General features: G+C 72.6%; 45 protein-coding genes and 1 pseudogene (2 of these 46 cut by a window edge). 18 read left to right on the plus strand and 28 right to left on the minus strand.

The features are described from left to right. From IF20_RS19785 to IF20_RS19795, 3 genes are all read left to right on the plus strand, one after another. Positions 1-1,133: the 3' portion of a helix-turn-helix transcriptional regulator gene (locus IF20_RS19785; RefSeq protein WP_234426739.1), read on the plus strand. 1,666 nt of this gene lie to the left of the window's left edge; 1,133 of the gene's 2,799 nt are visible here — the last part of the coding sequence; its start codon lies off the left edge, out of view; it ends in the stop codon at positions 1,131-1,133. Between the two features lie 230 nt (positions 1,134-1,363). Further along, positions 1,364-3,604, plus strand: a complete 2,241-nt coding sequence (locus IF20_RS19790) for a HelD family protein (RefSeq protein ID WP_052866655.1) — start codon at positions 1,364-1,366, stop codon at positions 3,602-3,604. Positions 3,605-3,743: 139 nt separating this feature from the next. Then, complete coding sequence (locus IF20_RS19795) at positions 3,744-4,517, plus strand: IclR family transcriptional regulator (protein WP_052866572.1); 774 nt, start codon at positions 3,744-3,746, stop codon at positions 4,515-4,517. A gap of 79 nt (positions 4,518-4,596) precedes the next feature. Here the strand turns inward: IF20_RS19795 and IF20_RS19800 are convergent, their stop codons facing one another. The 4 genes from IF20_RS19800 to IF20_RS19810 form a co-directional block, all read right to left on the minus strand. Continuing rightward, positions 4,597-5,937, minus strand: a complete 1,341-nt coding sequence (locus IF20_RS19800) for a pyridoxal phosphate-dependent decarboxylase family protein (RefSeq protein ID WP_052866573.1) — start codon at positions 5,935-5,937, stop codon at positions 4,597-4,599. A 152-nt stretch (positions 5,938-6,089) separates the two neighbouring features. Then, the gene (locus IF20_RS40560) at positions 6,090-6,881 is read right to left on the minus strand and encodes a FadR/GntR family transcriptional regulator (RefSeq protein ID WP_052866574.1); all 792 of its coding nucleotides are present in this window, start codon (positions 6,879-6,881) and stop codon (positions 6,090-6,092) included. A gap of 153 nt (positions 6,882-7,034) precedes the next feature. Then, the gene (locus IF20_RS37975) at positions 7,035-7,232 is read right to left on the minus strand and encodes a DUF397 domain-containing protein (RefSeq protein ID WP_110944349.1); all 198 of its coding nucleotides are present in this window, start codon (positions 7,230-7,232) and stop codon (positions 7,035-7,037) included. Beyond that, entirely contained in the window at positions 7,226-8,059 is an 834-nt protein-coding gene (locus IF20_RS19810; RefSeq protein WP_052866575.1) for a helix-turn-helix domain-containing protein, read from the minus strand. Before IF20_RS19810 ends, IF20_RS37975 begins: the two co-directional genes overlap by 7 nt. A gap of 157 nt (positions 8,060-8,216) precedes the next feature. Between IF20_RS19810 and IF20_RS19815 the strand changes: the two genes are divergently transcribed. Further along, the gene (locus IF20_RS19815) at positions 8,217-8,651 is read left to right on the plus strand and encodes an ATP-binding protein (RefSeq protein ID WP_052866576.1); all 435 of its coding nucleotides are present in this window, start codon (positions 8,217-8,219) and stop codon (positions 8,649-8,651) included. Here the strand turns inward: IF20_RS19815 and IF20_RS19820 are convergent. The 9 genes from IF20_RS19820 to IF20_RS19860 form a co-directional block, all read right to left on the minus strand. Beyond that, on the minus strand, positions 8,644-10,920 hold the full coding sequence (locus IF20_RS19820) for a permease (protein WP_199896670.1): 2,277 nt from the start codon (positions 10,918-10,920) through the stop codon (positions 8,644-8,646). The genes IF20_RS19815 and IF20_RS19820 overlap by 8 nt on opposite strands. 127 nt (positions 10,921-11,047) lie before the next feature. Beyond that, positions 11,048-11,392, minus strand: coding sequence for a hypothetical protein (locus IF20_RS19825; protein WP_234426740.1), 345 nt, complete (start codon positions 11,390-11,392; stop codon positions 11,048-11,050). A gap of 447 nt (positions 11,393-11,839) precedes the next feature. Next, positions 11,840-12,679, minus strand: coding sequence for an SDR family oxidoreductase (locus IF20_RS19830; RefSeq protein ID WP_052866577.1), 840 nt, complete (start codon positions 12,677-12,679; stop codon positions 11,840-11,842). Continuing rightward, positions 12,676-14,343, minus strand: coding sequence for an FAD-binding dehydrogenase (locus IF20_RS19835; protein WP_052866578.1), 1,668 nt, complete (start codon positions 14,341-14,343; stop codon positions 12,676-12,678). Before IF20_RS19835 ends, IF20_RS19830 begins: the two co-directional genes overlap by 4 nt. After that, a complete protein-coding gene (locus IF20_RS19840) occupies positions 14,336-14,986 on the minus strand; it encodes a TetR/AcrR family transcriptional regulator (protein WP_052866579.1) in 651 nt (216 codons plus the stop codon). Before IF20_RS19840 ends, IF20_RS19835 begins: the two co-directional genes overlap by 8 nt. Positions 14,987-15,124: 138 nt before the next feature. Beyond that, on the minus strand, positions 15,125-15,982 hold the full coding sequence (locus IF20_RS19845) for a hypothetical protein (protein ID WP_052866580.1): 858 nt from the start codon (positions 15,980-15,982) through the stop codon (positions 15,125-15,127). Continuing rightward, a complete protein-coding gene (locus IF20_RS19850) occupies positions 15,982-17,286 on the minus strand; it encodes a VWA domain-containing protein (RefSeq protein WP_052866581.1) in 1,305 nt (434 codons plus the stop codon). Before IF20_RS19850 ends, IF20_RS19845 begins: the two co-directional genes overlap by 1 nt. Before the next feature lie 80 nt (positions 17,287-17,366). After that, the gene (locus IF20_RS19855; protein WP_052866582.1) at positions 17,367-18,287 is read right to left on the minus strand and encodes a cyclase family protein; all 921 of its coding nucleotides are present in this window, start codon (positions 18,285-18,287) and stop codon (positions 17,367-17,369) included. A 165-nt stretch (positions 18,288-18,452) separates the two neighbouring features. After that, the gene (locus tag IF20_RS19860) at positions 18,453-19,226 is read right to left on the minus strand and encodes a FadR/GntR family transcriptional regulator (RefSeq protein ID WP_052866583.1); all 774 of its coding nucleotides are present in this window, start codon (positions 19,224-19,226) and stop codon (positions 18,453-18,455) included. A 135-nt stretch (positions 19,227-19,361) separates the two neighbouring features. Between IF20_RS19860 and IF20_RS19865 the strand changes: the two genes are divergently transcribed. The 8 genes and pseudogenes from IF20_RS19865 to IF20_RS19900 all read left to right on the plus strand — a co-directional run bounded on the left by IF20_RS19865 (position 19,362) and on the right by IF20_RS19900 (position 31,205). Further along, entirely contained in the window at positions 19,362-20,615 is a 1,254-nt protein-coding gene (locus IF20_RS19865; RefSeq protein WP_052866584.1) for a M20 family metallopeptidase, read from the plus strand. Further along, positions 20,605-22,043 (plus strand): annotated as a pseudogene (locus tag IF20_RS19870) (aldehyde dehydrogenase family protein). The gene IF20_RS19865 and the pseudogene IF20_RS19870 overlap by 11 nt, the downstream one beginning before the upstream one ends. A gap of 56 nt (positions 22,044-22,099) precedes the next feature. After that, positions 22,100-22,900 carry an SDR family NAD(P)-dependent oxidoreductase gene (locus tag IF20_RS19875; protein WP_052866585.1) on the plus strand — a complete coding sequence of 267 codons (801 nt, stop codon included), beginning with the start codon at positions 22,100-22,102 and terminating at the stop codon, positions 22,898-22,900. Positions 22,901-22,983: 83 nt separating this feature from the next. Next, complete coding sequence (locus IF20_RS19880) at positions 22,984-23,334, plus strand: DUF3311 domain-containing protein (protein ID WP_052866586.1); 351 nt, start codon at positions 22,984-22,986, stop codon at positions 23,332-23,334. After that, a complete protein-coding gene (locus IF20_RS19885) occupies positions 23,331-24,878 on the plus strand; it encodes a sodium:solute symporter family protein (protein WP_052866587.1) in 1,548 nt (515 codons plus the stop codon). The genes IF20_RS19880 and IF20_RS19885 overlap by 4 nt, the downstream gene beginning before the upstream one ends. Next, positions 24,875-26,551, plus strand: a complete 1,677-nt coding sequence (locus IF20_RS19890) for an amidohydrolase (protein WP_052866588.1) — start codon at positions 24,875-24,877, stop codon at positions 26,549-26,551. Before IF20_RS19885 ends, IF20_RS19890 begins: the two co-directional genes overlap by 4 nt. Continuing rightward, on the plus strand, positions 26,548-28,884 hold the full coding sequence (locus tag IF20_RS19895; RefSeq protein ID WP_052866589.1) for a penicillin acylase family protein: 2,337 nt from the start codon (positions 26,548-26,550) through the stop codon (positions 28,882-28,884). Before IF20_RS19890 ends, IF20_RS19895 begins: the two co-directional genes overlap by 4 nt. Positions 28,885-28,952: 68 nt before the next feature. Next, positions 28,953-31,205, plus strand: coding sequence for an NACHT domain-containing protein (locus IF20_RS19900; RefSeq protein WP_052866590.1), 2,253 nt, complete (start codon positions 28,953-28,955; stop codon positions 31,203-31,205). A gap of 11 nt (positions 31,206-31,216) precedes the next feature. On the opposite strand, the gene IF20_RS19905 is transcribed toward IF20_RS19900, so the two are convergent. Continuing rightward, the gene (locus IF20_RS19905; protein ID WP_110944350.1) at positions 31,217-31,651 is read right to left on the minus strand and encodes a YchJ family protein; all 435 of its coding nucleotides are present in this window, start codon (positions 31,649-31,651) and stop codon (positions 31,217-31,219) included. Between the two features lie 288 nt (positions 31,652-31,939). Here IF20_RS19905 and IF20_RS19910 point away from each other — a divergent pair, with 288 nt between their 5' ends. Beyond that, on the plus strand, positions 31,940-33,232 hold the full coding sequence (locus IF20_RS19910; protein WP_052866592.1) for a YeeE/YedE family protein: 1,293 nt from the start codon (positions 31,940-31,942) through the stop codon (positions 33,230-33,232). 101 nt (positions 33,233-33,333) lie between these two features. Here IF20_RS19910 and IF20_RS19915 read toward each other — a convergent pair whose 3' ends face one another. Together IF20_RS19915 and IF20_RS19920 are read right to left on the minus strand one after the other, a co-directional pair. Continuing rightward, positions 33,334-35,511, minus strand: coding sequence for an OmpL47-type beta-barrel domain-containing protein (locus tag IF20_RS19915; RefSeq protein ID WP_052866593.1), 2,178 nt, complete (start codon positions 35,509-35,511; stop codon positions 33,334-33,336). Then, positions 35,508-37,988 carry a ThuA domain-containing protein gene (locus IF20_RS19920; protein WP_199896671.1) on the minus strand — a complete coding sequence of 827 codons (2,481 nt, stop codon included), beginning with the start codon at positions 37,986-37,988 and terminating at the stop codon, positions 35,508-35,510. Before IF20_RS19920 ends, IF20_RS19915 begins: the two co-directional genes overlap by 4 nt. Before the next feature lie 194 nt (positions 37,989-38,182). On the opposite strand from IF20_RS19920, the gene IF20_RS19925 reads away from it, so the two are divergent. Both IF20_RS19925 and IF20_RS19930 read left to right on the plus strand, forming a co-directional pair. Then, positions 38,183-39,172 carry a multicopper oxidase domain-containing protein gene (locus IF20_RS19925; protein WP_052866594.1) on the plus strand — a complete coding sequence of 330 codons (990 nt, stop codon included), beginning with the start codon at positions 38,183-38,185 and terminating at the stop codon, positions 39,170-39,172. Between the two features lie 109 nt (positions 39,173-39,281). Continuing rightward, positions 39,282-40,604: a DUF4185 domain-containing protein gene (locus IF20_RS19930; RefSeq protein ID WP_052866595.1), complete on the plus strand. Its 1,323-nt coding sequence runs from the start codon at positions 39,282-39,284 to the stop codon at positions 40,602-40,604. 12 nt (positions 40,605-40,616) lie between these two features. Here IF20_RS19930 and IF20_RS19935 read toward each other — a convergent pair whose 3' ends face one another. The 7 genes from IF20_RS19935 to IF20_RS19965 all read right to left on the minus strand — a co-directional run bounded on the left by IF20_RS19935 (position 40,617) and on the right by IF20_RS19965 (position 47,846). Further along, a complete protein-coding gene (locus IF20_RS19935; protein ID WP_052866596.1) occupies positions 40,617-42,368 on the minus strand; it encodes a GMC family oxidoreductase in 1,752 nt (583 codons plus the stop codon). 76 nt (positions 42,369-42,444) lie between these two features. Beyond that, positions 42,445-42,960, minus strand: a complete 516-nt coding sequence (locus IF20_RS19940; protein WP_234426741.1) for a hypothetical protein — start codon at positions 42,958-42,960, stop codon at positions 42,445-42,447. 1 nt (position 42,961) lies between these two features. Continuing rightward, entirely contained in the window at positions 42,962-45,004 is a 2,043-nt protein-coding gene (locus tag IF20_RS19945; RefSeq protein WP_234426742.1) for a sensor histidine kinase, read from the minus strand. A gap of 218 nt (positions 45,005-45,222) precedes the next feature. Further along, entirely contained in the window at positions 45,223-45,930 is a 708-nt protein-coding gene (locus IF20_RS19950) for a response regulator transcription factor (RefSeq protein ID WP_052866597.1), read from the minus strand. A 141-nt stretch (positions 45,931-46,071) separates the two neighbouring features. Further along, positions 46,072-46,479: a spore wall synthesis regulator SsgD gene (gene ssgD, locus IF20_RS19955; protein ID WP_052866598.1), complete on the minus strand. Its 408-nt coding sequence runs from the start codon at positions 46,477-46,479 to the stop codon at positions 46,072-46,074. A gap of 357 nt (positions 46,480-46,836) precedes the next feature. Continuing rightward, positions 46,837-47,250, minus strand: coding sequence for a spore wall synthesis regulator SsgD (gene ssgD / locus IF20_RS19960; RefSeq protein ID WP_052866599.1), 414 nt, complete (start codon positions 47,248-47,250; stop codon positions 46,837-46,839). A 350-nt stretch (positions 47,251-47,600) separates the two neighbouring features. After that, positions 47,601-47,846 carry a DUF2630 family protein gene (locus IF20_RS19965; RefSeq protein WP_052866600.1) on the minus strand — a complete coding sequence of 82 codons (246 nt, stop codon included), beginning with the start codon at positions 47,844-47,846 and terminating at the stop codon, positions 47,601-47,603. A 549-nt stretch (positions 47,847-48,395) separates the two neighbouring features. On the opposite strand from IF20_RS19965, the gene IF20_RS19970 reads away from it, so the two are divergent. Further along, a complete protein-coding gene (locus IF20_RS19970; protein WP_052866659.1) occupies positions 48,396-49,418 on the plus strand; it encodes a WD40/YVTN/BNR-like repeat-containing protein in 1,023 nt (340 codons plus the stop codon). 260 nt (positions 49,419-49,678) lie between these two features. Here IF20_RS19970 and IF20_RS19975 read toward each other — a convergent pair whose 3' ends face one another. Both IF20_RS19975 and IF20_RS19980 read right to left on the minus strand, forming a co-directional pair. Continuing rightward, positions 49,679-50,185 carry a MarR family winged helix-turn-helix transcriptional regulator gene (locus IF20_RS19975; protein WP_052866660.1) on the minus strand — a complete coding sequence of 169 codons (507 nt, stop codon included), beginning with the start codon at positions 50,183-50,185 and terminating at the stop codon, positions 49,679-49,681. 280 nt (positions 50,186-50,465) lie between these two features. Next, positions 50,466-52,313 (minus strand): FUSC family protein, encoded by a 1,848-nt coding sequence (locus tag IF20_RS19980; protein WP_234426743.1) that lies wholly within the window; start codon positions 52,311-52,313, stop codon positions 50,466-50,468. A 515-nt stretch (positions 52,314-52,828) separates the two neighbouring features. Between IF20_RS19980 and IF20_RS19985 the strand changes: the two genes are divergently transcribed. Then, positions 52,829-53,149, plus strand: coding sequence for a hypothetical protein (locus tag IF20_RS19985; protein WP_052866601.1), 321 nt, complete (start codon positions 52,829-52,831; stop codon positions 53,147-53,149). Positions 53,150-53,403: 254 nt separating this feature from the next. Here the strand turns inward: IF20_RS19985 and IF20_RS19990 are convergent, their stop codons facing one another. Then, complete coding sequence (locus IF20_RS19990; protein WP_052866602.1) at positions 53,404-54,045, minus strand: TetR/AcrR family transcriptional regulator; 642 nt, start codon at positions 54,043-54,045, stop codon at positions 53,404-53,406. 213 nt (positions 54,046-54,258) lie between these two features. Between IF20_RS19990 and IF20_RS19995 the strand changes: the two genes are divergently transcribed. Next, positions 54,259-55,161: an SDR family oxidoreductase gene (locus IF20_RS19995; protein ID WP_052866603.1), complete on the plus strand. Its 903-nt coding sequence runs from the start codon at positions 54,259-54,261 to the stop codon at positions 55,159-55,161. Between the two features lie 494 nt (positions 55,162-55,655). On the opposite strand, the gene IF20_RS20000 is transcribed toward IF20_RS19995, so the two are convergent. Next, positions 55,656-56,561, minus strand: a complete 906-nt coding sequence (locus IF20_RS20000) for a DeoR/GlpR family DNA-binding transcription regulator (RefSeq protein ID WP_110944352.1) — start codon at positions 56,559-56,561, stop codon at positions 55,656-55,658. A 365-nt stretch (positions 56,562-56,926) separates the two neighbouring features. Then, a protein-coding gene (locus IF20_RS20005; protein WP_052866604.1) for a class II fructose-bisphosphate aldolase crosses the window boundary here: on the minus strand, positions 56,927-57,671 show its 3' portion. It continues 137 nt past the right edge of the window; the window shows 745 of its 882 coding nt (coding positions 138-882); its start codon lies off the right edge, out of view — the gene reads right to left on this strand; its stop codon occupies positions 56,927-56,929.

Here is a 57,671-nt window from a genome sequence, read left to right on the forward strand (position 1 = left end):
ACGGCCACGGCACCGGCGACCGGGTGCGCAACCAGCAGCTGTACGCGCTGGCGGGGCAGGCCTGGAGCCGCGCCGAGGAACCGGCCCGCAGCCGGCGCCTGTTGAACACCGCGATCGACTCGGCCCGGCGGCACAGCGCGCCCGGCGTGCTGCCCTTCACCCTCACCATCCGCAGCGAGCTGGAGACCAGGGTCGGCCGATGGACGCCCGCGTACGGGGACGCGATGGAGGCGCTGCGCTGGGCGGCGGAACTGGGACAGCTCACCAGCGTCGGATACGCGCTGTACTGCCTCGCGCGGCTGGACGCGCTGCGCGGGGACCGGGCGCACTGCGAGGAGCAGGTGGTGCGCGCCCGGCGGGAGGTCGGCGCGTGCGGCATCGGCTGCATGGAGCTGTACCTGACCGCGGCGGTGGGCCTGTCGGCGCTGGCGCACGGCGACCACGAGATGGCCGCCGACCAGCTCGAAGAGAGCTTTGCGCACGCGGTGGCGCAGGGCGTGGGGAACCCCGAGGTGGTCCCGTTCGCCGCCGATCTCGTCGAGGCCCACATGCGGGCCGGGCGCGCCGCGCGGGCCGCCGAGGTCACCGACTGGCTGGCGGACCGGGCCCGGGACACCGGGCTCGCATCGGTGGAGGCGGCCGCGGCGCGCTGCCGGGGGTTGCTCGCGGAGTCGTGGGAGGGGGCCGAGTCGCACTTCGGCACGGCGCTCAAGGCGCACCAGCGGACCAACGCGCCGTTCGAGCGCGCCCGTACGCTGCTGTGCTGGGCCGAGATGTGCCGGCGGCTGCGCCGGCCGGCCGTCGCCCGCTCCCCGCTGACCTCGGCGCTGGCCACCTTCGAGTCGCTGGGCGCGGTGCCCTGGGCGCGCCGGGCGGCGGGCGAACTGGCGGCGGCCGGTGGCGCGCCGCGGGGCAGGCCGGCCGGGCGCGGGGCGCTGGAGTTGCTCACTCCGCAGGAGTTCCAGGTGTCCCGGGCCGTGGCGCGGGGCCTGAACAACACCGAGGCGGCCGCTTCGCTCTTCGTCTCCCGCAAGACGGTCGAGGCGCATCTCACCCGCGTCTACCGCAAGCTCAAGGTGCGTTCGCGGACCGATCTCACCCGCATCCTGGCGGCCGCCGACCTGGTCGACTGAGCCCGCCGGAGGCGCCGCGAGCCCCCTGACGCCCCGGAAAAACAACGAACCCCGGTCGCATTGGCGGCCGGGGTGGACTTCCGCGTATATTGGGAGATTCGCATGCCGAGAAGAAATTCAGGCAGGGCGAAGCTAACTGGAGTCATCTTAACCAGGCGGGAGTCGAATTGTCAATCCAGGTGCCGGGCGAGGAATCGGGCGTGGGGCCGGACCGGGCCGCCGACGAGGAGATGCGCCGCGAGCAGGAATTCATCGACATGCTCTACGAGCGCCTCGGCGAGCTGCGGGCCGGCGCGGGCGCCGCGGTCCAGGGCGCCCTGGCGGTCGCCGACGCCGGCACGATGCAGGCCCGGCTGGAGCGGGACGTGACCGTCGCCGAGCAGGCCGGGGTGCTCGCCGCCCTGGACGCGGGCGAGCACGGCCTCTGCTTCGGCCGGCTCTCCTTCCGCGACGGCGCCGACCACCACATCGGCCGGATCGGCATCCGGCGCGACGACGCCGCACACACGCCGCTGGTCATCGACTGGCGCGCCGACGTCGCGCGCCCCTTCTACCTCGCCACCGGGCACACCCCGATGGGGCTGCGCCGCCGGCGCCACATCTCCACCGAAGGCCGCCGCGTCACCGCCCTGCACGACGAGCTCATGGACCTCGCCGACACGGTGCGCACCGGCCACGAGGGCACCGACGCCGACACCGTACTGCTCGCTGCCCTGGACGCGGCCCGCACCGGCCGGATGCACGACATCGTGCAGACCATCCAGGCCGAGCAGGACCGCATCATCCGCGCCCCGCACCGCGGCGTCATGGTCGTCGAGGGCGGCCCCGGCACCGGCAAGACCGTCGTCGCCCTGCACCGCGCCGCGTACCTGCTCTACGCGCACCGCGAGGTGCTCGCCCGGCGCGCCGTCCTCATCGTCGGCCCCAACCCGGCGTTCCTCGGCTACATCGGCGAGGTGCTGCCCGCGCTCGGCGAGACCGGCGTGCTGCTCGCCTCGCCCGGCGAACTCTTCCCCGGCATCACCGCGACCGGCACCGACACGCCCGAGGCCGCCGCGGTCAAGGGCGGCGCCGCGATGGCCGACGCGCTGGCCGCGTACGTCCGCGACCGCCAGCGGCTCCCCGAGCCCGGCACCGTCGTCCCGCACGAGGACGGCGACCTCCTCCTCGACCCGGACATCGTCCTGGAGGCCCGCCATCAGGCGCGCGAGACCAAGCTGCCGCACAACCTCGCCCGCCCGCACTTCGCCTTCCGGATCATCGACGCGCTGACCGCCCAGCTCGCCGACCGGCTCGGCGCCGACCCCTACGGCGGCCCGAACTTCCTCGGCCCCGACGACATCGCCCAGCTCGGCAAGGCCATCGCGGCCAGCCCCGAGGTGCACGCCGCCATCGCCGACCTCTGGCCCGTCCTCACCCCGCAGGAACTGGTCGCCGACTTCCTCGCCGACCCCGTGCACCTCCCTGAGGCCGACGCGGCGGCGATCCGGCGCGAGGGTGGCGAGTGGACCCCCGCCGACATCCCCCTCCTGGACGAGGCCGCCGAGCTGCTCGGCGACGACGACTCGGCCGCGCAGGCCGCCGCCGAGGCCGAGCGCCAGGAGCGCATCGCCTACGCGCAGGGCGTGATCGACCTCGCGTACGCCTCGCGCACGCACGAGTTCGAGGGCAAGGACGACGAGGATTCGGAGGTACTGGGCGTCCAGGACCTCATCGACGCCGAGCTGCTCGCCGACCGGCAGGAGGAGGCCGACCACCGGACCGCGGCCGAGCGTGCCGCCGCCGACCGCACCTGGGCCTTCGGCCACATCATCGTCGACGAGGCGCAGGAGCTGTCCGCGATGATGTGGCGGCTGCTGATGCGCCGCTGCCCGACCCGCTCGATGACGCTGGTCGGCGACCCGGCGCAGACCGCCGAGCCCGGCAGCTGCGGTACGTGGGAGTCCATCCTCACGCCGTACGTCGGCGACCGCTGGGAGCACGTGCGCCTCGGCGTCAACTACCGCACCCCCGCCGAGATCATGGAGGTCGCGGCGGCGGCGCTCCGGGCCGCGTACGCCGGCACCCCGCAGGCCGAGGCCTTCGAACCGCCGCGCTCGGTCCGCTCCACCGGCGTACCGCCCTGGTCCGAGCGCACCGACGACCTGCCGCGCGCGGTCGCCGAGGCGGTCGCCCGGGAGGCTGGCACCGAGGGCCGGCTCGCGGTCATCGCCCAGCAGCAGCACCACGAAGCCCTGCTGGCCGCGCTCCCCGCCGCGTCCGCCGGCCCGGCCCCCGACCTGACCAGCCCGGTCGTCCTCCTGGACCCGCGGCAGGCCAAGGGCCTGGAGTTCGACACGGTGCTGGTGGCGGAGCCGGCCGAGTTCGGCGTGAGCGACCTCTACGTCGCCCTCACCCGCGCCACCCAGCGGCTGGGCGTGGTCCACACGCAGCCGCTCCCGGCGGGGCTGGCGGGGCTGACGCCCCGCTGAGGCCGACGGTCGACGGCCGGCGGCAGTGCTGTCCCGGCCGTCGACAGCCGAACCCTCATCGCCCTACCCTGTGTTCGTCATTCCGGCCGTTGACCGGAATGACGAACACAATCGGCGCGGCGGAGGGTGGGTGAACGGCATGGGGCGACTGGTTCCTGCGGTGACCCGGGCACTGGACATACTCGAACTGTTCCTGGAGGCGGACGGCCCGCAGTCGGCCCCCGACGTGGTCCGCAAGCTCCAGCTGCCGCGCACCACCGTGCACGAGCTGCTCACCACCCTGGCGGCCCGCTCCTACCTGGTCCCCGTACCCGACCAGCCGGGTCGCTACCGCCTCGGGGTCCGCGCGTACCAGCTCGGCAGCCGGTACGCCGAACAGCTCGACCTCGCGGCCGAGGGGCAGCGGGTCGCCCGCGAGGTGGCCGCCACCTGCGACGAGACGGTGCACGTCGCCATCCTGGAGGGTGCCGACGTCATCTACATCGCGAAGGTCGACTCCACGCACGCCGTCCGCATGGTCTCGGCGGCGGGCCGCCGGCTGCCCGCACACTGCACCGCGGTCGGCAAGATGCTCCTCGCCTCGCTCCCCGAAGCGGAGCTGGACGCCCGCATCGAGGACCGCGAGCTGGTCGCCCTGACGCCCGGCAGCATCACCGACCAGACGGCCCTGCGCGCCGAACTCGCCGCGATCCGGGACCGCGGCACCGCCACCGAGCACCGCGAGTCCAACCCGGACGTGTCCTGCGTCGCGGCCCCGGTCCGCGACAGCACCGGCCGGGTCGTCGCCGCGCTCTCCATCTCCGTCCCGATGATCCGCTGGACCGACTCCAGCGAGACCGAACTCGCCGAGCTGGCCACCAAGGGCGCCCGCGACCTGTCCACGAGCCTGGGGCATCGGGGGGCGTGGCGGTGACGCGACCGCCGGCATGGCGGTGACGCGACCGCTGGCGTGGCGGTGACTGGCGGTGCACCAGCGGCGTGCTGACGGAGCGTCACTTTTTGGCTAGCAGTGAGCCGAGGACGCGGTCGACGACCTCCTCGGTGATGCCGGGGTGCAGGAAGGCGATGCGCGCGACGGTCTCGCCCTCCCACACGGTCGGAGTGACGAACGCCGTGCCGGCGGCGAGCAGCCGCTTGCACCAGGCGTGGTAGTCGCGCGGCTGCCAGCCGGCGCGGCGTATCAGGATGACGGACAGCTCGGGCTCCCGGAGGAGCTCCAGGCCGTCGGTGCGCTCGACGGCGCGAGCGGCGTACCGGGCGATGCGCAGGCCGTGGGCGACGGCGTCCCGGTACGCGTCCGTGCCGTGCACGGCGAGCGAGAACCACAGCGGCAGGCCGCGCGGGCGCCGGGTGAGGTGGTACGCGTAGTCGCTCGGGTTCCATTCCAGGTCGTCGGCGCCCGCACCGTCACCGTGGATGGCGTCGAGGTACGAGGCGTCCTGGGTGTGGACGGCCTTGGCCGGCCGCGGGTCCCGGTACAGCAGCGCCCCGCAGTCGAACGGCGCGAACATCCACTTGTGCGGATCGACGACGAGCGAGTCGGCGTGTTCGATGCCGGCCATCCGGGCGCGCACTTCGGGTACGAAGAGGCCGCCGCCTCCGTACGCGGCGTCGACGTGGAACCACAGGCCGCGGGCGCGGGCCTGTGCGGCGACGCCGGCCAGGTCGTCGATGATGCCCGCGTTGGTGGTGCCGGCGGTGGCGACCACGGCGACGACTGGCCCGCCGCCGTCGTGCTCGGCGGCGTCCAGGGCCGTGCGCACGGCCGCGCCGGTGAGCCGGTGGTCCTCGGTCGGTACGACGAGGCTGTCGATGCCGAGGATGCGCAGGGTGTTGCCGACGGAGGAGTGCACCTGGTCGCTGACGGCGATGCGGACGGGGGCGTGCCCGGTGAGCCCGAGCCGGTGCCGTCCCGTGTCGCGGGCGACGACGAGTCCGGAGAGGTTGCCGGCCGAGCCGCCGCTGACGAAGCAGCCGCCGGCGCTCTCCGGGAGGCCCGCGAGGTCCGCGATGAGGCGCAGTACCTGGTTCTCGGCGGCGATGGCGCCGGACGCCTCCAGCCAGGAGATGCCGTGCAGCGAAGAGCCGGAGACGATCATGTCGAAGAGGGCGGCGGCCTTGGTGGGGGCGCCGGGGATGAAGGCCAGGTAGGCCGGGTGGTCGCAGGAGACCACGGTCGGTTCCATCTTCTCGGCGTACGTACGCAGCACGTCGGCGGCCGGGCGCGGCTCCGTGCCTATCGCGTCCTTGAGGGCGACGTCCAGCTCGGCGGCGTCGCCGGGGCGGCCGAGCGGCGGCTCGGGTAGGGACAGGCGGTGGCGGAGGTGCTCCATCACCTGACGGGTGAGGTCCTCGTCGTAGGTGTGCAGGGGGTACCTCCCGGGGCTCGGTAATTGGGTCCTTCCGGACCCAATCCGGAGGGTAAGTGAGCCCCTGAGCGGTGGTCAAGGCGGTACTGGTGCGCTCCGCATCCCGGCAGCAGCCGTCAGCCACGGCCCTCGAAGTGGTCGAGCAGGCGCAGGAACTGCTGGTAGGAGTCGGCCAGGTGCTCCCGCATCCGCTGCTCCGCCGTCGCTCCGTCGCCGGCGAGCACGGCGAGCGCGATGCCTTCGTGGTCGTCGCGGAAGACGCAGCTCAGGTCGGCGTCCGCGCCGTACACCACATGCCAGTCGGCGTGCAGCCACAGCGCGTTGCCGCCCACGAACATCTCGGCGCGGGCCTTCGCCACCGCCTCGTGCAGCACCTCGTTGCCGCCGGCCGCCGCCACGGCGAGGTGGAACCGGCTGTCCACCCGGTGGTACGCGCTGATGTCGACGGCCGCGCCGGCCTTCCCGATCCCGACGTCCAGCAGTTTGACCAGCTCGCGGCGGGCCCGGGTGGAACCGCGCTCCGCCGCGAGCCGGGCCGCGAGCGGCTCGACGGCCCCCCGGTACTCCATGTAGTCCCGCAGGGTCGCCCGGATGTCCGCGGCCACGGCCGCCTGCGCGCCCGTACCGGCGGCGCCGACGGGGGCCGCCGGCGCCACCCGGGTGCCGCCGTTGCGGCCCAGCGTCGTCACGACCAGGCCTTCCTCGGCCAGCTGCCGCAGGGCCTGCCGTACGGTGTTGCGCCCCGCGCCGAACGCCGCGGCCAGCTCGCGCTCGGTCGGCAGCCGGTCGCCGGGCTCGAAGCCGCCCAGGGCGATCCGCTTCCGCAGCGCCTCGGCGACGACGTCGCGCGACGCGGACCGGCGCGTGCCGTCCTGCTCCGCGTCCCTGTCCGCGCCCGTACCGCTCATCCGTGACTCTCCGTGGGTGAAGGGTTCTGCTCAGCCCGCTGCGGAGCTCTCCTCAGACCCTATTGACGGCCCTCCGGGGCGACCTTACCGTCCACTGAACGGATTGGGCCTGCAGTAGACCCATTCACATCGGTGAGGCGATGTTCGCTGCGCTCACGGAGTTCCTGGCCGCGCACCGTTGGGGCGAGTGATCGCCCCGATGAACGCGCCCCAAGCCTCCGGACCGACCGAAACCGGGACCCCGGACGGGTCCTTGGAGTCACGTATGAGGACGGTTTCCCCGGCGTTCGCGACCTCGACGCAGTCGGGCCCGTCGGCCGTGCTGTAGCTGCTCTTCAACCAGTTCAGCATGCTTCTCCCCGCAGTTTCTCGATGAAGGCCAGCGACTCCTGCGGTGGCAGGGCCTGGGCGCGGATGATCCCATACCGCATCTCAAGGATTCGAACCTCTTTCGCGTCGGAGATCAGGCCGCTGACGAGCTGCACTTCGCTGTGGCCAACCGTGGTGCCGTCCTTGAGGGACAGCAGCCGGAACGAACCGTCGATCCCGGCGTGGTCCTCCCGTTCGGTGGGCATGACCTGGATCTCCACGTTCCGCAACCGGCCGACCTCCAACATGCGTTCGAGCTGCCTCCGCATGGCCATTCTGCCCCCGACCGGTCGGCGCAGTGTCACCTCGTCCTGCACGAAGCTGAAGACGGGGCAGGGCCTCGTGCTGTCGACGATCTCCTGTCGCGACATGCGTGCCGCGACCCGCTGTTCCAGCTCGTCTTCGCTGAGCGGTGGGCGCCGCATCGAGAACAACGCCCGGGCGTACTCCTCGGTCTGCAGCAACCCGTGCACGACCGAGTTGTTGTAGGCCCCCAACTCGACCGACTCCGCCTCCAACTTCGCCAGGTCCCGCACCTTCTTCGGGTACCGCGCTTCCTCCACGTCCTTCTTGAGGCCGGAGATCAGGCCGTCCGCGGACAGTGCCTCGTCCGCGGCGTCCATGAACTCCGGTTTCGGGACGCGGCGGCCGCGTTCCACCGAGGAGACCTGCTCCTCGCTGTAGCCGATGGCCGCGCCCAGTTCCGCCTGGCGGAGGCCCGCCCGTTCCCGGCACGACTTGATGACCTTGCCGACGGTCCGCAGCACCGCCGCCGTGTCGTCCTTGTCCGCTTCCCAGCCGACGTCCATGTCAGCCCCCTCCGGCCGTTCCGCCCGTACCCAACGCCGTGGCGTACGCAGCGTCACGGGGCGCCGCCCGTACACGCCCGGACGGCAGCCGGACAGCGACCGTGCGTACGGCCGACCTGGGTATTCAGCCTACGCACAACTGGCCACGCTGAGTGACATGAACGAGCAGACCGGGCACTCGACATTCCGTATCCAGCTCTCCGCCACGCCGCGTGGCGCGCGTCTCGCCCGCCGTCTCGCGGTGGCGCAACTGGACGTGTGGGGCTGGCCCTACGGGACCCCTGTGTCGGACACGGTCGCGCACCTCGTCGCGGAGCTGGCGGCCAACGCCATCCGGCACGGCCGGGTGCGGGGGCGGGACTTCCGGCTACGGCTCGCCGTCACCGGACACGGTTGCGCGTTGCGTATCGAGGTGACCGATCCGCGTCCCGAGCGGCTGCCCGTCGTCCGGCGCGCGGCACCCGCGGGGGAGTCGGGCCGCGGACTACTACTGGTCGCGGCGTTGGCCGAGCGGTGGGGGACGGACGCGCACAGCGACCCGTGCAGCAAGACCGTGTGGTGCGAAGTGCCGTGCCCGCCCCGCCTCACTTGAGGCCGCGCGCCCGCGTCGCGCGCTCCGCGGCCCGGCCGGTCAGGACGCCGAGCGCCACCGCGGTCAGCGCGCAGCCACCCAACGCGGCTGCCAGTGCGCCCCAGGGCACGCTGCCGCCCTGCAACGTCGCGACGAAGAACGTGGCGTGCCACGCCGTGACGGCACCGGCGGCGGCCGTGGTGATCAGCAGCGGGACGGTCAGGTGCCACAGCGCCGCGGATCGGTACACGCTCCCGCTCGCCGTCAGCACGGTGAGGGGGGCCGGGGCGCGCTGGACCCGGGCGAACTCCGCTGCCGCGCTGAAGGCGCCGGCCAGCAGGAGAAGGGCCAGGCCGCAAGTGCCGAAGAGCTGCACCCAGTTGTTGAGGCGGGCCTTGGCGGCCGAGCCCACCAGCCAGATCTCGCCCGGGGTTTCCACGTTCACGGCGGGGACGAGTGCGTAGGCGGCCTGCTCCACCGCGGCCTTCTGGCCCTGGGACTCGGCGACCACGAGGAGCTCTCCGAAGAGCCTGTCGAGCTGCGGCTCGGCCGGGGCCTTCAGGGCGCGGACGCGCAGTTCCTGGCCGTACCAGTCACGGATCTCGATCATGCGGGGGTCGTGGCTCGCGGCCGGCCGTGGGGTGGCGGAGCAGGCCAGCCCCAGCGTCCGCAGGGTGTCGCAGGAGCCCTGGAGGAGGGGGCCGGGTTGGTCGGGGCTCGTGTCGATGGTGAGGACGTGGGACCCGGTCGGGAGGGCGCGGGCGAAGGCGGTGATGTCCGCCGGCGTGATGTCACGGCTGTGGACACTGACGACCCGGTCACCGATGCGTGCTTCGGTGGCGCGTGCGGCGGTTGCTTTGTCGCCGAGGCGGCTGTTCCAGACCTGCGGCTGAGAGATCAGTCCGAGCCCGATGACCATGGCGACGGCCAGGCGGACCACGCTTCCGGGGTGCTCGGCGGTCCAGCGCCCTCCGATCAGCCGGCCCGGATGCTCGGCACGCGAGCCTCCTGCGGCGATGCCGTGTCCCAGTCGGCGGATCGCCACGGCGGCCACGGACGGCAGGAACGCCCACATGACGACGGTGCCCACGAGGAAGGCGACGAGGGCGGGGGTGCCGATGAGGTACTGGCTGAAGGCGATCAGCGCGACGCCCAGGGCGCCTCCGATCAGCGGGCGGCGGGGCGTGGCGGAGGGAGAGGTGCGCGGGCGAGTGGGCTTTCCGGCGCGTTCGAGGTCGCGATCGCGGTCGCGTTCGAGGTCGCGATCGAGGTGGGGATCGACGCGGGGGAGGAGGGCGACCGCCACCAGCGTGAGCACGAAGGACACCGCGAGGGCACCGATCAGCACCGGCCACGCCGCACGCAGGTCACCGCTGTTCAGGAGATAACCGGTGGGGGGAAGCCTGAGGTCCGTGCAGAGTGCCGGCAGCAGTGGTAGTACGGCGAGCGCGGTGCCGGCCGCGACAGGCACGGCTGCCGCGCCGAGGGTGACGAGCGCGCGGTGCCGCCACGTCCCGCCGAGCGCTCGCAGCAGGCCGGTGCGGCGGTCGCGGGCCCGTGAGCGGATCCGGGCCGCCACGACCAGGAGTGTCAGGGCCGGTACGCCGGTCAACACGCCGAGGGCGAGCAGCAGTTGGCCGAGTGGACGGGAGTGCAGGCTCTCGCCCATCGGGAAGGGCCGGCCGAACCCCGAAATGTCGAGCCACTGCTCCATCTCGCGGGCGTGCGGAGGTTGCGCGGGGCGCACGTACGCAAGGCGCTCGGACGGTGAGACGAGTCCGGCCTTGCCGATCGTGCCCGCGTAGCGGCCGTACCGGCTCATGATCCGGTCGGACTCGCCCGCGCGGGCGAGCTCCGGTGACAGCACCGCCTCGCCGGGGGCAGGCCAGCGGGTCAGTCCCGGCGGGGGCGTGGCATCAGATTTGAGCGGTTCGACGTAGACGACGCTGTGCTGCGTCCCGCCCACCGCGTCGAACGCCTCGCGCCACAACGCGACGGCATGCCGGTGGTCGGAGAGGACCGGGCCCCGCGCCTGGCCGCGTGCCGCGCGTCCGTCATAGGTCGCGACGGACGCGGCGACCCCCAACGCGACGACGGCGACGGCCGTCGCGGCGGTGAGCAGGGCCCAGAAACGCAGCCGGTCCCCGGGTGCGCCGCGCCCGGCAGCGGAGCCGATACGGATCAGTCGCCACCACACCCGCCTGCCGCGCGGCTTGAGCGGAGTGTGAGGGGTCGGGCGTCGTCGGAGCCCCGTCGTCTTCAGGCCGGTGGTCGCTCCGGCTGTCGCCATGGTGTGTATCCCCCTTTGCCCGCACCCTGGTCCGTGCCGGGGCGTGCAGGTGTTCCGAAAGACCGCACCGCCGGGCCGGCCGACGAACGGCCGGCCCGGCGGACGGGACCTGCGTCAGTGCTCAGAATCAGGGAGCGCCCCAGCCGGAGCAGTCGTCCCCCGAGGCGTTGTTCTCGTCGCACGCCTGGAACTTGATGATGGCGGAGCCGTCGCCCGAGGTGACCCTCGTCTTGTAGCCGCTCTTGTTCCACAGCGTCCGCTTGGTGCCGGCGCTGTCGTGGCGGTAGTACTCCGCCTTGCCCGGGTCGTCGTCGTCACTGCCGTCGTAGACCGAGATCCGACCCGAGTCGTTGTTCCACGGCGTGGTCGCGGTCACGCCGCCGCCCTTCAGGCTCTTGGCGACCGCGCCGGTCGTGGGGAGCACGAGGCTCGCGGCGAGGACCGTCGCAGCGACGATCTTGACTCTCTTCACTTTTGTTCCCCTCCTGTGTCAGCTGACCGATGAGCGGCGTGTCGTCTCATGTCGTGCGCCTGTGTCATGCGCCTGAGTTACGGGCCCTGTGTCATGAGCCTGTCACGAGAAGCGCGCCGTCGATCAGTGCTGAAACCTACACAGGCAGGGGCCCGTGATCCGACAGGGTCGAGACACGATGGCCCAATATCGACTTCGGCGTCATGGTGGCTTGTGTACGACTATGTTCGACACCTGGCCGCATTGGTCCAAAGAAACTGGAATGTGTGCCAGGTGGTCGTCCCTGTTGATGTATCCGCCGAGCCGAGGCAAAGCGGATCATGAAGTCTCGCTGGTGGTTCGTACCTGAGACGCGCCCGGTCAACGGCGGTCGTAAGTCGGCCATTTGGCGGGAAGTGATCGGTAGGGCAGGGCGGGGCAGTGCGGCGCCGTGGCGCGAAAGGTGCGCTACTTGAGGCCGTGCTTGCGGGAGACCAGTCCCTCCGCCATGCGGCGGGAGAGCAGGCGGCGCAGGGCGAAGACGAGGGGGGCGTTGCTGCCGACCGCATAGAGCGGCTTGGGGCGGGGCGCTTCGACGGCCTTCAGGACCGTGGCGGCCACCGTGGCCGCACTGATGCCGGCCGCCTCGTTGCGGTCCAGGTGGGCGGAGACCGTGCGGAAGGCGTCGGTGTACGGGGAGTCGTCGGCGAGGTAGCGGGTCCGGCGGTCGCTGATCCCCGTGTTGATGGAGCCCGGCTCCACGGTCGTCAACCACACGCCGTACGGGGAGAGTTCGCGCCGGGCGGCCGACGTGAACGCCTTGACGGCCGCCTTGGAGGCCACGTACGAGGAGCGGAAGGCGAGCGGGAAGCTGGCCAGCATGGAGCCGACCATGACGACCCGGCCGCGGCGCCGGGCCCGCATGCCCGGCAGTAGCAGCTGGGTCAGGCGTACCGCACCGAAGACGTTGAGCTGGAAGAGGCGTTCCAGGGCGTCCATGGGGAGCTCTTCGAGGGGCGCGAGCTGGCTCTCGCCCGCGTTGTTGACGAGGACGTCCACCGGGCCCGCCGCTGCCGCGCACGCCTCGATGCTCGCCGGGTCGGTGAGGTCGAGGGCGAGGTACTCGGCGCCGGGCAGGCGGTCGGCCTCGGGGATCTTCTCGGGGGTGCGGCTGGTGGCGAGCACGCGGTAGCCGCGGGCCAGCAGCGCTTGGCAGACCGCCCGGCCGATGCCGGAGGAGGCCCCGGTGACCAGTGCCGTACGCCGAGCCGTTCCCCGTACCGTCTCGCGCTGCGCACCGCTCGTCACGCCAGCTCCTTCGCCAGCGCGCGGCCCGCCGCGCGGCCGGAGAAGATGCAGCCGCCGAGGAACGTGCCCTCCAGTGCGTTGTAGCCGTGCACCCCGCCGCCGCCGAACCCGGCCACCTCGCCCGCCGCGTACAGGCCCGGGAAGGGCGTGCCGTCGGGCCGTACGACCTGCGCGTCGAGCGTGGTCTCCAGGCCGCCGAGCGTCTTGCGGGTGAGCAGGTTCAGCCGTACCGCGATCAGCGGGCCGTGCGCGGGGTCGAGCAGCCGGTGCGGCTTGGCGACCCGCACGATCTTGTCGGCCAGGTAGGAGCGGGCGTTCCGCACGGCCATCAGCTGCATGTCCTTGGAGTACGCCAGGCCCACCTCGCGGTCGCGGGCCACCACCTCCCGGCGTACCTGGTCGTAGTCCAGCCGCGGGTCGCTGCCCAGCTCGTTCATGCCGGTCACCAGGTCGCGGAGGTTGTCGCGGACGACGAAGTCGGCGCCGTGCTCCATGAACGCGGCGACGGGTCCGGTCGGGCCCTTCTTCGTCCGGCCCAGCGTCATCTTGAGGTCCTTGGCCGTGAAGTCGGGGTTCTGCTCGGAGCCGGAGAGCGCGAACTCCTTCTCGATGATCGACTGGGTGAGAACGAACCAGCTGTGGTCGTGGCCGCCGGCCCGGATGTGCCGCAGCGTCGCCAGGGTGTCGAAGCCGGGGAAGAGCGGCGGGGGGAGGCGCTTGCCGGTGGCGTCCAGCCAGAGCGAGGACGGGCCCGGGATGATGCGGATGGCGTGGTCGGGCCAGATCGGGTCCCAGTTCTTGACGCCCTCGACGTAGTGCCACATGCGGTCGCGGTTGACGATGTTGCCGCCCGCGCTCTCGGTGATCTCCAGCATCCGGCCGTCGACGTGCGCGGGCACGCCGCAGATCATCCGCTCCGGCGCCGGGCCCAGCCGGTCCACCGGCCAGTTCTTGCGCACCAGGTCGGCGTTGCCGCCGATGCCGCCCGAGGTGACGATCACGGCCTGGGCGCGCAGTTCGAAGGAACCGGTGCCCTTACGGGAGGACTTCACCCCGCGCGCCGCGCTCGACGGCTCCAGCACCGTGCCCCGGACGCCGACCGCCGTGCCGTTCTCCACGATCAACTCGTCGACCTGGTGGCGGTGTTTGAACGTCACCAGCCCGCGGTGCTCCGCCGCCAGCACCGGCTCGCGGAAGACCCGGACGACCTCGGGCCCCGTGCCCCAGGCGAGGTGGAAGCGCGGTACCGAGTTGCCGTGCCCGGAGGCCAGCCCGGAACCCCGCTCGGCCCAGCCGACGTTCGGCATCAGCCGCAGGCCCAGGTCGTGCAGGTAGGCGCGCTTCTCCCCGGCGGCGAACTGCACGTACGCCCGCGCCCACTGGCGCGGCCAGTGGTCCTCCCGCTCGCGGTCGAACCCGGCCGACCCCAGCCAGTCCTGCAGCGCCAGCTCGTAGGAGTCCTTGATGCCCATCCTGCGCTGCTCGGGGCTGTCCACCAGGAACAGCCCGCCGAGCGACCAGAACGCCTGGCCGCCCAGGTTGGCCGCGCTCTCCTGGTCCACGAGCAGTACCTTGCGCCCGGCCCTGGCCAGCTCGTACGTCGCCACGAGGCCGGCCAGGCCGGCGCCCACGACGATCACATCGGCCTGTTCGCGCTCACTCATGCCGAGCCCCTTCGCTCTGGATGCTGTAGGCGTTCACCACGTGCCGGAACAACTCCTCGCGGCGCCGCCGTACGGCCGCGTCGTCCGGCTCCATCAAGCACTGCACCGCGGTGCCGTCGTGCACGGCGACCAAGGCGTGTCCGAGGCCCGTACGGTCGGTGACCCGGCGTCCGGCCCGGGCGAGCGCTGTCTCGACGAGCGGCAGCAGGGTGTCCTGGACGGCCCGCTCGCGGGCGGCCATCACCCGGCGCAGCGAGGGATTGCGCAGCGCGTGGGCCGTGAACTCCGCCGTCACGCGATACCACGCGTCGTCGACCGGAATGACCTCCAGCACGGCGCGCAGCGCCTCGTCCGGGGAGACCGACTCCAGCGTGCCGAGCCGGTCCGAAGCGGTCCGCAGATCGGCCAGCATGGCCGCCGAGCGCTGCTCCCACATGGCGAGGAACAGCTCGTCGAGCGAGGTGAAGTTGGAGTAGAAGGCGCCTCGGGTGTACCCGGCCCGCTCGCAGACCCGGTCCACGGTGGACCGGCCGAAGCCCTCCTCGGCGAAGACCGTCAGTGCGGCGTCGAGGAGCCGCTGCCGGGTCTGCGCCCGGCGCCGGGTGACGCGCCGCGGCCGGGCCGCCGCCTCCGCTGATGTCATGACCGGCCCCGCCTTCCGTCGTTGGATACGCGAATGTATGCGATGCGTTCGTGTATCGACAAGGGTCGGGACAGGGAAAAGCGAACGGGGCCGGCCGGGTGTACGTACCACCCGGCCGACCCCCATGGACACGGCCGATCAGACCGCCGGCGGCAGCTGCGACGGACGCCCCCGCCCGCGGGTCGCGGCGTACCCCGCGATCCCGGCGAGCGCCGCGAGCACCGCACCCGCCGCGGTCCACAGCCAGCGCGCCGACCACCAGCCGGACGACCAGCCACCGTCCGGCTCGGGCCGCGCCGCCGACCCCTGGACCAGCGGCGCCGCCAGCGAGCCGTCCACGTCCTGGGCGCTGCCCGCGTCCGTGGTGGTGGCGGTCACCGCGGCCTTCACCGGCAGCCCGGCGTCGGCGGAGGCGGTGCGCACGGCGGTGAGGCGGACGTAGTACGCGCCGGGCAGCGGGTCGTTCGACCACGGCTCGGCGTTGGCGCGCACCGTACGCAGGGTGCAGGACAGCTCGACCGTCGCGGCGTCGGCCGCGGCCGTCCGGGTCTGCGTGCCGTACCGGCAGGGCTGGCGGCGGCGCAGCCCGTCGTACACGTCGAGCTGCCAGGTGGCGTCCCCGTGCCGGGCGTCGGCGCCGGGGAGGTCCACGGTCGCGTCCACCCTGGCACCCTGGCCCGCGTCGGCCGGGAACTGCCAGTAGAGGTAGTCACCGGTGGACGCCGGCGCGGTGGCCTGCTGGCCCGGCCGGATCACCGTGGCCGTACGGAAGGAGGTGCCGGCCTCGGTGGGCGGCGGCGCGTCCTCGGGGTCGGCGGACGCGCTCGCGGACGCGGACGCGTCGGTCGACGGGGTGGGGTCCTCAGCGGCCGCCACGGGGGCGGCCGCCGCGGACGGGGCGAGGGCGAGCTGACCGGCCCCGGCGGTCCCGAGGAGCGCCGCGCCGGCGAGCAGAACGGCGGACAGACGCCGCCGTACAGAAGCTGCGGCAGACATCAGTTGGTCCTCCAGACGGTGACGCGCCAGCGCGAGATCCAGCCCCACACCAGCCCGGCGAGCAGGCCGATCAGGGTGACGGCGAGCAGGAACCACCAGCCGTTGCCGAGCCCCAGGAACGCCGCGTCGGACGCCTCGTCCGGCCCGTCCACGACATCGACGGACAGCTCGACGGGCAGGCCCGGCGTGGTCTTGACCGAAGCGGGCGCGGAGAAGGCGTTGCTGACGCGCAGGCAGACCGTCTCGGGGACCGGTTCGCCGTCCGCGTCCTCCGCCGCGCTGCCGTCGTCGGCCTTCGGGTAGCGCAGACCGGTGGAGAGCACGTCCGTACGGCCGTCACCGGTGGCCTCGCCGCGGACGATCTCCCGGCCGCGGAGCGTCGAGGCGCGCAGCTGGACGCCGTAGTCGTCGTTGACGGCCCGGTCGGCCGCGACGCTCACGGAGGCGCGCAGCTCCTGGCCGGGGCGCACGTCCACCCGGTAGAAGCGGTGCTCGCCGAACTCCTCGCGGTCGGTGTAGAGGCCGGGCTTCAGCTGCGGGGCGCGCTCGCAGCTGTCCGTGCCCTTCGCCGGTTCGGGAGTGAGGGACGGCTCGACCGTCCGGTGCACCAACTGCTTGACCCGGCCCGACAGCTCGTCCTTGTGCTGCACCGAGGTGTACGTACCGCCGGTGGCCTCGGCGATGCAGCTCAGCTGGGTACGCGTCTTGGCGTCCGGCACCAGGCCGAGGGTGTCGACGGTCAGGTGGATGCCCTTGGCGGCGAGTTCGCGCGCCACCTCGCACGGGTCCAGCGGCTGGCAGGTGTCCTCGCCGTCGCTGATGAGCACGATGCGGCGGGCGCCGTCGCCGCCCTCCAGGTCGTCGGCGGCCTTGAGCAGGGCCGGGCCGATCGGCGTCCAGCCGGTCGGCGTCAGCGTGGCGACCGCGGTCTTGGCCTCGGTGCGGTCCACCGGGCCGACGGGGTAGAGCGCGCGGGTGTCCTTGCAGCCCACCTTGCGGTCGTCGCCGCGGTACTCGGCACCGAGCGTACGGATGCCGAGCCGCACCTCCTGAGGTACCGCGTCCAGCACCTCGTTGAACGCCTGCTTGGCCGCGGACATCCGGGACTGCCCGTCGATGTCGCGGGCCCGCATCGAGCCGCTGACGTCGAGCACGAGGTCGACCTTGGGTGCGTCCTTGGGGGAGTCCGTCGAGGTCTCCGCGGTGGCCGGTCCATCGGCCGCGGCGGTCGCCGGTGCGAGCCCGCCCGTCAAACTGACCAGCAGGCCGCACACCACGGCCGCCAGTCGCCTTCTTATGATCATCGCCGGATCATATTGACCCCGGGGTCAACTCCCCAACTCGCGTCGTGCGGCGCCTGCTGGGGTGGTAGGGGCGTGGACCGCTACTTGATGGCGAGCGGGTTCAGCGGGGAGCCGACGGCACCCGTGAACTTCAGGGGCGGGGCCGTGAAGAAGAACTCGTACGTCCCATCGGCGGCGCAGTCCGCGGCGAGCTCGTCGAGGTCGAACATCTCGCCGATGGTCATTCCCATGTCGCGGAGGAGCACCAGGTGCAGCGGGAGCGTCAGCCCTTCCTGCTGTGCGGGCAGCACCTCCAGCGCCCAGTTGTCAGCCGCGACCGCCGCCACGTCGCGTGCGTGCAGCCACCGCGCGCACTCCAGCGACAGCCCCGGCTCGGCGTCCATGAACCGTTCCCGGTCGCCGTCCGCGGCGAACACCGACCACCAGCCGGTGCGTACCAGCAGCACGTCTCCCGCGCCCACCGTCACGCCCTGCTCGGCGCAGGCGGCGTCCAGGTCGGCCGGGGTGATCGCCGTACCGGCGGCGAGGCGGTCGACGCCCTTCAGCCGCGCGATGTCGAGCAGCACGCCCCGGCCGGCGATGCCCTTGGCCTGGTGCTGGATCGCGTTGCGGGAAGCGCCCAGTGCGGTGACGTGTGCGGCGGCCGGGTAGCCGTTGTAGAGGTGGTCGTCGTAGAACATGTGCGACAGCGCGTCCCACTGCGTACCGGCCTGCAGCGGCATCACGACCCAGTCGTCCGCGCCGCGTCCGCCGCCGGGCAGCTCCCGCTCCTGACCGGTGCGGGACATGAACCGGCGCGGGTTGGACCGGAAGTGGCCGGTCTGCGGGCCGTCGGCGTCCAGCGGGATGCCGAGGTCGAAGACCTTGCCGGTACGGATCGCACCGGCCGCGGCGACGACCTTCTCGGGGGTGATCAGGTTGGTGGTGCCGCGCTGGTCGTCCGCGCCCCAGCGGCCCCAGTTGCGCAGCTCGGCGCCCAGTGCGCGCATGGCATCGGTCATCGAAGACGTTCCTCGCTCGAATTCATAAGGTGTATTAACCATCTTTAATGGTGTGGAGCCGCGCCTGTCAAAGACCGGCTCGGTGCCCGTCGAAGCCCGGCTCCGTGCCCGGCTCCGTGCCCGGCGAAGCGGGCGGTATCGGCGCCGGGCGCGGGCCCGGCCGAACTAGCCCTGCTCCAGCGCCGCTTCGAGGAGCGCGCGCGTCTCCGGCTCGACGTGGTCGGCGTAGTAGGCGTACAGGGCCTGGCGGGCCAGTCGCGCGGCGTGCGGGGCGTCACCGGCGCGGATCGCGGCGAGCACCTGCTCGTGGTGGTCGATGGAGCGTTCCCGCCAGGCCGCCGCGTCCGCGGCGTCGGCGATCTTGCGCTCGATGATCTCCACGACGGCGTCGTGGACGGCGCGGGCGCACAGCCCGAGCAGCACGTTGCGGCTGGCTTCCGCGACGGCCTGGTGGAAGAGCGCGTCGGTCTCGCTGAACGCCCGCAGGCCGGCGCCCGGCCCGACGGAGAGCGACCGCATCCGGTCGATCAGCCCCGCCATCCGGTTCAGGTCGTCCTCCGTACGCAGCCGGGCGGCGAGCCGGTTGGACTCGGCCTCCAGGACCATCCGGAACTGGATCAGCTCGCCGAGGCTGGATATGTGGGAGCGGGTGAGCCGGCCGAGCGCCTGGCTGAGATTGTCCCCGGAGACGCCGAGCACCTCCGCGCCCAGCGGGTCGCCGGGCCGGGAGCGGATCAGCCCCGCGGACTGCAGGACGCGCAGCGCCTCGCGGACCGTGGAGCGGCCGACGCCGAACTGATTGACCAACTCGCGTTCGGCGGGGAGCCGGGAGCCGGGCGGCAGTTCGCCGCGGAGGATGCGCTCCTCGATCTGCTCGGCCACCCGCTGATAGGCCCGTACCGGTTCGACGGGCGTGAAGGGAGCATCGTAGGCGGCCATCGGCACCCCGTTCCGTTTCGCCACCGATTGCTGCTGGTGGCCTCTTGACCCGCGCGTGAACGTGCGAGCAGAGTACGGGAAATCAACTGGTCTGACCAGTGCACTGGCCTCCCGGCCAGGTGTTTTGGAGGTGCTATGCATGCCGCCCGGACCCACCCACCGACCGACATCGCCATCGACGCCGACGCGGCCGTCGCCTTCACCCAGGACCTGATCCGGCTGCGTACCGTCAACGCCACCGGCGCCACCGACGTCGAACGGCCGGCCGCCGATCTGGTGGCGGCGCTCTTCACCGAATTCGGCTGGCAGCACGAGGTGGTGGAGGTCGCGCCGGGCCGGCCGAACGTCATCGCCGTCATCGAGGGCAAGGGCGGCGCCGGGCCGACCCTGATGTTCGAGGGCCACACGGACGTGGTCACCGAGGGCGACCCGGCGGTGTGGAGCGTCGACCCGTACGGCGCGGAGATCCACGACGGCAAGCTCTGGGGCCGGGGCGCCGCGGACATGAAGTCCGGGGTGGCCGCCATGATCTACGGCGTGCGCGCGCTCCAGCAGGCCGGGCCGTTCCCCGGCCGGATCGTCGTCGGCGTGCTCTGCGACGAGGAAGGCCTGATGCTCGGGGCCAAGGCGTTCGCCGCCTCGCCGCTGGCCGCGGAGATCGACGGAGTGATCGTCTGCGAGCCGGAGGGGTACGAGGTGTGCACCTCGGCCCGCGGCGGCATCCGGCTGCGGCTGGAGCTGACCGGGGTGATGGCGCACGGCGCGATGCCCCAGGAGGGGAAGAACCCGGTCGTCGCCGGGGCCAGGATCGTCGAGGCGTTGGGCCGCGCCCAGACCTGGGCGGAGGTGCGTTTCGGCGCGCACCCGCACGCCGGGCAGGTCACCGTCACCCCGACCGTGCTGCACGGCGGCGACCCCGACCAGCTCAACGTCATCCCGGCGCACGGCCTGGTCGGCGTCGACGTACGGACCATCCCGGGCACCGACCACGCCGAGCTGATCGACCGCATCCGCCACGAGGCCGAGGAGGCCGCCGCGAGCGTCGGCGTCACGGTCGCGCTGACCGTCGTCGACGACCGCCCGGCGATCGAGATCGCCGAGGACCACCCGGTGGTCGCCGGGCTGGTGGCGGCGCACGAACGGGTGCACGGCAGCCCACCGCCGTTCGGCGCGGTGCCCGGCACCACCGACGGCACGGTCCTGACCCGCGACGCCGGGCTGCCCACGGTCGTCTACGGGCCCGGCGGCAAGTGGATCGCGCACCAGAAGGACGAGTACGTGGAGGTGCGCGAGATCGGCGAGTACACCCGGGTCTACGCCGAGGCGGCGCGCCACTTCCTGACCCAGGGTCACTTCCCCACTCAGGAGGTGCGCGGCGATGACGGCTGAGCAGACGGAGAGCACCGGGCGCTTCCCCGGCGGGCTGCCCATCGGGGACGGCTGGGTGCCGGCGCCGCGTACCGAGCCGGTCGTCTTCCCGTACGACGGCAGCGAGATCGCCCGGGCCCCCGTAGGGGACGAGGCGCTGGCGCGGCAGGCCGTGGAGCACGCGGCGGCGCTGCGGAAGGACGTGGGCCGGCTGCCCTCCCGCATACGGCGGCGGGTGCTCGGCGGCGTGGCGGCGGCGCTCGCCGAGGTCGCGCGCCCGATGGAGGACCTGCTCGTCCTGGAGACCGGCAAGCCGCGGGTGGACTGCCGTACGGAGGTGCAGCGCGCGGTCTCGACCTGGGAGGCGGCGGCCGACGAGGTGGTCCATGTGCACGGCGAGACGGTGCCGCTGGACCTGCTGCCCTCCGGGGACGGCATGACGGGCTTCTGGACCCGCCGCCCCATCGGGATCGTGGTCGGCATCGCCGGCTTCAACTACCCGATGCTGCTGGCCTCCCACAAGATCGCGCCCGCGCTGGCGGCCGGCTGCCCCGTGGTGATCAAGCCGGCGCCGGCCACGCCGCTCGCCACGCTCTGGCTGGTGCACCTGGTCCGCGAGCAGCTGGCCGCGGCCGGCGCGCCCGTAGGCGCGGTGCAGCTGGTCACCGGGGACGAGGCGGTGGGCCGCACACTGACGACGCACGACGCGGTCGCCGCCGTCTCCTTCACCGGCTCCGCCGCGATCGGCCACCGCATCGCGCGGGACGCCGCGCCCCGCAAGGTCGTCCTCGAACTGGGCTCCAACGCCGCGCTGGTGGTGGCCGCCGACGCCGACCTGGACGCGGCGGCTACTACGCCTCGGGCCAGGCCTGCATCGCCGTGCAGCGGGTGATCGCGGTCGAGGAGGTGGCCAAGGAGCTGGCGGCGCGGATCGCCGAACGGCTCGCGGATGTCGTGGTCGGCGACCCGCGCGAGGAGGCGACCCGGGTCGCCGCGCTCATCGACGAGGCGGCCACCGACCGGGTGCTGTCCTGGATCGAGGAGGCCCGCGCGGCCGGCGCCCGGGTGATCGCCGGTGGCGAGCGGGTGGGGCGCTGCCTCGCCCCCGCACTGCTCGCCGAGGTGCCCGGCGGGCTGCCCGCCTGGGACGAGGAGATCTTCGGCCCGGTCGTCGCGCTGCGCACGGTGCCGGACCTGGACGCCGCCTACGACCTGGTCAACGACTCGCGGTACGGCCTGCACGCCGCGGTCTTCACCCGCGACCTGGGCGCCGCTTTCGCCGCGATCGACGCGCTCGACGTCGGCGGCGTGGTCATCAACGAGGTCCCGGGCTACCGCAGCGACGTCGCCCCGTACGGCGGCGTGAAGGACTCCGGCATCGGCCGCGAGGGCCCGCGCTTCGCCATCGAGGAGCTGACCGTGACCCGCATGGCGGTGATCAGGCCGTGACGCCCCCTCGGCCGACCGCCCCCGCCGCACCCCTCGACCGGACCAAGGAGTCCCGCATGACGTACGCGCATCTCTTCCGCCTCGACGGGCGGCATGTCGTCGTGGTCGGCGGCGGCAGCGGCATCGGGCGCGAGGCCGTGCGGGCGCTGGTGGCGCACGGCGCCGACGTGACCGTGGCCGACCGTGACCTGAAGGGCGCGGAGGAGACCGCGCGGCTCGCGGGGGAGGAGCCGGCGGCGCCCGGCAGCCGCACGGGGACGGCGACCGCGTACGCGCTGGACGTACTGGACGACGAGGCGGTACGCACGGCTGCCGAATCCTGGGGCGCGCCGGACGGGCTCGTCGTCACCGTCGGCGCCAACGTCCGTAAGCGGATCGCCGACTACACGATGGCGGAGTTCGACCGGGTGGTGGCGCTCAACCTGCGGGCGCACTTCGCCCTCGTGCAGGCCGTCGCCCCGGCGATGGCCGAGCGCGGCAGCGGCAGCGTGGTCGGGCTCGCCTCGATGCGCGCGATACAGGTCGAGCCGGGCCAGAGCGTGTACGCCGCGTCCAAGGCGGGGCTGGTGCAGTTCCTGCGGACGGCGGCGGCCGAGTGGGGGCCGCGCGGGGTGCGGTTCAACGCCATCGCGCCCGGCGTCGTGCGCACGCCGCTGACCGATCAGATCGCCGCCGACCCCGACTGGTACGACGCGTACGCGCAGGCGTCCGCGCTGCGCCGGTGGGCCGGTGCCGAGGAGCTGGCCGGTGCCGTGCACTACCTGGTCTCGGACGCGTCCACCTTCGTCACCGGCAGCGTGCTGACCGTGGACGGCGGCTGGACCGCGGTCGACGGCCGTTATGAACCATCCGTCTGACCTGCGGTGACCCTGCGATAACGTCCAGGCGGCCGGTACCGCGCCGCGGACCGGACCGTATTCCTCTTCCCGAAGGGAGCCCCATGTCGCACGCCTCCGAGGACCGGGACCGGGAGGGCCCGGCGGAGACCGGACCGCCGCCGCCCGACGACCTGCCCGAGGTGAGCGCCCGGCGCCCCGCGCTGTGGCTGCTGCTCGTGCCGGCCGTGCTGTACTGCCTGGCGCCGCTGGTGGCCAACAGCGTCGAACCGCGCGTCCTCGGCCTGCCGTTCCTGCTGTTCTGGATCGTCGCCGCCACGATCGTCAGCCCCCTCGTGATCTGGCTGGTCACCCGCCTGGACCCCGCGTACCGCACCGACGCCGCCGAGCCGCTGCCCGGCGACCGGACCGCCACCCCCGCCCCCGGCGGCCCGTCCGAAGGAGGCGCCGCATGAGCGGATCAGCGGCGATCGCGACCACCGTCTTCGGCCTCGCCATGATCGCGACCATCGTCATCGGCGTGCTCAGCGCGCGCGGCCGGGACAAGGGGCTGGCCGAGTGGTCGGTCTCCAGCCGGGGCCTGGGCGTCCTCTTCATCTGGCTGCTGATGGCCGGGGAGACCTACACCAGCTTCTCCTTCCTCGGCACGGCCGGCTGGTCGTACTCCTTCGGCGTGCCGATTCTCTACCTCGTCGCGTACCTCACCGTCGGCTTCGCCGTGGGGTACGTGGTCGGCCCGGCCATCTGGACGTACGCCAGCCGGCACGGCCTGATCTCCATCGCCGACCTGGCCGAACACCGCTTCCGCTCCCGACCCGTCGGCATCCTCGTCGCCGTGATCGCCACGGTCTTCCTCGTACCCTACATCCAGGTGCAGATCCAGGGCATGGGCGTGGTGGTCAACGCGATGACGTACGGGAGCGTGGACCTGAAGGTCGCCGCGGTCATCTCCTTCGTCGTCGCCGAGGTCTTCATCCTGGTCTCCGGGCTGCGCGGCTCGGCGTGGGTCAGCGCGCTCAAGGACGTGCTGGTCATCTTCGCGGTGGTCTTCCTCGCGGTGTACGTGCCGATGCACTACCTCGACGGCCTCGGCGACTTCATGCACCGCATGGTCGCGGAGAAGCCGGAGTGGCTGACCTTCCCCGGGCACGAGTCCGGCGGCAAGGGCGGCATGTGGTTCGTCTCGACGACACTGCTCAACGCCGTGACCATCACCATCTTCCCGACCACCGTCGCCGGCTACCTCAGCGCGAAGAGCCCCAACGCACTGCGCCGCAACGCCGTGCTGCTGCCCTGGTACCAGCTCCTGCTCTTCGTCCCGATGATGATCGGCGCCACCGCGCTGTTCGTGCTGCCGGCCCTCGGCAACCCGGACCTCGCGCTGTTCAGCCTCGTCACCGACTCGCTCCCGGCGCCCCTCGTGGCCCTCATCGGCGTCGCCGGCGCGCTCTCCGCGATCGTCCCGATGAGCGTGTTCATGCTGGCCATCGGCACGCTGTGGGGCCGTACCCTGCTCGGCGGCGGCAACGGCGCCGACCCGCGCAGCCGCCGTACGGGCCGCACGCCCGCCGACGACGTACGCACCAAGCGGCTCTCCCAACTGGTCTGCCTGATCGCCGGCCTGATCGCGCTGGGCGGCGCCCTCTTCTACCCCAACACCCTGGTCCAGCTCTCGGTCCTGTCGTACGAAGGGCTAGCGCAGCTGGTGCCCGTGGTGCTGCTCGCGCTGTTCTGGCGGCGGATGACGAAGGCCGGCGCGCTCGCGGGGCTGTTCACCGGGCTCGCGGTCGTGGTGGCGCTCTGGGCGACCGGGAACGACCCGCTGTACGGCGTCAACGGCGGCATCGTCGGGCTCGTGGCCAACCTCGTCGTCGCCGCCGCTGTCACCTTCGCGCGGCCCGCGGGACAGGAGCCGGCACCGCGTCCGCCGGGTAGGACGCCGACGACCGGCACCGACCAGGCCCCGGCCACCCCGGCGGCCCCGAAGGAGGCTCCGTGACGGACGCGAACGCGGCACCGGACACCACCACGACCGACGAGAGCACCCCCGTGCTCTACCGCGCCGACCGCATCATCAGCCAGCGCACCGACGACACCGGCGCATCCGAGCCGGAGGGCTTCGCCGTCGCCGCCGGCCGGATACGCGCCACCGGCAGCTTCGCCGCACTGCGCGACCGCTTCCCCGGCGCGCCCGAGGTCGACTTCGGGCACGCCACCGTGGTCCCCGGCCTCAACGACGCCCACATCCACCTCGCGATGGCCGCCACCGACCTGCTCCACCTGGACCTGTCGGCCGCCGCCGTGGACACGGTCGACGCCCTGCTCGCCACGGTCACCGCCGAGGCGGCCCGCACGGCACCGGGGGAGTGGGTGCGCGGCAGCCGGTACGACGACGTGAAGACCGGCCGGATCACCCGCCGGGAACTGGACCGGGCAGCGCCCGGCCACCCCGTGCTCGTCGTGCACGTCGCCGGGCACTGGGGCGTCGTCAACTCCGCCGCCCTGCGCGCCCTCGGCATCGACGAGGACACCCCGGCACCGGACGGCGGCGACTTCGGCCGGGAAGCGGACGGCCGCCTCGACGGCCGGCTGATCGAGCGCGCCCTGATGAACGTGGTCTACCCGGCCACCGCACGCGGCGACTCACCGCTCACCCCCAACTCCCCGCAGGACCGGCTGCGCGGCCTGCAGCGCGCGCAGGAGCTGTGGCACGCCGCCGGGCTCACCTCGATCTGCGACGCGCTGATCGCCCCCGACGACATCGCGCTGCTGCGTACCGCGCGCGACCAGGACCGGCTGACACTGCGCACCGGCATGCTGCTGTCCATCGACCACTACGCCAAGGCGCGGGCGCTCGGCGTTGGCAGCGGCTTCGGCGACGACCTGCTGCGGTTCGTCGGCGTGAAGGCGTTCCTGGACGGTGCGATCGGCGGCCGGACCGGCCTGCTGGCCGAGCCGTACGCCGACCCCTCGTGCGGCGGCCCGGACGGCCACGGGCTCCAGACCACCTCCACCGAGGAGCTGTGCGCGCAGGTCCGCGAGGTGCACGCGGCCGGCGACCGGATCGGCGTGCACGCCAACGGCGACGCCGCGATCCGCATCGTCCTGGACGCCTTCGAGGCGGCCCACCGGGAGCTGCCGCGCCCCGGGCTCCGGCACCGCATCGAGCACTGCACCCTCATCGACGACGGAATCCTCGCCCGGATGAAGGCGCTGGACGCGATCGCCGTACCGTTCGCCGGTTATGCCGGCTACCACGGCGGCGCCCTGAACGCCTGGTACGGGCCCGAGCGAACGGAGCGGATGTTCGCGCACCGCTCCTTCCTGGACGCGGGTGTCACCGTCGCCGGCTCCTCGGACTACCCCTGCGGCCCCTACGAACCGCTGCTCGGCCTGCAGTCGATGGTCACCCGCGAGGGCATCGAGGACGGCGCGAAGGTCGGCCCCTCCCAGCGGGTCACCGCCGCCGAGGCGCTGCGCATCTTCACCCTCGGTTCGGCCGAGGCGGAGGGCACAGCCCACCACAAGGGCCGGCTCGCGCCCGGCCACCTCGCCGACTTCACCGTCCTCGGCGAGAACCCGCTCACCATCGACCCGCACGGCATCTCCGCCATCCCCGTGCGCGCGACCTACGTGGGCGGGCAGCGCGTGCACGAGGAGGTCGCCCGATGACCGCGACCGGCACCACCACCTTCGAGGTGCCGGGACTGTCCGCACCCGTGGAGATCCTGATCGACCGCTGGGGCGTCCCGCACCTCTACGCCGACTCGCGCGCCGACCTCTTCCTCGCGCAGGGCTTCAACGCGGCCCGCGACCGGCTCTTCCAGATCGACCTGTGGCGGCGGCGCGGCCTCGGCCTGCTGGCCGAGGTCCTCGGCCCCGACTACGCCGAACACGACCGGGCGGCCCGGCTCTTCCTCTACCGCGGCGACATGGCCGCCGAGTGGGCGTCGTACGGCCCGGACACCGAGCGGACCACCACCGCGTTCGTGCACGGCATCAACGCCTTCGTCGCCCTCTGCCGTGCACAACGCGAGCATCTCCCGCCGGAGTTCCGGCTGCTGGACTACGAACCGGCGTACTGGCAGCCCGCCGACGTCGCCCGCATCCGCAGCCACGGCCTCCACTACAACCTGCACGACGAGGTCGAAAGAGCCCTCACCCTCCGGGACTTCGGGCCCGAGGTGGAGGAGCTGCGCAAGGTCCGCGAGCCCGCGCACGAGCTGCGGGTGCCGGAAGGCCTCGACCTGTCCGTCCTCCCCGACGACGTGCTGCGCGTGTACCGGATGGCGACCACCCCGCCGTGGGCCCCGAAGGCCAAGCGCCAGGGCATCGACGGCAGCAACAACTGGGTGCTCGCCCCGTCCCGCACCGCCACCGGCCGCCCGCTGCTGGCCAACGACCCGCACCGCGCCGTCACCCTGCCCGCGCTGCGCTACCTCGCCCACCTCTCGGCACCCGGCCTCGACGTGATCGGCGCGGGCGAGCCGGCCCTGCCCGGCGTCTCCATCGGCCACAACGGCCGCCTCGCCTTCGGCCTCACGATCTTCCCGATCGACCAGGAGGACCTGTACGTCTACCGCACCGACCCCACCGACCCGAAGCGGTACGCGTACGGGGCCGGCTGGGAGGCGATGACCAAGGTCACCGAGACCATCCCGGTGCGCGGCGGCGAACCCCTCACCACCGACCTGTGGTTCACCCGGCACGGCCCCGTCATCGACGAACGCCCGGACCGCGCCGCCGCGTTCGCCGTCCGCGCCGCCTGGCTGGAGCCGGGCATGGCGCCCTACCTCGGCAGCATGGACTACATGGGCGCGACCGGCCCCGACGCCTTCGTCGCCGCCATGGAGCGGTGGGGCGCGCCCGGCGAGAACCAGGTCTACGCGGCGCCGGACGGCACGACCGGCTGGCGCCCGGCCGGCCGGGTCCCGGTCCGCCGCGGCTGGGACGGCACGCTGCCGGTGCCGGGCGACGGCCGGTACGAGTGGGACGGCCACCACCCGGTCGGCTCGCTGCCCTCCGTACGGGACCCGGAGGACGGCTGGTTCGCCACCGCCAACCAGCTCAACCTGCCCGCCGACTACCCGCACGCCGAACGCACCGTCACCTACGACTGGTACGCCTCCCACCGCCACGAGCGCCTCGCCGAGGTGCTCGCGGCGCGGTCGGACTGGACGGTGGCCGACTGCGTGGCCCTGCAGAACGACTACGTGAGCCTGCCGGCACGCCGCATCCAGCCGCTGCTGACCGGGCTGACCAGCGACGACCCGCACGTGACCGAGGGGCTGAAGCTGCTGCGGGACTGGGACGCCGCCCTCGACGCGGACTCGGCCGCCGCCGCGCTCTTCGAGATCTGGTACCGCCGACACCTCCGCCCCGAGCTGCTGCGCAAGGCGCTCGCCAGACTGCTGCCCGAGGACCGGGTGGCCGCGGCGCTGGCCCGCATCCTGCCCGCCGAGGACGCCACCGCCGACGCGCGGGTCGACCTCTCGCTGCTTCTCGACCCGGGGGACCGGCTGGGCCCCGACCCGGACACGGTGATCCGTACGACCGTGCTCACCACTCTCGGCCGCGCGATGACGGAGGCGGGACGGCTGCTCGGCCCCGACAGCGGCACCTGGCGCTGGGGCACGCTCCACCGGGCGCACCTGCACCATCCCCTCGCCGAACTGCTCGGCGAGCAGGCGGCCGACTGGACCTCGGTGGGACCCGCACCGCGCGGCGGCAGCGGCGAGACGGTGTCGGCGACGTCCTACGGCCCCGGCTTCCGGCAGACCGGCGGCGCCAGCTTCCGACTGGTCGTGGACGTGGGCGCGTGGGACGAGTCGGTGGCGATGAGCACCCCGGGCCAGTCCGGCGACCCGCGGAGTCCGCACTACCGGGACCTGTTCGACACCTGGGCGACGGACGGCGCTTTCCCGCTGCTGTACACACGCGAGCAGGTCGAGAAGCACACCACGCGGCGGATCACGCTCGTACCGTGGCCCGTGCGGGAGGAGTGAGAAGAGCCGACGGCGAAGGGCCGTACGGCTACTTACCGTGCCGAGTACGGCCCGGCCATGATGGCGTCATGGTGGGGAGGGCGGCCCGGCGCGGGCTGGCCGTTTCGATCGTCCTGCTGGTTCTCGCCGGCGGGATGATCGGGCTGGTCTTCTTCCTGAGCTCTCAGGGGCTGGAGCGGTCGACGAAATGGCTGAGCGTCTTCGGCGGGGTACTGGCGCTGGCCGCCTTCGCCATTCCGCCAGCCCGACAGGTCAGCACCTGGCTGCTGCGAGGCAGCCACCACGCGCCGCTGGCGGTGGCCGAAGCCGCGGAGATGCTGGCCGAGGCGTTGGTCGACGAGTGGACCCGAGAGGAGCGGCTGCATCAGGGAAGACACCCGGAACTGCTGCCCGTCCACTGGGCGATGACCCGGGCGGCGGAGGCCGCCATGGCCGGGGTCGGCCGGGACGACGTCATGAGCGCCGCCCCGGCCGACCCACCGGCCGGTGAGTGCGCTTCACTCCATGACTTCTTCACCCGGCGACTGCCGCACCGGCGGCTGGTCGTGCTCGGACGAGGCGGTGGCGGCAAGAGTTTCCTGGCCATGCGGCTGGCCCGCGACCTGCTGAAGAGCCGGGCTCCCGGGGACCGGGTACCGGTGTTCCTGCCGCTAGCGTCCTGGGGCCCGAAGCAGAGTTTGTATGGCTGGGTGGCCCATCAGCTGGTGCGCAGCCATCCCGACCTCCAGTCCCCGTCCGAAGTGCCACTGGCACGCAAGTTCATCCCCCTGTCGAAGGCGCTGGTCGATTCCGAGCGTCTGCTGTTCGTCCTCGACGGGTTCGATGAGATCCCCGAGCGGTCCAGGCAGAAGGCGCTGGCCCGGATCAGGGAGCTGGGGCCGGAGACGCCGCTGGTGATGACCAGCCGTACGGCCGAATACCAGCGGGCCGTACTGGGTGCCGGCCGGGGCCTGCCGCGCACCGCAGTGGTGGAACTGGCCCCCGTCGGGGCGCCGGAGGCCAAAGCGTACTTGCAGCGGACCACGGCCGTGGTGCCAGCGGGGCGGTGGACACGTGTCTTCCCCCTCCTCGACCGGCCGGACACACCGGTCGCCCAGGCATTGCAGAGCCCCTTGATGATCTGGCTCGCCCACATCGTCTACGAGGACGCCGGGACCTCCCCGGAAGAGCTGGCGAATGCGGCCGCCTTCGCCGATCGCACCGCCGTCGAACACCACCTGTTGGACGAACTCGTCAGCGCGGCGTACGCCGATCACGGCCGGGGCTGGTCCCCGGAGCAGGCACGCCGTTGGCTGGGGTTCCTGGCTCAGCGGTCGCAGCACTCCCGGCCCGAGGACCTGGCGTGGTGGCAGCTGCGGGCCGCGGCTCCCGGGACCGCTGCGACGCTGGCCACCGGACTGCCGGTGGGCTGTGCCCTGGGGGCCGTCGCCGGCTTCGTCGTCGCCGGCTTCGTCGGAACCGTACCGGCGGCGATGGCCGGGGCCGTGCTCGCAGCGGTGGGCACCGTCAGGGCCTTTTCTCCGGCGGTGCTGCATCTGGCGGGGCGGCTCGGGGGACCGGTGATGGGGCGGATGAGCGGCGTGGTGGCCGGGCTCGCGGTCGGGCTCCCGCCGGTCCTCCACGGGCATCTCGCCACAGGGACGTCGAACGGAGTGACCTCCGGTCTGCTCTTCGGACTGGGCGCCGGCTTCTTCGTGCACGAGCCGCGCTTCACACCGACCAGAGTGAGCCGGCGTCTTCGGGGCACGATGCGTCACTTCACTCACCGGCTTGCCATGGGAATCGCTCTCGGGATGGTGATGGGTGCCGTGCTGGGCGTGGCCCTGGGAATGGCGGCAGATCCCACCACGGGGCTGGTGTTCGCGCTTCTCTCCCTCGTCCTGGGGCTGGCTCTCGGCATCATGGACGGGCTCAACGTCTGGATCGACGCCCCCACCGACCTCACCCGCGCGATCAGCCCTCGTACGGTGCTCCGGGACGACCGCAACGCCTCGCTCGTCAGGGCGTTGGTCATGGGACCGGTGGTGACGGCCGGCATGTTGCTGGCCACCGTTCCCGCCCATGGCCCGGCGGCTGTCGGACCGGCCTGCGCCATGGGCGTCGCCTTCGCCGTGACCGACCGGATGGCAGGTGTCGTCAGTACCGCGTGGGGCCGGTACGTGCTCGTCCGGACCTGGCTGGCGCTGCGGCGGAAGGTCCCCTGGCGGCTGATGACTTTCCTGGCCGACGCCCACGAGCGTGGCGTGCTACGCCAGTCCGGTGCCGTGCACCAGTTCCGCCATCCCAGGCTGCAACGGCGACTGGCGGCGGTCGTCACCTGACAGCGATGCCCTCACCCCGCGAAGAGCGCGTCCAGGTAGACCCAGGCGCCCTCGTGCCGGACGAAGCGGCTGTTCTCGTGCAGCGAGTCCTCCGCGCCGCCGTGGCGGAACCGGGCCCTGAATTCGACGGTGCCGGCGGTGTGGAATGCGCTGCCCTCGGAGGTGCCCAGGATCTCCAGGCCCAGCCAGCGCTGGCCCGCGTCGAAGTCGATGCGGGCCGGCCGGGTGTCCGGGTGCCAGGTCCGCAGCAGGTACGCCTCGTCCCGGACGACGAAGGCGCTGTACCGCGACCGCATCAGCCGTTCGCAGGTGGGCGCCGCCGCGGTAACGGCGTGGAACCGCCCACAGCATTCCCCGTACGTGGCAGGCAGGCCGCAGGGGCAGGGCGAGGTAGCGGTGACGGCAGGCGCTGCGGCCTGCTTCGGGCGCGGGGTACGACGGGGCATCCGCCCATTCTGCCCGTCCGCCCGACGGACGGATCGTCTCGCCATCCGAGACGACGTTACGTGTTGCTTACACCCGGTATTACCGTGGACGGCATGTTCGGACCCGCCAGTGTGCTCACGCTCGCGCTCTTCGCGGCGACGCCGTGGGACGTCGACGACGCGCTCTGTAGCCGCTGACGCCCCAGGGGCTCAACGGATCTCCGCGGAGATCCTTCAGCAGCCCCCAGGTCCAACCCTTTCGCCTTCCGGTACGGCGTACGTACCGCAGCCCTCCCACGGAGACACCACGTGACGACCGCTCCCCCCGCCGGGGCGGCCGAGGCCCCGCCCCGTACCGGCACCCTCCTCGCCCCGGCCCCCACCCACACGCCCGCGCCCACGGCGGAGCCCGCGCCGCCCGTCCGCCGCACGCCCCTCGTGGTCGCCGGCCTCATCGGCGCCGGCCTCACCGCCTACGTGTGGACCGCCAACGGCGCCAAGCCCGGCATCCTGCTGGTCCTCGGCATCGCCCTGGGCTTCGCCCTCTTCCACTCCCGCTTCGGCTTCACCTCCGCCTGGCGGCAGCTGATCGCCGTCGGCAACGGCACCGGGCTGCGCGCCCACGCCCTGCTGCTCGGCACCACCGCGACGCTCTTCGCGCTGGTCATCGGCACCGGCACCGGCCTGTTCGGCTCGGTACCCGCGCCCAGTGCCGGCCCGCTGGGCATCGCCCTGCTGGTCGGCGCCTTCCTCTTCGCCGTCGGCATGCAGCTCGGCGGCGCCTGCGCCTCCGGCACGCTCTTCGCCGTCGGCTCGGGCCAGAGCACCATCGTGCTCACCCTCGGCGGCTTCATCGTCGGCTCCACCGTCGCGGCCTGGCAGTACGACCTCTGGCGCGACCTGCCCGCGTTCGACCCGGTGCTGTTCTCCGACCACCTCGGCTGGGCCGGTTCCTGGGCCGTGACCATGGTGCTGCTCGCCGTGGTCGTGCTGGTATCCCGGCGCGTCCAGGCCCGCCGCAACCCGCCGCCGCTCGGCACCCCGCCGTCCGCGCGCACCACCCTGGCCCGCGTCTTCCGCGGCTCCTGGACGCTGTGGGCCGGCGCCCTGGTCCTGGCCCTGCTCGGCGCCGCCGTGCTGCTCGTCTCGGGCGGCGCCTGGGGCATCACCAGCGCGTTCGCGCTGTGGGGCTCGAAGCTGGTGGGACTGCTCGGCGGCTCCCCGGAGCACTGGGCGTTCTGGCAGGACCCGAAGAACGCGGCCTCGTACGCGGGCCCGGTGCTCGCCGACAAGACGAGCCTGACCGACCTCGGCATCATGATCGGTGCCGCGGTGGCCGCGGCGGCGGGCGGCGTGTGGAAGCTGCACCGCGGCATCCCCGCCCGGACAGCCCTCGCGGCCGTGCTCGGCGGCATCCTGATGGGCGTCGGCGCCCGGATGGCCGGCGGCTGCAACATCGGCGCGTACCTCGCCGGCATCGCCTCCGGCAGCCTGCACGGCTGGATCTGGGGAGCGGCCGCCCTCGTCGGCACCTGGGCCGGCCTCCGGCTGCGCCCGGCCTTCGGCCTCGGCAACCCCAAGCCGGGCGACGGCGTCTGCTGACCGCCTGAGCACGAACGACCGCCTGACGGACACGAACGGAGCGGCGGCCGCCGGGAGGAATCCCGGCGGCCGCCGTCGTCGTCACCGTGAGTGCGGAGTACTCACAGCTCCTGGATGCGGATATTGCGATACGAGATGACGTCGCTCGTACTGTGGACCTGGAGCCCCACGTAGCCGGAGGCGTAGCGCCGGCCGTCGGTGCCCGGGTCGTCGGCCCGCGGCGGGTTGAAGACCTGCCCGCCGGTGTTGTCGAACTCGTTGATCAGCTTGCCGTTCCGGTAGATCGAGTAGTGCTGGTCGACCACCCGGATCTCGTAGTCGTTCCAGGTGCCCTTGGGCGTGACGCCCGCGCCGCCCAGACCGACCCGGTCGAAGCCGTAGATCGACCCCGTCTTGTACATGTCGCCGTCCGGCCGGTCCAGGATCTGGACCTCGTGTCCGTACTTGATGGCGACCCACTCCGGCCGGGACTCCTCCGGGTGATCGTGGACGTCGGGGAAGCGGACGAAGACCCCGCCGTTGGCGTTGCCGGTGCCCGGCGCGTCGTCCCGGAACTGCAGCTTCAGCGAGAAGTCGTCGAAGCGCCGCTCGGGGAACCACAGCATGCCCATGCCGTCGACCTTCGTACTGCTGGTCATCGCGCCGTCCCCGGTGAGCGAGAACGCGCCGCCGCCCACGTGCTGCCACTTCTCGAAGGATGCCTGCGTCCCGTCGAAGAGGGTGCGGTAGCCGGTGTGCTGACCGGGCTTGCCGATGCCGGACTGGCGCGCCGCCTGCTTGATCGCCCGGGCCTCGCGCTTGTCGATCACGCCCTCCTTCAGGAGCTTGTCCGTCACCTCGGTCACGTGCTTGAGGAAGAGCGCCTGCGAGGACCAGTCCTTCTCGTCCTCGATCAGCTCGTTGATCATGCACCGGTTGCCGGTGACCCGGTTCGGTACGCCGGTGTCGACCGTGCCGACGATGACCGTCAGCCGCTCGTCGTGCTCGGGGCAGGGCGGTGCGGGCACCCCGCCGCCCGCGACGACGTCGAAGGAGGCCGTACGGGCCGGCGAGGTGTTGCCCGCCTTGTCGGTCGCCCGGTGCGCGAGCGAGTGGTGGCCGGTGCGGTCCACGACGACCGGCGCCTCGTACGCGAGGTAGGGGCCGCCGTCGAGGGAGTACTCCACCTTGTCCACGCCGCTGTCGTCGTCGGTGGCGGTCACGGTGACCTTGGCGCTGCCGACGTACGCGCCGTCGGAGTTCTTCTGTCCCTCGACCTTCGCCGCGGTGTCCGGGGGCGTGGTGTCCTGCGCCGGCGGTTCGATGACCGTGAAGTCGACGGACTTCTCCGCCGCCGCGTTGCCCGCCTTGTCCGCGGCCCGGTAGCGGACCTTGTGGGTGCCCACCTCGTGCACCATCACCGGCGCGGTGTACGGCTGCCAGGCGCCGTCCCCGAGCGCGTACTCGATGGTGTTGACGCCGGACCCGGTGTCGGAGGCGGTGACGGTCACCGTCGCCATGCCCAGGTAGGCGCCGTCGGCGTTCTTCTCGCCGGACACCGTCGCCGAGGTCTCCGGCGGCGTCGTGTCGTTCGTGTCCGGTGCGACCACCGTGAAGTCGGCGGACTTCTCCGCCGCGACGTTGCCCGCCTTGTCGGCGGCCCGATAGCGGATCTTGTGCGAGCCGACCTGGTCGACCACGAGGGGCGCGGTGTACGGCTGGTAGCCGCCGTCGCCCACCGCGTACTCGATCCGGTCCACGCCCGAGCCCTCGTCGGTCGCCGACAGGGTCACGGTCGCACTGCCCACGTACGCGCCGTCCGCGTTCTGCTGCCCCTCGACCTTCGCCGAGGTCTCCGGCGCCGTGGTGTCCGCGCCGCCGCCCTCGGTGACGACGAGGACGCCCTGCATCGTCTCGTGGCCGGGGATGGTGCAGTGGTAGCGGTACTTGCCGGGGGTGAGGGTGACCTCGGCGGTGTGCTTGCCGCCCGAGGAGTCGCCGGGGTTCGCCATGATGTTCAGGCTGACGTCCTGGTTGTACTCCGAGTCGGAGGTCACGAACGTCAGCGTGTGCGGCATCCCCATGGTGTTGCCGGTGGCCTCGCTGTTCTCGAAGACGATGGTCGCCTTCCCGGCCACGGCGGTGGTGGGCGCCGAGGTGTACTTGGTGATGTCGTCGCCCGCCGTCCAGGTCAGCACCTGCTGCTCCGCGACGGGCGCCGGCTGCCCGTACGCCGCGGTGGCACCCACGCCGAGCAGCAGGAAGAGGACGGACAGCAGGGCGGTCAGCCGCCGGTTCATCGGGCGTCCTTCCGGGCCAGGTCCGCGGGGAGCGGAGTCGCCGGGCCGCCGTGGTACGTGACGTGCCACAGCGCCGACTTGCTGTCATGGGTGAAGAAGCCGCGCCCGTAGTCCAGGACGTAGAGCGAGCCGTCGGGCGCGAACGTCCACCCCATCAGGTTGCGGATGCCGTCGGCGCCGACCGGGACGATCTTGTCGAGGGTCTCGGCGTGCACCGGCAGCCCGCCGGAGCCCACCGTCTTCGGGTCCATCACGACCGCGTTGCGCGGCTGCTCGCCGTCGTAGAAGTCGCCGACGAACCACTTGCCGTCCCAGTACGCCGGCCAGGCGTCCTTGCCCGCCGTCCTGGCGTCGTACCGGTAGACCGGGCCGTCCATCGCAGCCTGGCCGCCGCCCTTGAGCCAGGGCAGCAGGAACTTCTGCTCGGACTTCTTGTAGCTGGGCACGCCGTCGGCGTTGCGCGGGAAGTCCGGGCCGCCGCCGGAGGGCGAGTACCAGATGTTGTTGCCCTCGGCGGGCGGGATGTTGACCAGCCCGTCGTTGTTGGGCGACTCGTTCTTCAGGTGGTCGCAGTCGTACCAGCCCAGCGGCTTGCTCGGATCGGGCAGGTTGCGGTCGCGGTAGGGCTGCTCGTTGCCCATGCAGAACGGCCAGCCGCGGTTGGAGGCATGGGTGATCGCGGCGAACGAGTCGTACTTCGCCGGGCCCCAGGTCTCGCTCGGTTCGGACGCGTCCGGGCCGACCCAGCCCGCGTAGAGGGTGTCGGTCTTCTTGTCGACGGAGATGCGGGAGGGGTTGCGAACGCCCATGACGTAGATCTCGCCGCGGGTCTTGCCGCCGCCCTCGTCGGTCTCCTTGCCGGTGAAGAGATTGCCCTCGGGCAGGGTGTACGTGCCGTCGTCCTCGGGGTGGATCCGCAGGATCTTCCCGTTGAGGTTGTTGGTGTTGCCCGCGGTGCGGCGGGCGTCGGCGAACGACACGCCCTTGAAGTTCGGCTCCGGGTTGTTGCCCGAGTAACCGTCGCTGTACTGGCTGGAGTTGTTGTCACCGGTGGCGATGTAGAGGTTGTCCTTGGAGTCCCAGGCCATGCCGCCACCCGCGTGGCAGCAGCTGTGGATCTGCACCGGCCACTTGAGCAGCACCTTCTCCGAGGAGAGGTCCAGCTTGCCGGTCTTCGGGTCCAGGTGGAAGCGGGAGACGCGGCGCTCGGCCATGTGCGTCTCGCGGTCGATCCGCGAGTGCGGCGTGTAGTGCAGGTAGACCCAGCCGTTGTCGGCGAAGTCGGGGTCCAGCTCGATGCCGAGCAGCCCCTCCTCGTTCTTGATCAGCTCGTCGCCGCCGCCCTTGTTGCCGAAGACGGTGAGTTCGCCCGCGAGGGTGACCTTCTTCGTCGCCGGGTCGTAGATGTGGACGGTGCCCTTGCCCTTGCCGATGTCGGGGTTGTTCCAGTCGGTGACGACGGGCGCGTCCGAGCCCTCGCCGCCGCGGCCGATGTAGAACACCCGGCCGTCCTTGGCGGTCACCACGCCGTGCGGCTCCGCGATCTGGTCGTGCTGTCCCGGCTGGTTGGGTTGCGTGACCCGCTCGGCCTTGTAGTTCGAGGCGATGGTGGCCTGGCAGTCGGCACGGGCCAGCCGCGTGGTCCACAGCAGCGCGCCGCGCAGGTGGGCGCGGAAGTCGGTCTCCTGGAAGCCGGCCGCGGTGCCGCCCATACCGGTGTAGAAGGACCGGCCGCCGTCGTAGTCGCGGCACCAGGAGATGGGGTGGTCGGCGCCGTTCGCGCCGTCACCGGGCTTGAAGGTGTTCTCCCGTACGCGGGCCACGGTGTGCACCGAACCGCTGGGGTTCGCCGCCCAGTTGAGCCACTTGTCGGGGCGCTTCCACTCCAGCGGCAGGCTCTTGGTGGCGGGGTTCTCCCGGTCGCCGACCTCGACGGTGGCGCGCTGCACGGTACCCGTGCCGCCGGTGGGACGGGCGCCGATCAGGCCGGTGAACCATGCGGAATACGGCTCGGCGCGGGCCGCGTCGTGGATGCCGACGAAACCGCCGCCGGCCTTCATGTAGCTCTCCAGGCCGGCTTCCTGCTCGGGGTCGAGCACGTCGCCGCCGCCGGTGAGGAAGACCACCGCGTTGTACTTGCCGAGCTTGGGCCGGGTGAACACCGAGGCGTCGGCGGTGGCGTCGACGGTGAAGTGCTCAAGGGCCGGCCCCTGCCGGCCGATCTTCTCGATCGCCTCGATACCGGCGTTCACCGTCGGCGGCTCCTCGCCGGCCGAGCCGTGGAACACCAGCACACGCACGTTCTCCCCGCCCGGCGGTGACGGCAGGGCCAGCTTCGGTACGGACGGTTCCGGTGGCGCACCGGCCAGCGCGGGGGTACCGCCCAACAGGGCCGCCGCGACGGCCAGGGCCGACAGGCCGGCGGTCCGTCTCCACCGTTTGGTGGTGGTGCGGTTCTGACGTGGTGCGCGACGCATGGTTCACCCACCCCTCTGAGGACACAGCTGTGAGCGCACAGCAACAGCCGACGAAGCTAGACCTCTTTCGGCGGTCCGCCAATAGCTATGACCGCAACACAACAAACTTTGTCCTGACCGTGGATAAACGAAGATCACGGCGCTACCGTTCCGGACGGCTCACTGCCGAGAGCGCTTTCTGCGAGGGGAGCACGATGACCGAGAGAGACGGAACTTCCGCCGTGCAGGGGGCGTTGAGCCGCCGGCTGTTCGCCGGTGGGGCCGCGGTCGCGGCACTCGGCACGGCCGGCCTGGCCGTGGGGGCCACGGCCGCCCCGGCAGCCGCCCGGGCCGCCGGCTCCGTACGCAGGGCCGGCGCCGGCGGCGAGGTCAAACACCTCAAGCTCTACATGGAGAAGCTCCCCGACGGGCAGCTCGGCTACGGCCTGGAGAAGGGCAAGGCCACCATCCCCGGCCCGATCGTCGAGCTCATCGAGGGCGACACCCTGCACGTCGAGGTCACCAACACCCTCGACGTCGCCGCCAGCCTGCACGTCCACGGCCTGGACTACGACACCGCCAGCGACGGCACGAAGATGAACGGCAGTCACGTCGAGCCGGGCGGCACCCGCACCTACACCTGGCGCACCCACAAGCCCGGCAGACGCAAGGACGGCACCTGGCGCCCCGGCAGCGCGGGCTACTGGCACTACCACGACCACGTCGTCGGCACCGAGCACGGCACCGGCGGCATCCGCAAGGGCCTCTACGGGCCGGTCGTGGTGCGCAGGGAGGGCGACGTCCTGCCCGACCCGGACCGCCGGTTCACCATCGTCTTCAACGACATGACGATCAACAACCTGCCGAAGGGGCCCGACTTCAAGGCCACCGTCGGCGACCGCGTCGAGATCATCATGATCACGCACGGCGAGTACTACCACACGTTCCACGTGCACGGACACCGCTGGGCCGACAACCGCACGGGCCTGCTGGAGGGCCCGGACGACCCCAGCCGGATCATCGACAACAAGATCACCGGCCCCGCCGACTCCTTCGGCTTCCAGTTCCTCGCGGGGGAGGGGGTCGGCGCGGGAGCCTGGATGTACCACTGCCACGTCCAGAGCCACTCCGACATGGGCATGGCCGGCATGCTGCTGATCGCCAAGCCGGACGGCACGGTGCCGGGACACGACGGGCACCATTAGGCGCCAGTAGGCGCCGCCGAGTGCCACCGAGCGCCACTGAGCGCCACCGAGAGGTGGCCACCGGCACGCCCTGACCGGGGCGGGCGGTCCGGCGAGGCATGATCGGGGCATGAGACGTCCTGTCGGCCGGGTGTCCCGGCGCACCGCCGTCCTGGCGGGGCTCCTCGCGGCGGCAGTCGTGGCCGCAATCGTCGGTGCCGTGCTCGTCACCGTACCGATGGGCGGGCGCGCCGCCCCCTGCGCCGCTCGCAAGATCGCCTCCTGGACCCCCGACCCCCGCCTCACCCACGCCTTCGCCCGGTACGGCGACGACAACTCCCGCACGGACGACTGGACCGGCGGCGACGGCACCCACTCCGTACGCCTCCCCGACGGCCGCACGCTCTGGCTCTTCTCCGACACCTTCCTCGACCGGATCCAGCCGCCGCCCAACCCGAAGGGACAGCCGCACTCCTGGCGCGCCAAGGCGGCCGGCAGCGGCCCGCCCGGCCTGATCCGCAACTCGGTGATCGTGTCGGGCCGTTCGGGACGCCCGTACGACACGCTGATCCGCCGCACGCCGGCCGGGCCCGCCGGATACTTCCCCGACCCGCCCCGCTCCCAGGGCGCGGCGGGTGCGTGGCGCTGGCCGGTGGCCGCACGCGTCGAACCCCGCGCACCCGGCGCACCCGGCCCCTCCGTGCACGTACTGCGCGTCCTGCTCTGGAACCGCGCCCCCGGCAAGGGCCCCTGGCTCTTCGGCGAGCCCCGCACCACCGAGGTCGCCACGCTCTCCCTACCCGGGCTCCGCCTGGAGCACGTCACCACCGTCGGCGACCGCACACCGGCGGCCGACCCCGCCGCCCGCGTGCTGTACGGCACCGCCGCCGTACCGCGCGGCCGCCACACCTACGTCTTCGGCGGCGACGCCCCCACCGACCGACCGGCCGCCTCGGCGTACCTGGCCCGCGTACCCACCGGCCGGCTCGCCGACCCCCGCGCCTGGCGCTACTGGGACGGCCACGGCTGGCGGACCGACCCCGAACGGGCCGCGCCCGTGCTGCGCAACGGCGGCCGGCGCGGCGTGGGCAGCGCCTTCACCGTCGTCCGGGACGGCGGTACGTGGGTGCTGTTCACCATGGCCGCCGCGGGTGGCGGCGGCCGCGGCCTGGCCACCGTCACCAGCTACTGGTCCTGTTCGGCCCGGGGCCCCTGGCACGGCCCGAACGGCGCGATCACCCCGCCCCGGCCGCCCGACCCCGCCGGCTCCGCCGAGCGCACCGCCGTCTACAACCCGCAGGCGCACCCGGAGTTCACCGACCGGCACGGCCTGCTGCTCAGCTACGACGTGAACACGCTCGGCCCGCCCGGCACGGCGGCCACCGGCGCGGTCAACGACGACGTGTCGCTCTACCGGCCACGGTTCCTGCGCGTCCGGCTCACGGCGGGCTGAGCGCCGCCGTCGTCACACGGTGTCGCCGTACCGGATCAGGTCGGCGGCGCGTTCGGCGATCATCACGGTCGGGGCGTTCGTGTGCCCCCGGGTGATGCGCGGCATCACCGACGCATCCACCACCCGCAGGCCCGCCACGCCCCGCACCCGCAGCGCCGGATCGGTCACCGTGTCGTCGCCCGTGCCCATCCGGCAGGTGCCCACCGGGTGGTACAGCGTCTCCGCCAGCGCCCGTACCGTCTCCTCCGTACCGGCGTCGTCCGCGCTCGCCCGCCACGGCGGCAGCGCCCCGCCGACGTGCGGGCGCAGCGCCGCGCTGTCGAACAGTTCCTCCGCACGGCGCACGCCCGCCACCATCCGCCGCAGGTCGGCCGATCGGCTCAGGTACGCGGGCTCGATGCGCGGCGGCGCGGCCGGATCGGCGTCCGTGAGCGTGATGCGGCCGTGGCTCTCCGGCTGCAGCAGTATGACCCCGATGGTCACGCCGTGCTCCGCCGGCGGCTCCAGACCGTGCCGGACGAACGGCACCGGCGCGAAGATCAGCTCCAGGTCGGGCGCCGCCAGCTCGGGGGTGCTGCGGACGAACGCGACGGCCTCGCCGACGTTCGAGGTCAGCGGGCCGCGCCGGGCCAGCAGGTAGCGTGCGATGTTGGCGGGGGTGTCCGCGCCGGTGAGCGTCACCGGGTGCTGCGCGTACCGCAGTACGGGAACGGACAGGTGGTCCTGCAGGTGCCGGCCGACCCCCGGCAGGTCGGCCACCGTCGTGATGCCCAGCGCCTTGAGCTCGTCCGCGTCCCCGATACCCGAGCGCAGCAGCAATTGCGGCGAGCCGATCGCCCCGGCGCTCAGCAGCACCTCGCGGCGGGCCCGCAGCACACCGTTGGCCAGTTCCACCCCGCAGGCCCGCTTGCGGTCGCTGTCGTTGCCACCGGGGGCGAGGCCGGGGCCGGGGCCTTGGTTGTGGCTGAGGTTGTGGCCGTGATTGTGGTTGTGGCTGTTTCCGTCTCCGTCGCCGTCGCCGTCGAAGAGGATGCGGCGGGCCTCGTTGTCCGTGAACACCGTGAGGTTGGCGCGGCGCAGCGCGGGCCGCAGATAGCCGTCGGCCGTGCTCCAGCGCCGCCCGCGCCGCTGTGACAACGGAGTCGCCGCACAGCCGCTGTGATCGGGTTCGTTGAGCTCCGCCAGCCGCGGCAGACCGGACTCCGTACAGGCGTCGAGGAACGCCGACGAGAGCGGGTGCAGGTCACGCGCGGGGGAGATCCACAGTGGTCCCGCCGCGCCGTGCACCCGCTCCCGTCCCTCATCGGCGTTGAGCGCCGGCGCCGGCGGGCCCGCCCACCGTTCGGCGCGCCGGAAGTAGCGGGCGACCTCGTTGTACCCCCACTCCTCGCCGGCCGTCTCCGCCCATGCGTCGTAGTCGGCACGGTGGCCGCGCACCCACATCATCGCGTTGAGCGAGGACGAGCCGCCGAGGGTACGGCCGCGCGGCCAGTACAGCTCCCGGCTGTTCAGCGCGGGCTGCGCGGTGGTGGTGAAGTCCCAGTCGTACGCCGTCTTGAACAGCTTCGGGAAGGCGGCGGGGATACGGACCTCCTGCCGGCGGTCGGGGCCGCCCGCCTCGACCAGCGCCACCCGCACCGTCGGGTCCTCGGACAGCCGGGCCGCGATCACACAGCCCGCCGAACCCGCCCCGACGACGACGTAGTCGTACGTTCCCGAGGCCCTAGAGGCCGCTCTTCCGCGCGCCGCTGACCGCCGTACCATCCGCAACTCCCTTGCCTCATCGGCACGTTGACCGGATTGATCGCCGAGAGCAGCGTAAAGGAAGCGGGCCGCCCGGTCAGGAGCGCGGCGACGGCTCGGGGGTGGTGCGCTGGGCCGCGGAGGGGGCGGGGCTCGGTGCGGCCGACCGCGGTGTGAGGTACGGATAGGCGTTGTTGCCGCCGCACACCAGCGGGCCGACCTCCACGCCCTTGCCGCGTACGGTCACGGAGATCTCCTCCGGCGACCGGCCGCCCGGCACCTGGCCGTTGGCCGCCGTGCACACCAGTTGGCTGAGCGCGGGCTGGTCCAGCCGCTCCGGATCGGTCGGTACGGTGATCGTGATGCTGTCGTCCTGCGGGGTGACGGTGACCCGGTCGCGCAGGTCCGGCAGCGCGGTCGTCAGCCCCCGCTGTCGCTCGGCGGTGTTCGGCCCGGCCAGCAGCAGGTCGACGGCGCGCTGCGGAGTGGCGGGGTGCTCCGCGGAGCGGGCGGCGGCCCGCAGCCCGGTGGATGCGAGGAAGAACAGCTGCACATCGGCGGGGGCCTGCCCGTCCGACTTCAGCCCGGTCGCCGGCTCCCCGGCGTCGATCACGTCACTGGGCTCGATGCCGCAGCCGGCGAGCGCACCGGTCAACAACGCGGCGAGGGCGAGGGAGAGGGCGGGGGCGAGGCTCGCGGTCCGGGTGCGCGCCTTCGAAACGGTGCGCGCCTTCGAAACGGTGCGCGCCTTCGAAACGGTGCGCGCCTTCGAAACGGTGCGCGCCTTCGAAACGGAGACGGTCATGACTCCTCCTCGCCGGTGGCGGGGGGTTTGCTGGTCGGGTGGGGGCGTCGGTGGCGGGGGGTTTGCTGGTCGGGTGGGGGTCGCCGGCGGCAGGGGGTGTGGCGGTCTCGTGGGTATCGCCGCGCGGGCGGGTCTCACTCCGCGAGTCCGTCGAGTCCGTCGAGTCCGTCGAGCCGGTGATGCCCTCCGCACTCGTCGGGCCTGTCGCGTGCGGCGCTGCCGGCTCGTTCGGCTGGTGCGGGGTCGCTGGATCGTCCAGCTGGTGCGGGGCTGCCGGCTCGTTCAGGTGGTGCGAGGGCGCGGGCTCGTTCACCTCGACCGGCGCCTCCGGCTCGCAGACCGCTGTATGCATCCCGTCCGTCTCGTCCGCCTTACCTGTCTCCTCTGCCTTGTCTGCCTCACTCGACTCGTCTGCCTCTTCTGCCTCGTCCGTCTCGTCCCTGCGCAGTGGCAGGTCGATGGTGAAGACGGCGCCGCCACCGTCCGGCGCGTTGGCGGCGCGCAGGGTGCCGCCGTGCAGCCGGACGTTCTCTATGGCGATGGCCAGGCCCAGGCCGCTGCCCTCGGACCGGGCGCGGGCGGAGTCGGCCTTGTAAAAGCGGTCGAAGACATGCGGCAGCACCTCCGGGTCGATGCCCGGGCCCCGGTCCGCCACCTCGATCAGCAGCCGGCCGTCCACCGGCGTGCGCAGCCGTACCGTGACCGGCTCGCCCCCGTGGTGCAGCGCGTTGCCGACGAGGTTGGCGACCACCACGTCCAGCCGGCGGGCGTCCAGCCGCGCCCGCACGCCCGCCGGCGGCAGCTCCGCCGCCACCCGGTCCTGCCACGCCCTGGCCTGCAGCGTCTTGCGGATCGCCTCGGCGACGTCCACCTCGTACGCATGGAGCGCGGCGGCCCCCGCGTCGAACCGGGACACCTCCATCAAGTCCTCCACCATGCGGGCCAACTTGCCGGTCTCCTGGCTGATCAGCCGCACTGCCGACGCGGTGTCCGGGTCCAACGTCCCGGCCTCCGCGTCCTCGTCCAGCACGTCCGTCACCGCGGTCATCGCGGCCAGCGGCGTCCGCAGCTCGTGCGACACGTCCGCGGCGAACCGCCGCGAGTTGGCCTCCAGGCGGCGCAGTTCGGCGACGTTCTCCTCCAGGTGGGCCGCCATGTCGTTGAACGTGAGGGACAGCTCGGCCAGTTCGTCCTCGCCCTTGACCTCCAGCCGGGTGTCCAGCTTGCCCTGGGCGATCCGCCCGGCGGCCTGCCGCAGCTTGCGGACCGGCCGCAGCACGCCGCGCGCCGCGAGCAACGCCGGGATGAGGGCCAGCGCCAGCACCGGCAGCGCGCCCCGTTGCGCGGCGCTCACCAGCTCCTCCACGTTGGCCTCCTCGGCGCGCAGCGGGAGCCGGGCGTAGACGGAGAGCTTCGAGGGGGCGCGGTCGTGCGCCCGGGTGACCGGCATGCCGATCAGCAGCCACGGCTCGCCGCCGCGCTCGACACGCTGGAACGCCGGTACGTGCCGCTGCTCCACGGAGTTCCGCAGCTCCTCCGGCACCGCGACGTCGGCGTCCGAGTCGTTGTCCGGCACGCCTTCGTAGTCCGCCTCCACGTCCCAGTCCCGGGCCTTGCCGGAGCGGTCCAGCTGCCGCGCGAACTCGTCCAGGTCGGCGCGGCTCGGCGGCACCGGCAGGTCCGGCGCGAGCGAATTGATCTGCGCCCGCAGATCGTTGATGGCGGTGTCCTGCGAGCGCTCCAGGATCGCGTTGCGGGCCTCGCGGTACGTGAGCGCCGCGGTGGTCAGCGCGCTGACGGCCGCGACCAGCAGGAACGCCACGACGAGCCGGGCCCGCAGACCGCGCAGCAACTGCCGCAGCCCGGCCCGCCCAGGGGCTCCGGTCCGCCTAGGGGTTCCGGCCCGACCAGAGGCTCCGGACCGGTCAGGGGACTCTGTCCGGTCAGGTGCTCCGGTCCGGCCTCGGGTTCCGGCCCGGCCATGGGCTCCGGTGGCGGCCAGGTCCTCGATTCCGATCCGGTCTCGGGTTTCGGCCTGGCCTCGGGTTTCGGCCTGGCCCCGGGTGCGCGTCACAGCGGGCCGAAGCGGTAGCCGAAGCCGCGGACCGTCTGGACGTACCGCGGGCTGCGCGGGGTGTCCTCGATCTTCGTTCGGAGCCGCATCACACACGCGTCCACCAGCCGCGCGTCCCCGTGGTAGCTGTGCTCCCACACGTGCTCCAGCAACTGCTGGCGGCTGAACACCTGCCCGGGCGCCGCCGACAGGAACAGCAGCAGCTTCATCTCCGACGGCGCCAGCGCCAGGTCCTGGCCGTTCTTGGTCACGACCAGCCCGGCCCGGTCCACGACCAGTTGACCGTGCGCCTCCACCGGCGCCGGTCCCGGTTCGTGCGGCCCGCTCTCGCCGAGGGCCGGCGGCGCCGTCCGCCGCAGCACCGCCCGGATACGGGCCTCCAGCACCTCGCCGCGCGCGGGCTTCACGATGTAGTCGTCCGCGCCCGCCTCCAGGCCGAGCACCACGTCGAGGTCGTCGCCGCGCGCCGTGAGCATGATGATCGGCAGCTGCCGGTCCGCCCTGATACGGCGGCACACCTCGAAGCCGTCCTTGCCCGGCAGCATCAGGTCCAGCAGCACGATGTCCGGCCGGAAGGCCGGCAGCGTGGTCAGCCCCTCCTCGCCGCTGGCCGCGGCCGCCACGTCGTGCCCGCGCCGCCGCAGCGCGAGCGAGACCCCGTGCCGAACGGCGGCATCGTCCTCGATGAGCAGTACTCGTGGCATGCGACCAGTATCGGTACGTTTCTTGACGGGTCGGTAACAGGGGCAGACCACGTGGCGCGGTGCAACGAACCCCGATCAGCCCTCGCGGAGACTCCGGTCAGCCCTCGCGGGAACCTCGGTGTGCCCTTGCGGAGGCTCCGGTCAGCTTTCGCCGAGCAGCTCCGCGAGACCGCCGTCCACGTCGAGCCGCTCCTCCCCGGCGGGCACCGCCTCGTACGACCGCGCCAGGAACAGCCGGATGTCGGCCGAACTCATCTGCACCATCGCGACGCCGTCCGCCACGTGCAGCTCCAGCACCGTCCGGTCCTCGCCCAGCGGACGCACCCGTACGTCACCGGTGCCGGCCCGCCCGCGCAGCCCTTCCGACAGGAGCTCGCGCGCGAACGCCCACTCCACCGCGGCGCCGTCCAGCGAGATCTCCGGCGGGAACGACATCCGCACGGCCAGCGGATCGGCCGGATGGTAGTGCAGCGTGGCGGGGACCGGACGCGAACCGGGCGCCGTCGCGATCAGACGGACCTGCACGGCTTGGTCGATGGCGCTCTGCATCACGGCTGCTCCCTTACGGCTGTCGGGGTCATGGGCGTGGCCGAACCTGCGCACGGCTCACACTGTTAGACGCAGTGCCCGGGTGAGCCGTGCATGTGACAGGCATGTGATCTATGTCATGTCAGGTGATCCCTGTCGTCCATGGGGTAGGCGCCTGTGTTCGGACGCCCGTCCGGTCGTGGGTTTCCCGTACGGAATATCAGGTACACAGGGTGAACGATCACCCGGGGTGCCGGGTTCCTGCCGAGCGCGTCGACCCGAAGTCCAAAGACTTCGCGCCGCGCGTCTCACGTCTCGCGCCCCATGTCTCACGCCTCGCGCCTCCCGCTGAGCGCTTCACGCCTCCGGCTTAGCGCCTCACGCCTCGCGCAGGAGCGCTGCCAGGTCGGCGTCCACGTCCAGGTGCCGGGTTTCGCTGCCCCGGGGCACCACCAGATACGTGCTCGAAAGGAAACGCCGCAGATCCGCGGAGGCGAACCGGACCATCGCGATCCCCTCGGAGGCGTGGAACTCCAGCATCGTGTGGCGCGGGCCGCACGGCCAGGCATGCACGTCACCGTCCCCGGCCGGCTCGCGCATCCCCTCGGCCAGCAACTCCCGACCGAAGGTCCACCGGACCTCGGTGCCGTCCAGAGCAGCAGAGGCCGGGAAGATCGCCTGGACGGCGAACGGATCGCTGCTCTTGTAGCGCAGCCGAGCGAGGACGGCGCGCGACTGCGGTTCCGTCGCGATGAGGCCGGCCTGAACAGCGTGGTCGATGATGTCCGGCATCGTCGGCTCCCTGGTGTCCGGTGCGGTTCCTTGCCTCTACGACATCTATGACGGCGGCATCGTTACGGCAGTGCACCGGATTTCCGCGTGAGCTGCGTCACGGCCCCTGGTGGGGCGGACAATTGCGCCCCCTTGTTCCGCTCTGCCCCGTCCGGAACCGGGCAGCAGCCGCTCAGCGGGCGACGCACACCCGCCGGGCGACCGCCTTCCGCGCCAGCCGCCCGGGAGCGGACGGACGTAGGCTCAGCCGTCTTCGGTAGCCGAGCGGGCCCCCGCACGGCGACCGGGTACGCGCAACGGACGGCGCACGCCGTAGTGCATGCGTAGAGACTGCGTAGACTCGCTCCGTTCTACGACCGGTACTGCTCCACCTGGGACGACGGGCGGACGGCCGCCTCGTCCGGGTTCTGCCCGAACTCACTCTTGGCGCGCCGCTGCCGCAGCAGGTCCCAGCACTGGTTCAGCCCGCGTTCCACCTCGGCCAGCTGCGCGCGTTCCTCGTCGCCACCGGATTCCTCGGCGGCGATGCGGTCGCGCAGCGCCCTCTCGGTCTCCACCATCGCCGAAATGCGAGAGAGGATCTCCTGCTGGTCCATGGGTCACTCCTCACTGGCGGACAAGTTCCCTGGCGCCCTTCACCGCTCACTCTAGGAAGCGGCGCGCGCCCCCGCGATTCGGCGCTGCCGAGACCTGGACGCTCTTCTCCGCCGTCGGCTAGCTTGCGGCGCATTCGTCGGGAGTGGGGGAGTGGGGGGTGGTGGGAGTGGGGAGTGGGACCTGTGGGTAGAGAGTGGCGGATCGGTCCGGGGGCTTGGCGAGGTGCTGGTAGGCGTACTCGTCGGGGTGCCGGCGCAGTGAGTGCGGCGACTGCGGCGACTGCGGCGACTGCGGTGGTTGCCGTAGCTGCCGTGGCTGCGATGGCTGTGGCGAGTGGGACGCTGCCCGAAGCGACTGCGAGTACGGCAGCGGCTATTCCCAACGCGCATCCGGCCGCCCAGGCCCCGGCCGCGCAGGTCCCGGCCGTCCGGGTCCCGGCCGCGCAGGTCCCAGCCGTCCGGGTCCCGGCCGTGCAGGTCCCAGTCGTCCGGGTCCCGGCCGCGCACACCTCGGCCGCGCAGACCTCGGCCGTCGTCGCTCCCGCCGCAGTGGTGAACGCGTCGGCTCCGACGTCCGGTGGCTGGGCGTTGCGGCCCACCGGTACGGACGCCCGCTTCCGTGGCCTCGCCGTCGTCAGCCGCCGTACCGCCTGGCTGGCCGGCACCGAAGGCACCGTACTGCGGACCCGTGACGGCGGCGCGACCTGGCGGAACGTCTCGCCGCCCGGCGCTGACGAGCTGGAGTTCAGGGACGTCGAGGCGTTCGACGGGCGCCGCGCCGTGGTGCTGGCGATCGGTGAGGGCGAGGCATCGCGGATCTTCCGTACCGAGGACGGCGGCTCCACCTGGACGGAGAGCTTCCGCAACACCGATCCACGCGCCTTCTACGACTGCATGGCGTTCTTCGACCCCCGGCACGGCCTCGCCGTGAGCGACCCGGTCGACGGGAAGTACCGCGTCCTCGCCACGGGCGACGGCGGCCGCAACTGGCGGGTGCTGCCGTCGACCGGGATGCCGGCGGCCCAGCCGGGCGAGGCGTCCTTCGCAGCATCGGGGCAGTGCCTGGTCACGGCGCGGAGCAGCGCCCAGGGCCGGTCAGGCGGCGGCCGGGACGTCTGGCTCGCCACTGGGGGTGCGGCCGCCGCGCGGGTCCTGCACTCCGCCGACCGGGGCCGCACGTGGACCGCTACCGCCACGCCGCTGCCGGCCGGTGACCCGGCCCGCGGCGTTTTCGGGCTCGCCTTCCGCGACCGTGCCCACGGGCTGGCCGTCGGCGGCGACTACCGTCCCGGCGAGCCGTCGCCCGAGGCCGCCGCCGTCACCGGCGACGCCGGTGCCACCTGGCGTACGGCGAGCACCCCGCCGCCCGCGTACCGCTCCGGCGTGGCATGGCTGCCGTACTCCCGGCGTGCGGCGCTGGCCGTCGGCCCCACCGGCACGGACCTCACGACGGACGGCGGCCGCACCTGGCGCACGCTCGACCCCGGCTCGTACGACACCGTGTCCTGCACTCCGGACCTGGCCTGCTGGGCAGCAGGAGAACACGGCCGCGCGGCGATACGGCGAGGATGAGGAGCCGAGGGGCGCGACCGGCGCGACCGGCGCGAGGGACGCGAGGGGGCGCTCCGCGACGGTGATCGTCTGAGGTGACGATCGCCTGCGGTCGGTCGGGCGGCGGTTGGACGGTCGGTCGAACAAGGCGGTCAGGCGGTTGGTCGGCCGGGCGGGCGGACGGGAATGATCGGCTGTGGACATCGACTCGTATGCATCGACCGTGGACATCGACTCGTGGGGATCGACCGTGGGTCGGTACGAGGGGGGGAGGGCGTGGTTCAGGTCCGCGGGGTACCCAGTCGGCCTTCCAGGTGCAGCAGCAGGTCGGAGAGGGTCGTGGACAGGTTGCCCAGCTCCTCCCCGGACAAGCCGGACAGCAGGCTGGACTCGAACGACAGCTGATCGGGCAGCAGCCGGTCGATCAGCTCCCGGCCCTCGTCGGTGAGGCTGAGGTGCGCGACCCGGCGGTCACGCGCGTCCGGGCGCCGGGCGACGAGCCCGCGCTCCTCCAGCAGCCGTAGGCGCTTGGTCACGGCGGCGCCCGAAGCGAACGTCTCGCGGGCGAGCTGGCCCGGGGTGAGCTCCCGCCCGGTACGTCGGAGAGTGCCGAGGATGTCGAATTCGGCCCGGGACAGCCCCTCCTGCGCGAGCGGCGCGTCCACCGCCTGCTGGAGCAGCGCGGAGCAGCGGTTGAGCCGGCCGATCACGGCCATCGGCCCGGTGTCGAGACCGGGGTGCACCTGCTGCCACTGCCGCAGCACCCCTGCGACGATGTCCTCGGCCACGCTCAGCTCTCCTTCGTCCGGCTGGTCTTTCGCGCCCATTCTGCCCACTCGCTCCTGTACTGCCGCCCCACGCCGGGGACTGTGCTTCGGGCCCCGCCCAGGCCTGGCCCGGCCACACCCGACCTGCCCCCGGCCCGGACCGGGACGGCCACGGCCACGGGCGTGGGTACGAAGCCGGCCACGGCCACGGGTACGAAGCCGGCCACGGCCACGGGCGCGGGCACAGAGACGGCCGCGGTTACGGCCACGGGCTCGGACAGGGCCGTGGACATGACCGGCCCTAGGCCGCCAGCGTCGGGGCGGTCAGGTGGCGGACGAGGCGGGCGAGCGTGCGGTGGCCGTCGCGTTCGGCGAGGGTGACGCGTTCAGCGGGCAGGGCGCGCTGCCACCACTCGCCGGAGGCGATCTCGACGGCCTCGCGCAGCTCGACCAGCGTCGCGGCGAGTCGATCGCGGGCCCAGCCCGCCGCCAGGTCGTCCGGCTGCTCCGCCGCGAGCACCGCATCCGCCGCTTCCCGGGCCGCGGCGACGCGGGCGACCGCGGCCTCGATGCGGTCCGTCGCCCGCCGGTTGGTCACCAGTACGCAGCAGATCAGGCCGATGATCGCGCCGACCACCGTGTCCACCCAGCGGTCGCGTACGAGAACGTTCGCGGGCAGGGCGTTGCCGAACGAGGTCAGCAGCAGCGCCATGGGGGTCACGCAGACCGAGCCGAGCCAGTAGTTGCGGGGGATCCACGCCTCGGCGCCGATCTGGAAGAGGATCACCAGCAACACCATCGCGAGGTGTCCGGTGTGGATCAGCGGCAGCAGTGCGGTGAAGAGCAGCAGCCCGAGGAGATTGCCCAGGGAACGCTGCACCGCGCGCTGCCAGGAGAGCGTGGTGTTGGCCTGGAAGACCGAGGCCGCGGTGACGACCGCCCAGTACGGGTGCTCGGAACCGATGGCCATCGAAGCCCAGCCCGCCAACGTACAGCCGATCATCACCCGCGCCCCGAGCGGCAGGAGCGGCGACCCGGGCCGCAGCTGTGCGAGGACGGGTCGGAAGCCGCGCAGGTGATCAGGGGCGGGCCGCCGCAGATCCCGCTCGGTCCCGCCCTCGTCGATCCCGTCCTGGCCGGTCCTGTTCCGCTCGGCCCCGTGCCGCTCGGTTCCGCCCTGCTCGGTCCTGTCCTGGTCGGCGGCGATGCCGACCAGCTCCGCGGTCTGCTCGGCGTTCAGTGTCACGTCGGGCAGCGGGCGGCCACGGCGCAGGTCACGCGCCCAGGCGTCGAACAGCTCGGCGTCCGCTGCCCGCCCCCCGACCCCGGCCGGTACGTCCCCCACAGTCCCCACGGCCTCCGCTACACCCACGGCCTCCGCTACGCCCACGGCCTTCGGTACGCCCACGGCCTTCGGTACGCCCATGTCCCGCACTGGGCCCACTGCCAGTGCGGATTCCGCCCGCACGAGCAGGCGCTCCAGGCGCGCCCTGGCGGCGTACTTGGCCGCACTGCGGGCCGGTACGAGGAAGATCGTCTGCCAGGCGGCGTTGACGGCGGCGGCCGTCGCGTGCCGGGGGCCGGCCGCGGCGCCGGGCGCGGCACGCAGCAGCCCGGCGGCAGCCTCCAGCGCCCGCGCGGTGGCGATCCGCTGCGGCCCCTCCGGCCGCACGAGCCGGGGCGCCATGCACACCAGCCAGGCGACGGCCCCGCCCGCGACGGCGAGCAGCAGATGGAACGGGATCTGGTCCGGTCGCTGCGGCACGAAGAAGGCCGAGGCCGAGATGAAGGTGATGATGAGGTTGCCGGGCGGCCCGATGCGGGTCGCGTCGCACATCATCTTGTGCACGGCGGCCAGCGCGGAGGCGATCAGCACCAGCAGCACGGTACTGCCGATGAAGGCGGAGCTGACCAGACCGACGGCGAGGCTGGCGATCATGCCGAGGATCACCCAGGCGACGGTCCGGGCGCGCGCGGCGTACGGCTTGTTGTGCCCGTAGAGCGCGCACATCGCGCCGGCCGACGTGTAGAGGACCAGGTCCATCCGGTCCAGGGCGAGCAGCGTCAGATTGGGCACGGCGATGGCGGCGGCCGCACTGAAGGCGGGCTTGTGCCAGTGCCGGGTCTCCAGCGGCCGACGCAGCCGCACGGTGCTCTTGACCGGCAGTGGCCGCGCCCGGACGGCCCGCCCGGCGTCTGCGCCATTCCTCGTGCCGATGCCACTCCCCGTACCGGTGCCACTCCCCGTACCGGTGCCTTTTCCTGCGCCGGTGCCATTTCCCGTGTCGGAGCCGGTGACGGCTTCGGGGACGCGGTCGCTGATACGGGTGCTCTTCGTGATCCTTTGCCCCAGTCGTGACGGTCTAGCGTGCTTGCCCATACATAAATATTAGCAGGTATTTTACTCGTGAATTATTGATTGCGATTGTGGCCGACGGCTGCCGCCTCTCAGCCGGCGGTCCCGCCAGGTTGTCGCGGCCCACTCGGCCGTCTCACCGGACACGGCCGCACGGCAGCACAACGGGAGCACCGCGTGAATCGTGCTCCCGGTGCGGGCGCCCCCGTCGCCCCCTGGGCCGCAGCGTGCTCCCTTGTACGGTGGGGTGTCCCTTGTCCGGCTCGCGGAAAATGCGATAGTCAAGTGGACCGATCACGGGGGGACCCATGCGTAGATACCTGGCCATAGCCATCGTCGCGGCCATACTGACCGGCATGCTCGGCTTCGTGTCGGCCGAGACCGCGTCCGCCGCTTCCGGTCACCATCGGGCGCCGCAGTGCGTCAAGGTGTCGAAGTACTACACGAAGAAGCACAAGCGGTACGTCCGGCTGAAGAACCTGTGCACCAAGCGGACCGCCTGCTACACGATCGTCGTCCCGTGGCGCCCCGACCCGCACGGCCGCCTCAAGAAGGGCGTCACGAAGAACGTCCGCTACGGCACCGACCGCGATCCCCGCGCCCTGTACGTCAAAAACCGCTCCTGCTGACCGACGAATGGACTTGCCGGCCGACGAGCTGGCCGGTGGCGTGGGAAGCCGGAGCCAGGGCCGGGGGGCGGGGCGAGGTCGGGGAGGGAGCTCAAGCCGGAGCCGGAGCCAGGGCCGGGGATCGACCGCTGCTGCCCTTACCGATTACCGCTCGACCTCGCAATCGGCCTCAAGATCGACCTCAAGATCGGCCTCACGGGTCGATCTCACCGATCGCCCCGTCGATCGCCCCGCCGATCACCTCTCTGGTTGCCTCACTGATCGCCGCCGGCCCCGCCCGTCGCCCGCCGGCGGTCGTCGATCCGCAGATACCGCAACGCCCGAGCGGCGAAGACCATGACGTCTTTCTCTTCCGGGCTGCGTTCGTCCGCCCAGAACTCCATCGCCACCGTGAGCGCGTCGATCAGAGCCGCCGCCAGCAGCCGGGTCTCCATGCTGTCCGGGTCCCCGCCGGTGCGCGGGGCGAGTACGGGTGCGAGCCGGTCCTGCAACTCCCGGCCCGTCGCCAACCAGCGCGTACGCAGTTCCGGCACCGAACCCATCACCCGGAGCAGCCGCCGCGCTCGCTCCGCGTCGGCCAACCTGCGGAACGAGGCCCCCTCGGCGAACGCCGCCCCGACGGCCTCGACCAGCGGCTCGTCGGCGGAACGGACGGCCAGCTGATCGACGAGCCCGCTGACACTCGCGGTGAAGACCGGAGTGAGCGCGTCCTCCTTCGCCGGACAGTAACGGTAGAACGTACGCAACGAGATTCCGGCGGCCGCCGCGATCTGCTCCACCGTCGTCGCCTCGTATCCGCGGTCGGAGAACAGTTCGGCCGCCGCTTCGGCGATCTCCATCCGGATCGCCTGGCGCCGGTCTTCGCTGAACGACGGCCGCCCGCGCCCTGCTGTCATCCGCGTGGCTCCTCTCGCCGCCGCTCGCCGCCCCGTGTCGCCGCTTGCCGCTTTGCGCTCCGTCGACCCGTCGGCCCGTCACTCTGCCACAGCGCCGCGTCCTACTTATTGGCATGACATGCCACTTAATCTAAGTTGGCTGCCAGCCAAGCGAATTGCCGCTCCGTACGCCCTGCCCCGCACGTTGTGCCCCGAGCCGCAAGGAGCCGACCAATGCCCCCTTCCCCTTCCCCCTCCCCTCGCACCTCCGACAACGACTCCGCCGCTCGCACGTATCTCGTCACCGGGGCGGCGTCCGGCATCGGCAAGGCCACCGCGGACCGTCTCCGCGCCGCGGGCCATACCGTCATCGGCGCCGACCGGACCGCTGCCCCTGACGGCGACGGCAATCCCAACAGCAACAGCAACAGCAACAGCAATAGCGATAGCGATGGTCACGGCAATGGCGACGGCGTCGCGATAGCGGCCGATCTCGCCACGGAAAGCGGCCGCGCCGAACTGGTCGACCGCGCCCGGGAACTGTCCGGCGGCCGACTCGACGCCGTCATCGCCTGCGCCGGCCTCGCGCACTTCGTGCCCGACACCGTCCGCGTCAACTACTTCGGCGCGATCGCCACGTTGGAGGGTCTGCGCCCGCTACTCGTGGCCGGCACCGCCCCGCGCGCGGTGGTCGTGGCCTCCGTTGCCGCCGTTCATCCCTCCGACCCAGCCATCATCGAGGCGGCAGGCGCGGGCGACGAGGAGGCAGCCGCCACCGCGGCGCAGAACGCCCTCGACCGTGGCGAGGGCCACCTCATCTACAGCTCTTCCAAGGCCGCTCTCGCCCGGTGGGTACGGCGTACGGCGGTCACCGACGACTGGGCGGGCGCCGGTATCCCGCTGAACGCCATCGGCCCCGGCACCGTGCTCACCCCGATGACCGAGGGCCTGCTTGCCGATCCCGACCTGCGCAAGGTCGTCGACACCAGCGTCCCGATGCCGCTCAACGGCCATGCCCGCGCCGAACAGATCGCCCCCCTTCTCGCCTGGCTCACCTCGCCCGAGAACACCCATGTCACCGGCCAACTCCTCTTCGTCGACGGCGGCGCCGAAGCCCTGCTCCACCCCGCCCCCTGACCCGCCCCCGGCATCAGCCCGACTCCTACATCGGCCCACCGGCGGCCGGCATCGGCCCGGCGTGAGCTCCACATCGGCGGCTTGGCGCAAGTCCGTCATCGGGCCAACGTCGCCCCGGCCCGTCATCGGCCCAACATCCACCCGGCCTCGGACCGACGCCGGTGCAGTATCGGACCGAAGTCGGTGCGGCATCACTCCGATCCCCGTCCGGCGTCCCCCCCCCAATCCCGTCCGGCATCCGCCCACTGTTCGCCCGATCCTGTCCGGTGTCCGTCAGACCTCCGCCCTGCGACCGTCCGGTACCGACTCGCGCCGACCTTTCGTCGGCTCGGCTCGGCTCGTCGGCTCGTCGGCTCGTCGGCCGGGTGGCGCCTCGGTATACGGCGCCCGCATCCCCGGAACGCAACGCGGGTCAGTAAGGCGGCGCGGCGTCAGCGATGGCAACGCCGCGTCAGTAAGGCAATCCGGCGCCAATAGGGCGGCGCGGCGCAACGTCAGCGCTGAGTCGGTGCGGGTGCGGGTGCCGGTGCCGGGTCCGGTTTCAGTGCCGGGTCCGGGTCCGGGGCCGGTTGTGGTGCCTGCGTGGGTGCAGGTTCGGGGGCGGACCGGGAGGTGGAGGCGGCGATGACCCGCAGGCCGTGGTCGGTGAACTCCTGGCGGACCGAGTCCTCCGCCCGGTCGTCGGTGATGAACGTGTCGAACACATCCGCGTCGCCGACCCGGGCAAAACAGCGTGCCCCGATCTTCGAGGAGTCCGCGACGATCACGGCCCGCCGGGACCGCTCGGCCATGAGCCGGTTGATGCGGGCCTCCGCCTCGTCATGCACGGTGGCCCCCATCTGCGGATCCACGCCGTTTGCCCCGATGAACGAGATGTCAACGGAAATCTGCTGCAGTACCAGCTCGCTGAACGGACCGACCAGCTCGAACGACCGCGAGTGCGCCACCCCGCCCGTCAGCACGATCTTGATCTGGGGCCGCACGGCCAGCTCGTTGGCGATGTTGAGCGAATTCGTGACGATCGTCAGGTGCGGCTGCGGTCCGGCCTCCGCGAACTCCGGGCGGGTCGCGAGCACCCGGGCGATCTCCGTAGTGGTCGTACCACCGCTCAGCCCGACCACGTCGCCACGCTCGACCAGCCCGGCCGCCGCCTGGGCCACCGCGTCCTTCTCCGCCGCACGGTGCGAGTGCTTGTAACGGATAGGCAGGTCGTACGCCACGGAACTGAGTACCGCGCCACCACGGGTCCGGGTGAGCAGTTGCTGCTCGGCCAGTGCATCCATGTCACGGCGCATGGTCGCCGCCGACACCTCGAGTGCGGTCGCCGCCTCTTCGACATCCACCCTGCCGCGTTCCCCGAGCAGCTCCAGCAGGGCATTCATCCGTTCATGGCGCTTCATGCGAAGACCCTAACCGTCGCAACCTGCCCCCTCCCCCCACCCGCCGACCCGAAGCTGTCCCCCCACCCGCCAACGCGAAGCCGCCCCCCTCGGGACCCGTAGTCGCTCCCTCCCCGGGACCCGTAGTAGTCGCCCCCGGGACCCGAAGTCGCTCCCCTCGGAACTGAGGCCTCCTTGTCCGGCCCTCAGCACCTCCCCAGCCCCGCCATGTCCGCGCAGCTCCGGCGGCGAACCTCTGGCAGGCCGGCGGCAGGCCGGCGGCGGACCGGTCGCGAACCCCTCGCAGGCCGGCGGCGGACCGGCGACGGACCGGCGGCGGATCGGTCGCGGACCCGCCGCAGGCCGGTGGTGGATCAGTCGCGTACTCAGCCGCAGGCCGGGGTCGCGGGGGCGTACTGACCTGGGAGCGCCGTCTTCGCGCTGAGGGTGCTCAGGAGCCGGGCCGCTTCCTCGGTGACCGCTTCGCGAGCAGGCTTGACGTACTTACGCGAGTCCACCAGTTCCGGATCGGCCGTCAGCGTCTCCCGGATGGACCGGGTGAAGACCGAGACCAGGTGCGTCGATATGTTGATCTTCGTCATGCCCGCGGCGATCGCCCGGCGCAGCTCGTCGTCCGGTACGCCCGAAGAGCCGTGCAGCACCAGCGGTACCGGCAACGTGCTGTGCAGCGCCTCGATCAGCTCCTTGTCCAGTACGGCCGTTCGTTCCCGCATGGCGTGCGACGACCCGACGGCCACGGCGAGCGCGTCCACCTTCGTGGCCGTGACGTACGCCAGAGCCTCGTCCGGATCCGTGCGTACGCCGGGTGCGTGGACGCCGTCCTTGCCACCCACCTCGCCGAGTTCCGCCTCGACGTACACGTCGCGTTCGTGGCACCAGGCGGTCAGCTCCGCCGTCATCGCGACGTTGTCCTCGTACGGCAGGGCGGAGGCGTCGACCATCACCGAACTCACTCCGGCCTCGACCCCCTCGTACACGAGCTGATGTTGCGTGATGTGGTCCAGGTGCACGGAGACCCGTGCGGACGAGCCCTCCGCGAGCGCGAGGGTGGCGCGGGTGATCGGCAACAGGCTGCCGTGGTAGCGGACGCAGTTCTCGCTGATCTGGAGG

The organism is Streptomyces niger (assembly GCF_000718305.1).
GTDB lineage: Bacteria > Actinomycetota > Actinomycetes > Streptomycetales > Streptomycetaceae > Streptomyces > Streptomyces niger.

Bases quoted from the DNA above. Each gene is read 5' to 3' on its own strand.
- IF20_RS19790 (WP_052866655.1), top strand. From the start codon at position 1,364: ATGCGCCGCGAGCAGGAATTCATCGACATGCTCTACGAGCGCCTCGGC.
- IF20_RS19795 (WP_052866572.1), top strand. From the start codon at position 3,744: ATGGGGCGACTGGTTCCTGCGGTGACCCGGGCACTGGACATACTCGAA.
- IF20_RS19800 (WP_052866573.1), bottom strand. From the start codon at position 5,937: ATGGAGCACCTCCGCCACCGCCTGTCCCTACCCGAGCCGCCGCTCGGC.
- IF20_RS40560 (WP_052866574.1), bottom strand. From the start codon at position 6,881: ATGAGCGGTACGGGCGCGGACAGGGACGCGGAGCAGGACGGCACGCGC.
- IF20_RS37975 (WP_110944349.1), bottom strand. From the start codon at position 7,232: ATGCTGAACTGGTTGAAGAGCAGCTACAGCACGGCCGACGGGCCCGAC.
- IF20_RS19810 (WP_052866575.1), bottom strand. From the start codon at position 8,059: ATGGACGTCGGCTGGGAAGCGGACAAGGACGACACGGCGGCGGTGCTG.
- IF20_RS19815 (WP_052866576.1), top strand. From the start codon at position 8,217: ATGAACGAGCAGACCGGGCACTCGACATTCCGTATCCAGCTCTCCGCC.
- IF20_RS19820 (WP_199896670.1), bottom strand. From the start codon at position 10,920: ATGGCGACAGCCGGAGCGACCACCGGCCTGAAGACGACGGGGCTCCGA.
- IF20_RS19835 (WP_052866578.1), bottom strand. From the start codon at position 14,343: ATGAGTGAGCGCGAACAGGCCGATGTGATCGTCGTGGGCGCCGGCCTG.
- IF20_RS19840 (WP_052866579.1), bottom strand. From the start codon at position 14,986: ATGACATCAGCGGAGGCGGCGGCCCGGCCGCGGCGCGTCACCCGGCGC.
- IF20_RS19845 (WP_052866580.1), bottom strand. From the start codon at position 15,982: ATGTCTGCCGCAGCTTCTGTACGGCGGCGTCTGTCCGCCGTTCTGCTC.
- IF20_RS19850 (WP_052866581.1), bottom strand. From the start codon at position 17,286: ATGATCATAAGAAGGCGACTGGCGGCCGTGGTGTGCGGCCTGCTGGTC.
- IF20_RS19855 (WP_052866582.1), bottom strand. From the start codon at position 18,287: ATGACCGATGCCATGCGCGCACTGGGCGCCGAGCTGCGCAACTGGGGC.
- IF20_RS19860 (WP_052866583.1), bottom strand. From the start codon at position 19,226: ATGGCCGCCTACGATGCTCCCTTCACGCCCGTCGAACCGGTACGGGCC.
- IF20_RS19865 (WP_052866584.1), top strand. From the start codon at position 19,362: ATGCATGCCGCCCGGACCCACCCACCGACCGACATCGCCATCGACGCC.
- IF20_RS19875 (WP_052866585.1), top strand. From the start codon at position 22,100: ATGACGTACGCGCATCTCTTCCGCCTCGACGGGCGGCATGTCGTCGTG.
- IF20_RS19880 (WP_052866586.1), top strand. From the start codon at position 22,984: ATGTCGCACGCCTCCGAGGACCGGGACCGGGAGGGCCCGGCGGAGACC.
- IF20_RS19885 (WP_052866587.1), top strand. From the start codon at position 23,331: ATGAGCGGATCAGCGGCGATCGCGACCACCGTCTTCGGCCTCGCCATG.
- IF20_RS19895 (WP_052866589.1), top strand. From the start codon at position 26,548: ATGACCGCGACCGGCACCACCACCTTCGAGGTGCCGGGACTGTCCGCA.
- IF20_RS19900 (WP_052866590.1), top strand. From the start codon at position 28,953: ATGGTGGGGAGGGCGGCCCGGCGCGGGCTGGCCGTTTCGATCGTCCTG.
- IF20_RS19905 (WP_110944350.1), bottom strand. From the start codon at position 31,651: ATGCCCCGTCGTACCCCGCGCCCGAAGCAGGCCGCAGCGCCTGCCGTC.
- IF20_RS19915 (WP_052866593.1), bottom strand. From the start codon at position 35,511: ATGAACCGGCGGCTGACCGCCCTGCTGTCCGTCCTCTTCCTGCTGCTC.
- IF20_RS19920 (WP_199896671.1), bottom strand. From the start codon at position 37,988: ATGCGTCGCGCACCACGTCAGAACCGCACCACCACCAAACGGTGGAGA.
- IF20_RS19925 (WP_052866594.1), top strand. From the start codon at position 38,183: ATGACCGAGAGAGACGGAACTTCCGCCGTGCAGGGGGCGTTGAGCCGC.
- IF20_RS19930 (WP_052866595.1), top strand. From the start codon at position 39,282: ATGAGACGTCCTGTCGGCCGGGTGTCCCGGCGCACCGCCGTCCTGGCG.
- IF20_RS19935 (WP_052866596.1), bottom strand. From the start codon at position 42,368: ATGGTACGGCGGTCAGCGGCGCGCGGAAGAGCGGCCTCTAGGGCCTCG.
- IF20_RS19950 (WP_052866597.1), bottom strand. From the start codon at position 45,930: ATGCCACGAGTACTGCTCATCGAGGACGATGCCGCCGTTCGGCACGGG.
- ssgD (WP_052866598.1), bottom strand. From the start codon at position 46,479: ATGCAGAGCGCCATCGACCAAGCCGTGCAGGTCCGTCTGATCGCGACG.
- ssgD (WP_052866599.1), bottom strand. From the start codon at position 47,250: ATGCCGGACATCATCGACCACGCTGTTCAGGCCGGCCTCATCGCGACG.
- IF20_RS19965 (WP_052866600.1), bottom strand. From the start codon at position 47,846: ATGGACCAGCAGGAGATCCTCTCTCGCATTTCGGCGATGGTGGAGACC.
- IF20_RS19985 (WP_052866601.1), top strand. From the start codon at position 52,829: ATGCGTAGATACCTGGCCATAGCCATCGTCGCGGCCATACTGACCGGC.
- IF20_RS19990 (WP_052866602.1), bottom strand. From the start codon at position 54,045: ATGACAGCAGGGCGCGGGCGGCCGTCGTTCAGCGAAGACCGGCGCCAG.
- IF20_RS19995 (WP_052866603.1), top strand. From the start codon at position 54,259: ATGCCCCCTTCCCCTTCCCCCTCCCCTCGCACCTCCGACAACGACTCC.
- IF20_RS20000 (WP_110944352.1), bottom strand. From the start codon at position 56,561: ATGAAGCGCCATGAACGGATGAATGCCCTGCTGGAGCTGCTCGGGGAA.